At 71.1% G+C, this 57142-nt stretch carries 49 protein-coding genes (2 of these 49 only partly in view); 26 read left to right on the top strand and 23 right to left on the bottom strand.

From position 1 onward, the window contains the following. The 4 genes in view from ABT294_RS28660 to ABT294_RS28645 are tightly spaced (each overlapping or abutting the next) and all read left to right on the top strand, a layout consistent with a single transcriptional unit that may run on beyond the window. On the top strand, positions 1–89 hold the final stretch of the coding sequence (locus tag ABT294_RS28660) for a branched-chain amino acid ABC transporter permease (protein ID WP_350809385.1). It extends 805 nt beyond the left edge of the window; only the last 89 of its 894 coding nucleotides appear in the window; its start codon lies beyond the left edge, outside the window; the stop codon is at positions 87–89. After that, the gene (locus ABT294_RS28655; protein ID WP_350809384.1) at positions 86–1063 is read left to right on the top strand and encodes a branched-chain amino acid ABC transporter permease; all 978 of its coding nucleotides are present in this window, start codon (positions 86–88) and stop codon (positions 1061–1063) included. The genes ABT294_RS28660 and ABT294_RS28655 overlap by 4 nt, the downstream gene beginning before the upstream one ends. Next, positions 1060–1827 (top strand): ABC transporter ATP-binding protein, encoded by a 768-nt coding sequence (locus ABT294_RS28650; RefSeq protein WP_350809383.1) that lies wholly within the window; start codon positions 1060–1062, stop codon positions 1825–1827. Before ABT294_RS28655 ends, ABT294_RS28650 begins: the two co-directional genes overlap by 4 nt. Continuing rightward, a complete protein-coding gene (locus ABT294_RS28645; protein WP_350809382.1) occupies positions 1820–2527 on the top strand; it encodes an ABC transporter ATP-binding protein in 708 nt (235 codons plus the stop codon). Before ABT294_RS28650 ends, ABT294_RS28645 begins: the two co-directional genes overlap by 8 nt. A gap of 13 nt (positions 2528–2540) precedes the next feature. On the opposite strand, the gene ABT294_RS28640 is transcribed toward ABT294_RS28645, so the two are convergent. Further along, positions 2541–2678, bottom strand: a complete 138-nt coding sequence (locus tag ABT294_RS28640) for a hypothetical protein (RefSeq protein ID WP_350809381.1) — start codon at positions 2676–2678, stop codon at positions 2541–2543. Positions 2679–2932: 254 nt separating this feature from the next. Between ABT294_RS28640 and ABT294_RS28635 the strand changes: the two genes are divergently transcribed. From ABT294_RS28635 to ABT294_RS28625, 3 genes are all read left to right on the top strand, one after another. Beyond that, positions 2933–3598 carry a GntR family transcriptional regulator gene (locus ABT294_RS28635; protein WP_350809380.1) on the top strand — a complete coding sequence of 222 codons (666 nt, stop codon included), beginning with the start codon at positions 2933–2935 and terminating at the stop codon, positions 3596–3598. Positions 3599–3639: 41 nt separating this feature from the next. Further along, positions 3640–4347, top strand: a complete 708-nt coding sequence (locus tag ABT294_RS28630; protein WP_350809455.1) for an ROK family protein — start codon at positions 3640–3642, stop codon at positions 4345–4347. A gap of 308 nt (positions 4348–4655) precedes the next feature. Then, the gene (locus tag ABT294_RS28625) at positions 4656–5579 is read left to right on the top strand and encodes a LysR family transcriptional regulator (RefSeq protein WP_350809379.1); all 924 of its coding nucleotides are present in this window, start codon (positions 4656–4658) and stop codon (positions 5577–5579) included. Here ABT294_RS28625 and ABT294_RS28620 read toward each other — a convergent pair. From ABT294_RS28620 to ABT294_RS28600, 5 genes are read right to left on the bottom strand one after another with little or no spacing between them, the layout of a single operon-like run. Further along, entirely contained in the window at positions 5548–6300 is a 753-nt protein-coding gene (locus ABT294_RS28620) for a serine hydrolase (protein ID WP_350809378.1), read from the bottom strand. The two genes, ABT294_RS28625 and ABT294_RS28620, sit on opposite strands and share 32 nt — an antisense overlap. Continuing rightward, a complete protein-coding gene (locus tag ABT294_RS28615; protein WP_350809377.1) occupies positions 6297–7880 on the bottom strand; it encodes an N-acyl-D-amino-acid deacylase family protein in 1584 nt (527 codons plus the stop codon). The genes ABT294_RS28620 and ABT294_RS28615 overlap by 4 nt, the downstream gene beginning before the upstream one ends. Before the next feature lie 31 nt (positions 7881–7911). Next, complete coding sequence (locus ABT294_RS28610) at positions 7912–8664, bottom strand: amino acid ABC transporter ATP-binding protein (RefSeq protein WP_350809454.1); 753 nt, start codon at positions 8662–8664, stop codon at positions 7912–7914. A 1-nt stretch (position 8665) separates the two neighbouring features. Beyond that, positions 8666–9496 (bottom strand): amino acid ABC transporter permease, encoded by an 831-nt coding sequence (locus ABT294_RS28605; RefSeq protein ID WP_350809376.1) that lies wholly within the window; start codon positions 9494–9496, stop codon positions 8666–8668. After that, a complete protein-coding gene (locus tag ABT294_RS28600) occupies positions 9493–10359 on the bottom strand; it encodes an ABC transporter substrate-binding protein (RefSeq protein ID WP_350809375.1) in 867 nt (288 codons plus the stop codon). Before ABT294_RS28600 ends, ABT294_RS28605 begins: the two co-directional genes overlap by 4 nt. Before the next feature lie 122 nt (positions 10360–10481). Between ABT294_RS28600 and lysA the strand changes: the two genes are divergently transcribed. Continuing rightward, positions 10482–11717, top strand: coding sequence for a diaminopimelate decarboxylase (lysA, locus tag ABT294_RS28595; protein WP_350809374.1), 1236 nt, complete (start codon positions 10482–10484; stop codon positions 11715–11717). Positions 11718–11771: 54 nt separating this feature from the next. Here lysA and ABT294_RS28590 read toward each other — a convergent pair whose 3' ends face one another. Continuing rightward, the gene (locus tag ABT294_RS28590; RefSeq protein ID WP_350809373.1) at positions 11772–12983 is read right to left on the bottom strand and encodes an alpha/beta hydrolase family protein; all 1212 of its coding nucleotides are present in this window, start codon (positions 12981–12983) and stop codon (positions 11772–11774) included. Between the two features lie 163 nt (positions 12984–13146). On the opposite strand from ABT294_RS28590, the gene ABT294_RS28585 reads away from it, so the two are divergent. Beyond that, positions 13147–14322, top strand: coding sequence for a sensor histidine kinase (locus ABT294_RS28585; RefSeq protein WP_350809372.1), 1176 nt, complete (start codon positions 13147–13149; stop codon positions 14320–14322). Continuing rightward, a complete protein-coding gene (locus ABT294_RS28580; RefSeq protein WP_350809371.1) occupies positions 14319–14981 on the top strand; it encodes a response regulator in 663 nt (220 codons plus the stop codon). The genes ABT294_RS28585 and ABT294_RS28580 overlap by 4 nt, the downstream gene beginning before the upstream one ends. Before the next feature lie 56 nt (positions 14982–15037). On the opposite strand, the gene ABT294_RS28575 is transcribed toward ABT294_RS28580, so the two are convergent. The 3 genes from ABT294_RS28575 to ABT294_RS28565 are packed head-to-tail and all read right to left on the bottom strand — an operon-like array spanning position 15038 to position 16902. Next, positions 15038–15781, bottom strand: coding sequence for a cation efflux transmembrane domain-containing protein (locus ABT294_RS28575; protein WP_350809370.1), 744 nt, complete (start codon positions 15779–15781; stop codon positions 15038–15040). Continuing rightward, the gene (locus ABT294_RS28570; protein WP_350809369.1) at positions 15778–16191 is read right to left on the bottom strand and encodes an ArsR/SmtB family transcription factor; all 414 of its coding nucleotides are present in this window, start codon (positions 16189–16191) and stop codon (positions 15778–15780) included. Before ABT294_RS28570 ends, ABT294_RS28575 begins: the two co-directional genes overlap by 4 nt. Positions 16192–16251: 60 nt before the next feature. Then, positions 16252–16902, bottom strand: coding sequence for a HupE/UreJ family protein (locus tag ABT294_RS28565; protein ID WP_350809453.1), 651 nt, complete (start codon positions 16900–16902; stop codon positions 16252–16254). A gap of 301 nt (positions 16903–17203) precedes the next feature. Here ABT294_RS28565 and ABT294_RS28560 point away from each other — a divergent pair, with 301 nt between their 5' ends. Next, a complete protein-coding gene (locus tag ABT294_RS28560) occupies positions 17204–17452 on the top strand; it encodes an IPTL-CTERM sorting domain-containing protein (RefSeq protein ID WP_350809368.1) in 249 nt (82 codons plus the stop codon). Here the strand turns inward: ABT294_RS28560 and ABT294_RS28555 are convergent. Further along, entirely contained in the window at positions 17449–21339 is a 3891-nt protein-coding gene (locus ABT294_RS28555) for a metallophosphoesterase (RefSeq protein ID WP_350809367.1), read from the bottom strand. The two genes, ABT294_RS28560 and ABT294_RS28555, sit on opposite strands and share 4 nt — an antisense overlap. An 814-nt stretch (positions 21340–22153) precedes the next feature. Here ABT294_RS28555 and ABT294_RS28550 point away from each other — a divergent pair. The 4 genes from ABT294_RS28550 to ABT294_RS28535 all read left to right on the top strand — a co-directional run bounded on the left by ABT294_RS28550 (position 22154) and on the right by ABT294_RS28535 (position 27811). Further along, on the top strand, positions 22154–22663 hold the full coding sequence (locus ABT294_RS28550) for an NUDIX hydrolase (protein WP_350809366.1): 510 nt from the start codon (positions 22154–22156) through the stop codon (positions 22661–22663). 187 nt (positions 22664–22850) lie between these two features. After that, complete coding sequence (dnaE, locus tag ABT294_RS28545; RefSeq protein ID WP_502912150.1) at positions 22851–26438, top strand: DNA polymerase III subunit alpha; 3588 nt, start codon at positions 22851–22853, stop codon at positions 26436–26438. Next, complete coding sequence (locus ABT294_RS28540) at positions 26435–26755, top strand: DUF6300 family protein (RefSeq protein ID WP_350809364.1); 321 nt, start codon at positions 26435–26437, stop codon at positions 26753–26755. The genes dnaE and ABT294_RS28540 overlap by 4 nt, the downstream gene beginning before the upstream one ends. Positions 26756–26926: 171 nt before the next feature. After that, positions 26927–27811, top strand: a complete 885-nt coding sequence (locus ABT294_RS28535) for a small ribosomal subunit Rsm22 family protein (RefSeq protein ID WP_350809363.1) — start codon at positions 26927–26929, stop codon at positions 27809–27811. Between the two features lie 74 nt (positions 27812–27885). Here ABT294_RS28535 and ABT294_RS28530 read toward each other — a convergent pair whose 3' ends face one another. Continuing rightward, positions 27886–28398 carry a hypothetical protein gene (locus ABT294_RS28530; protein ID WP_350809362.1) on the bottom strand — a complete coding sequence of 171 codons (513 nt, stop codon included), beginning with the start codon at positions 28396–28398 and terminating at the stop codon, positions 27886–27888. Positions 28399–28510: 112 nt separating this feature from the next. On the opposite strand from ABT294_RS28530, the gene ABT294_RS28525 reads away from it, so the two are divergent. Next, complete coding sequence (locus tag ABT294_RS28525; RefSeq protein WP_350809361.1) at positions 28511–31858, top strand: protein kinase domain-containing protein; 3348 nt, start codon at positions 28511–28513, stop codon at positions 31856–31858. A gap of 65 nt (positions 31859–31923) precedes the next feature. Here the strand turns inward: ABT294_RS28525 and ABT294_RS28520 are convergent, their stop codons facing one another. Together ABT294_RS28520 and ABT294_RS28515 are read right to left on the bottom strand one after the other, a co-directional pair. Next, positions 31924–32466, bottom strand: coding sequence for a sulfocyanin-like copper-binding protein (locus tag ABT294_RS28520; protein ID WP_350809360.1), 543 nt, complete (start codon positions 32464–32466; stop codon positions 31924–31926). A gap of 96 nt (positions 32467–32562) precedes the next feature. Next, positions 32563–33327, bottom strand: a complete 765-nt coding sequence (locus tag ABT294_RS28515) for an SDR family oxidoreductase (protein ID WP_350809359.1) — start codon at positions 33325–33327, stop codon at positions 32563–32565. A 102-nt stretch (positions 33328–33429) separates the two neighbouring features. Between ABT294_RS28515 and ABT294_RS28510 the strand changes: the two genes are divergently transcribed. After that, a complete protein-coding gene (locus ABT294_RS28510) occupies positions 33430–34293 on the top strand; it encodes a helix-turn-helix transcriptional regulator (RefSeq protein ID WP_350809358.1) in 864 nt (287 codons plus the stop codon). Here the strand turns inward: ABT294_RS28510 and ABT294_RS28505 are convergent. Then, positions 34290–35144 carry a LysR family transcriptional regulator gene (locus ABT294_RS28505; RefSeq protein ID WP_350809357.1) on the bottom strand — a complete coding sequence of 285 codons (855 nt, stop codon included), beginning with the start codon at positions 35142–35144 and terminating at the stop codon, positions 34290–34292. The two genes, ABT294_RS28510 and ABT294_RS28505, sit on opposite strands and share 4 nt — an antisense overlap. A gap of 124 nt (positions 35145–35268) precedes the next feature. Between ABT294_RS28505 and ABT294_RS28500 the strand changes: the two genes are divergently transcribed. The 4 genes from ABT294_RS28500 (at position 35269) to ABT294_RS28485 (ending at position 38617) form a co-directional block, all read left to right on the top strand. Then, on the top strand, positions 35269–35988 hold the full coding sequence (locus ABT294_RS28500) for an SDR family oxidoreductase (protein ID WP_350809356.1): 720 nt from the start codon (positions 35269–35271) through the stop codon (positions 35986–35988). A 299-nt stretch (positions 35989–36287) separates the two neighbouring features. Further along, positions 36288–37259: an alpha/beta hydrolase gene (locus tag ABT294_RS28495; RefSeq protein ID WP_350809355.1), complete on the top strand. Its 972-nt coding sequence runs from the start codon at positions 36288–36290 to the stop codon at positions 37257–37259. 194 nt (positions 37260–37453) lie between these two features. Beyond that, positions 37454–37942 carry a hypothetical protein gene (locus ABT294_RS28490; RefSeq protein ID WP_350809354.1) on the top strand — a complete coding sequence of 163 codons (489 nt, stop codon included), beginning with the start codon at positions 37454–37456 and terminating at the stop codon, positions 37940–37942. Continuing rightward, complete coding sequence (locus tag ABT294_RS28485; RefSeq protein ID WP_350809353.1) at positions 37943–38617, top strand: class F sortase; 675 nt, start codon at positions 37943–37945, stop codon at positions 38615–38617. Between the two features lie 174 nt (positions 38618–38791). Here the strand turns inward: ABT294_RS28485 and ABT294_RS28480 are convergent, their stop codons facing one another. Both ABT294_RS28480 and ABT294_RS28475 read right to left on the bottom strand, forming a co-directional pair. Then, the gene (locus tag ABT294_RS28480) at positions 38792–39682 is read right to left on the bottom strand and encodes a tetratricopeptide repeat protein (protein WP_350809352.1); all 891 of its coding nucleotides are present in this window, start codon (positions 39680–39682) and stop codon (positions 38792–38794) included. An 18-nt stretch (positions 39683–39700) separates the two neighbouring features. Beyond that, a complete protein-coding gene (locus ABT294_RS28475; RefSeq protein ID WP_350809351.1) occupies positions 39701–41140 on the bottom strand; it encodes an aldehyde dehydrogenase family protein in 1440 nt (479 codons plus the stop codon). 87 nt (positions 41141–41227) lie between these two features. On the opposite strand from ABT294_RS28475, the gene ABT294_RS28470 reads away from it, so the two are divergent. Continuing rightward, a complete protein-coding gene (locus tag ABT294_RS28470; RefSeq protein ID WP_350809350.1) occupies positions 41228–41935 on the top strand; it encodes a purine nucleoside phosphorylase YfiH/LACC1 family protein in 708 nt (235 codons plus the stop codon). An 84-nt stretch (positions 41936–42019) separates the two neighbouring features. On the opposite strand, the gene ABT294_RS28465 is transcribed toward ABT294_RS28470, so the two are convergent. From ABT294_RS28465 to ABT294_RS28455, 3 genes are read right to left on the bottom strand one after another with little or no spacing between them, the layout of a single operon-like run. After that, entirely contained in the window at positions 42020–42337 is a 318-nt protein-coding gene (locus tag ABT294_RS28465) for a hypothetical protein (protein ID WP_350809349.1), read from the bottom strand. A gap of 27 nt (positions 42338–42364) precedes the next feature. After that, the gene (locus ABT294_RS28460; protein WP_350809348.1) at positions 42365–43513 is read right to left on the bottom strand and encodes an ATP-dependent DNA ligase; all 1149 of its coding nucleotides are present in this window, start codon (positions 43511–43513) and stop codon (positions 42365–42367) included. Next, a complete protein-coding gene (locus ABT294_RS28455; RefSeq protein ID WP_350809347.1) occupies positions 43506–44231 on the bottom strand; it encodes a pyrimidine reductase family protein in 726 nt (241 codons plus the stop codon). The genes ABT294_RS28460 and ABT294_RS28455 overlap by 8 nt, the downstream gene beginning before the upstream one ends. 388 nt (positions 44232–44619) lie before the next feature. On the opposite strand from ABT294_RS28455, the gene ABT294_RS28450 reads away from it, so the two are divergent. Both ABT294_RS28450 and ABT294_RS28445 read left to right on the top strand, forming a co-directional pair. Continuing rightward, a complete protein-coding gene (locus ABT294_RS28450; RefSeq protein WP_350809346.1) occupies positions 44620–51753 on the top strand; it encodes a non-ribosomal peptide synthetase/MFS transporter in 7134 nt (2377 codons plus the stop codon). A gap of 220 nt (positions 51754–51973) precedes the next feature. Further along, entirely contained in the window at positions 51974–52363 is a 390-nt protein-coding gene (locus tag ABT294_RS28445) for a hypothetical protein (RefSeq protein WP_350809345.1), read from the top strand. Between the two features lie 8 nt (positions 52364–52371). Here ABT294_RS28445 and glgX read toward each other — a convergent pair whose 3' ends face one another. Next, complete coding sequence (glgX, locus tag ABT294_RS28440) at positions 52372–54504, bottom strand: glycogen debranching protein GlgX (protein WP_350809344.1); 2133 nt, start codon at positions 54502–54504, stop codon at positions 52372–52374. Between the two features lie 33 nt (positions 54505–54537). Further along, positions 54538–54963 carry an OsmC family protein gene (locus ABT294_RS28435; protein WP_350809343.1) on the bottom strand — a complete coding sequence of 142 codons (426 nt, stop codon included), beginning with the start codon at positions 54961–54963 and terminating at the stop codon, positions 54538–54540. A 150-nt stretch (positions 54964–55113) separates the two neighbouring features. On the opposite strand from ABT294_RS28435, the gene ABT294_RS28430 reads away from it, so the two are divergent. Continuing rightward, a complete protein-coding gene (locus ABT294_RS28430) occupies positions 55114–55671 on the top strand; it encodes a sigma-70 family RNA polymerase sigma factor (RefSeq protein ID WP_350809342.1) in 558 nt (185 codons plus the stop codon). Continuing rightward, a complete protein-coding gene (locus ABT294_RS28425) occupies positions 55671–56561 on the top strand; it encodes a maleylpyruvate isomerase family mycothiol-dependent enzyme (protein ID WP_350809341.1) in 891 nt (296 codons plus the stop codon). The genes ABT294_RS28430 and ABT294_RS28425 overlap by 1 nt, the downstream gene beginning before the upstream one ends. Positions 56562–56568: 7 nt before the next feature. On the opposite strand, the gene ABT294_RS28420 is transcribed toward ABT294_RS28425, so the two are convergent. Beyond that, on the bottom strand, positions 56569–57142 hold the 3' end of the coding sequence (locus tag ABT294_RS28420) for an ankyrin repeat domain-containing protein (protein ID WP_350809340.1). The gene runs 764 nt beyond the window's last position; 574 of the gene's 1338 nt are visible here — the last part of the coding sequence; its start codon lies beyond the right edge, outside the window; the stop codon is at positions 56569–56571.

Here is a 57142-nt window from a genome sequence, read left to right as displayed (position 1 = left end):
GGGACGTGTTCGCCTTCGGCGTGCTGATCCTTTTCCTGACCGTGAAACCGACGGGTCTGCTCGGCGAGCGCGTGACGGAGCGGGTGTGAACGAGACCAAAGCCCCCGAAGCCCCTCGCAAGCTCGGCGCCAAGGCCCCTCGGACCAGGCTGTCCAAGCTGTTCGACAACCGCTGGGTCGGCCTGGCAGGACTGCTGATCGCGCTGCTCGCGCCGTTCGTGAACGCCAGCAACTACGCACTGTCCATCATGACCAGCGCGGCGATCTTCGCGATGCTCGCCTCGGGCCTGAACATCGTGGTCGGCTACACCGGCCTGCTCGACCTGGGCTATGCAGCCTTCTTCGCGGTCGGCGCCTACACCAGCGGCGTCCTGGCGACCCGCTTCGACCTGCCGCTGCTGGTCACCGTGCCCGCCGTCATCGTGGTCACGGTCATCGCCGGGATCATCATCGGCGCGCCGACACTGCGGCTGCGCAGCGACTACCTGGCCATCGTCACGCTGGGCTTCGGCGAGATCATCCGCATCACCGCCAACAACCTGCCCGTCACGGGCGGTCCCTCGGGCATCTACGGCATCCCGAGCCTGACCGACAGCCCGGTGGCCTTCTACTACGTCACCGTGGTGATCGTCGCGATCGCGATCATCGGTGCCTCGCGCCTGGGCAGGTCGCGCCTGGGCAGGGCGATGCGCTTCGTGCGCGAGGACGAGGACGCCGCCGAGGCGACAGGCGTGCACACCTACCGGGTCAAGCTGGCCGCCTACATCGCGGGCGCGGTCTGGGGCGGCCTCGCGGGCGTGCTGTTCGCCGGTCACCTGTCGGCGATCTCGCCCAACAGCTTCACCTTCCTGCAGTCGGCGCTCGTCCTGATGGCCGTGGTCCTCGGCGGCATGGGCTCGGTGCCCGGCGTCGTGCTCGGCGCGATCGTCATCAGCCTGCTGCCCGAGCTGCTGCGCGGCGTGGCCGACTACCGGTACTTCGTCTTCGGTGTGCTCCTGATCATCGTGATGCTCGTCAGGCCGCAGGGTCTGTGGCCCGCCCGCTCGAAGGAGGCCCTCAAGTGACACTCCTAGAGGTGAGCGAGCTCCGCCTGGCCTTCGGCGGGCTGCAGGCCATCGACGGCCTCAGCTTCTCGGTACACGAGGCTGAGATCGTCTCGGTCATCGGCCCGAACGGCGCGGGCAAGACCTCCGCCTTCAACTGCGTGACCGGCTTCTACCGGCCCACGGGCGGCACGATCACCTTCGACGGTCAGTCGCTGCTCGGCAAGCGGCCCTCGGCCGTGGCGGAGGTCGGCATCAGCCGTACCTTCCAGAACCTGCGGCTCTTCGGCGAGCTGTCGGTGCTCGACAACGTCCGCGCGGGCAGCCACCTGTGGCTGAAGCAGAGCGTCTTCGACGCGCTCCTGCACACCCCGCGCTACCGCCGCACCGAGCGCGAATGCACCGCCGAGGCCAACCACTGGCTGGACTTCGTCGGCCTGCGCGGCGACCGCTACTCGGAGGCCCGCAACCTGCCGTACGGCGAGCAGCGCCGCGTGGAGATCGCCCGCGCACTAGCCCGTAAGCCGCGCCTGCTGCTGCTCGACGAGCCCGCCGCGGGACTCAACCACGCCGAGAAGGCCGAGATGCTCGACCTGATCAGGCGCATCCGCGACCTCGGCATCGCGATCGTGCTGATCGAGCACGACATGGGGCTGGTCATGCAGGTCTCTGAACGCATCGTGGTACTCAACTTCGGCAAGGAGATCGCAGACGGCCGCCCCGAAGAGGTGCGCCGCGACGCCGCCGTCATCGAGGCATACCTGGGGAGCGATACCCATGCTTGAGATCAGCGACCTCGACGTCCACTACGACGGCGTGCACGCGCTGCGCGGCCTGTCGTTGACCCTCGGCGCAGACGAGATCGTCGCCCTGCTCGGCAATAACGGCGCGGGCAAAACGACGACGCTGTCGGCGATCTCGGGCCTGGTACGGCCCAGCGGCGGCAAGGTCGTCTTCGAGGACAAGGACATCACCGGCCTCGCCGCGCACAAGATCACCAGCCGCGGGCTCGTCCACTGCCCCGAGGGCCGCAGGATCTTCAGCACGTTGAGCGTGCACGACAACCTGCTGCTCGGCGGCTACCTCGTGCGCGACCAGGCGGAGGTCAGGAAGCGCATCGACCGCGTGTACGACCTGCTGCCGCGCCTGGCGGAGCGCCGCGCTCAGCAGGGCGGCACGCTGTCCGGCGGCGAGCAGCAGATGCTCGCCATCGGCCGCGCGCTGGTGACGGGCCCCCGCCTGCTGCTGCTCGACGAGCCGTCGATGGGCCTGGCGCCACTGGTCGTCGCCCAGGTGATGGAGCTGATCGCCGACATCAACGCCTCGGGCACCGCCGTGCTGCTGGTGGAGCAGAACGCTTCCGCCGCGCTGAAGATCGCCCATCGGGGTTACGTGCTGGAGAGCGGCCAGGGGACCCTGTCGGGCACCGCTGACTTGCTGCGCTCCGACCCCCGCGTGGTCGAGGCCTACCTGGGAGGGGCATGATCCAGACGATCGACTACCACACCGGCGGCGAGCCGTTCAGGATCGTCGTCGGCGGGGTCGGGGAGATCGCTCCTGGGCGTTCCCTGGGCATGCACGCCGTCCAGGAGAGGCTGGTCGAGGCCGACCCCGACGGCACCACGGACGTCGTCATCGACGTGCCCTCCGGCAGGTCCGCCGCTCTCGCCCTCCGGTACGCCGAACTCGGGCTCGCGGCCTCGGCCGCCGTGGCTCGCCGCCGCCCGGCGCGTTGGTCCCGATCGAGGAGGCCTGGCCACCGGTCGTGTCACCGTGGGCGAGGGTCCGCGGGTCTTCAAGGGCGTCGGCATGGCGTGGGAAGACCTGGTGGTCGCGGCGGCTGCGTACGAGGCGTGGGCCCAGTGAACGGACGAAAGTAGGGAAGCTGGGATGGCTGCGGAGGAGAGGTTCAACCTTCCGGTGGTGGGCGAGCGGCAGAGCCTGCGTGACCAGGTCGCGCACGCGCTGCGCGCCGCACTCGTCACCGGCGAGATGCGTCCCGGCGTGGTCTACTCCGCGCCCGTCCTCGCCGCCCAGTTCGGGGTCTCGGCCACGCCGGTGCGCGAGGCCATGCTCGACCTGGCAAAGGAGGGCCTGGTCGAGGCAGCGCGCAACAAGGGCTTCCGGGTCACCGAGCTGTCCGACCGAGACCTCGACGAGCTGAGCGAGATCCGCCAACTGATCGAAGTGCCCACGATGGCACGGCTGGCCGACGCCTCCAGGGCCGAGGAGTTCGAGCGGCTCAGGCCCGTCGCCCAGCGGATCGTCGACGCCGCAGAGCGCGCCGACCTGCTCGCCTACATCGACGCCGACCTGCGCTTCCACATCGAGCTGCTGGCGCTGTCGGGCAACGCGCACCTGGTGGAGGTGGTGCGCGACCTGCGCAACAGGGCCAGGCTGTACGGCCTGTCGCAGCTGTCAGAGCGCGGCATGCTGCCCGACTCCGCGCGCGAGCACATGGCCCTGCTCGACGCACTCAAGGCGGGCGACAGGGAGGCCGCCGAGCGCATCATGGGCGAGCACATCCACCACGTCCGCAACATCTGGGCGGAATAGACCGATGACCTGAGCGCCGCGCGGATCGCGGCGCTCGGCACCTGCTCGAGGCGGTCGATGAGGCGACGGGTGAGGCGCTGGCGACGGTCGGCCTGGCCGCCGAGCAGATCACGGCGGTCACCGCGGCGCCCCCGGGCATCGTCGAAGTGACCACCGGCCGGGTGCTGTTCGCCCCGAGTGTGCCGGGCTGGTCGGAGATCGACCTCGTCGGCCACCTGCGGGGGCATTTCAGGTGTGCGGTTACGGTGGAGAACGACGCGAACCTGGCCGCGCCGGCGGCTGCCCACCAACGCACCGGCGCGGGCACCCTGCTCGCGGTTCAGTGGGGCGAGCGGCTCGGAGCCGGTGTCGTCATCGACGGGCGACTGCATCGGGGCGCCGACCAGGCCGGTGAGATCGGCGTCATCCGTCCGATCGGTCACCTTCCCGACGCGGCCGGGGACGGTCGTGGGCCGTTGGAGAGCGCGATCGTCGATCTCGCCCGCCGCTGCGCCGCAGAGCATCCAGGGTCCAGGTTCGCCCGTGCGACGGACGCGGGTGCCGTCTTCGCGGCCGCCGCCGAGGATGCCCCGATCGCCGCCGAGATCGTTGACCAGGTTGCCGCGATCTTCGCCAAGGCGATCGCACCCGTTGTCCTTGTGCTGTCCCCGCACGCGATAGTGATCGGTGGTGGCATCGCCCGAGCTGGCGCGGTCTTGCTTCTCCGGCTGCCATGCGGGCCGTTCTTGAGACGGCCTGAAGGAAGTTGACGGGGTCCCGTCCGATCATCTGGATCGGGCGGGATTTCGTGTTTTCCCGGGCCTCGAGGCCGCTGGGCGAGCCGGTTCTGGCTCGGGTGGTGGCCGGGGCGGAGGGCGCCGGTGGTGTCAGGCCGCAGGGAGCGCGTGAGATTCGACCCCACGAAGGCGGGCGAGGAGGCGGCACGGCTGCCGGCCTTCCTCGCTCCCGGCGACCGGCACGAGCTCGTCGTCTCCGACGGGCCGTCCAGGATCTGACGGGCTGTCGCGGCGCGAGCGCGCTGGTGCGGGTCGACAATCAGGCTCATACGCTTGGTCACGTGTTGAGTAGTAACCGGCTGCGTGTCCTGCTTGAGGTGTTCAGGACGGGCAGCATCGCCGGTGCGGCAAGGGTGTTGAAGCTGTCGCCGTCCGCCGTGTCCCACCAGCTGTCCCGCCTGGAGCAGGAGGCGGGGGTCGGCCTGGTCGAGCGCAACGCGCAGAGCCTGCGGCTGACCGAGGCCGGGCGCCGCCTCGCCATCCGGGCGCAGGAGGTCGTCGACATCATCGAGGCGGCGGAGAAGGACCTGCTCGCCCAGGCCAGGGTGGACGCCGGTGAGCTGCGCATCGGCTTCTTCGCCTCCGCCGGATACCGGCTGCTGCCGCTGGCGCTGTCGCGGTTCGCCTCCAGGTACCCCAAGGTGGCGCTCGATCTGGTGGAGGGCCAGCCGTACGAGCTGCTGCCCGATCTGGAGCGCGGCGCGCTCGACGTGCTGGTGGTCTTCGAGCACGCCCTCGACCCGTGGCAGTGCCCCGAAGGGGTGGAGGTCGTCCACCTGTTCGACGAGCCACAACTCCTGGTCCTGCCGACCGGCCACCCCGCCGCCCAGCGGCCCAGGGTACGCCTGGCGGACCTGGCCGACGAGCCGTGGATCACCACGTTCGGCGCCGAGCACCCGGTGTCGATCCTCGAGCGGGCCGGCACGCTGGAAGGCTTCTCGCCGCAGATCCGCTGCCGCAGCGACCACTACGAGGTGACGATCGGCCTGGTGCGAGCCGGGCTCGGCGTCGCGCTGGTGCCGAGCCTCGGCTTGCAGGGCGCGACGGGGCTGCACGCCTGCCGCCTGGCCACGCCGAACCTGTTCCGCAGGATCGGCGTGGCCAGGCGGCCGACCAACCCCAACCCGGCCGCCCGGTCCTTCCTGGCCTACTTGCGCACGGCCTCGGCCCAGCTCAGGAACTCGATGGAGCCCTCGCTGCGCTGAGGCGGGCGGCGATGCCCAGCCCCGCCTGCCGTACGGCGGAGGTCAGCTCGTGCTCGCTGCCCGAGGGGCCGTGGGCGAGGATGGCGTAGGCGATCCGCCCGTCCATGATGCCGACGTCGGACCTGACGCCCTCGTCGGTGCCGGTCTTGTTGGCCAGCCAGCCGCTCTCGGGGTCGTGCCTGACCAGGGCGGGGACGAGGCTGTGGTCGGTGTTCTGCTGCATCCAGCCGCACATGAGCACCTGCCAGCCGCCCGGCCCCGCGACGAGCGCGGCCAGGCCGGAGAGCTCGGCCGCGGTGCCGATCGCGAACGTCGGCGGATCCTCGGGGCCGCGCGGCTCCTTGATGCGGTCGAGCAGCCTGGTTCTCGACAGCCCGAGGGCCGCGGCCGCCGCGTTGACCCGGTCCACGCCGATCCTGCGCAGCAGCGCGTTCGTGGCGGTGTTGTCGCTGATCGCGGCGGTCAGCACGGCGAGGTCGCCGATCGTCCAGCTGCGCTCGGACAGCGACAGCAGCAGCCCCGAGCCGCCGCAGTAGTCGTCCTCGTGCACCGTCACGGGCGTGTCGGGGTCGAGGATGCCGCCTTCGACGCTCATCGCCACCTCGGCCAGCAGGAGCAGCTTGCCGACGCTGGCCAGCGGCAGCTCGGCGTCCTCGTTGACGCCGTGGAACTCTCCCGTCACCAGATCCCGCGTCGCGACGGCGAGCGTGATGTCGTTCACCGCCCGATGATCCTTCCTGGTCTGTCTTCGGTGAGCCTGCCGCCTTCCACCGCGAGCCGTCCTGCCACGACGACGGCCTGGATGCCGGAGGGGGGCAACAGCGGATCGGCGTAGGTGGCGCCGTCGGCCACCGTCTCGGGGTCGAGCAGCACCAGGTCGGCGTGCGCGCCGTCGCGCACGACGCCCCTGTCTGCCAGCCCGAACCGGTCGGCCGCCATGCCGGTCATCTTGTGGACGGCGACCTCCAGCGGGAACAGGCCCTGGTCGCGGGAGTAGCGGCCGAGCACCCTGGGGAAGGTACCGGCCAGGCGGGGGTGCGGATGACCCGGCTTGGGCACGCCGTCCGAGCCGATCATGGCGAATTCGCTGGCCAGGACCCGCTGGACGTCGTCCTCGCGCATCGAGTGGCTGATGATCGTCACCTCGCCCTCCTCGGCGAGGAGCAGCTCCGCGGCCGTGTCCACGGGGTCACCGCCCAGCTCGGCGATCGTGCGGCCCTCGACCTCGGGATGGTTGGTGGCGCAGGCGACCGAGATGCGATCCCATCCGCCGTTGCCGACCGTGTTCTCCCAACCGGGCACGCCCTCCTCGATCGCCTTGCGCATCCGGTCCCGCTGGCCGGGATCGCGCAGCCGGTCGAGCAGCGCCTCGGTGCCGCCGTCGTTGGCCCACGGAGGGAACATCGCCGACAGCGACGTGCTGCCTTCGGTGTAGGGGTAGACGTCGCAGGTGACGTCCATGCCCTGGGCTCGCAGCTCCGCGATGCGCGGGAGCGTCCGCAGGGTCCTGCCCCAGGCGTGCTTTCCCGCGGTCTTGTGGTGGCTGACGTGCAGCGCGGCCCCGCTCTCGCGGGCGATCTCGACGGCCTCCTCCAGCGCCTCCTCGACACGGGACATCTCGTCCCTCAGGTGCGTGACGTACGGTTTGCCGTGCTTGGCCGCGACGCGGGCCAGCGCGACCACCTCGGCGGTGTCGCCGTAGGTGCCGGGGGTGTAGATGAGCCCCGTGGACAGCCCGGCCGCCCCGGCGGCCAGCGCGTCGTCCAGCAACGCGCACATGGTGTCGAGCTCGGCGGAGGTGGCCGGGCGGTCCTCGTAGCCGAGCACGCCCGCCCTGAGGGTGCCGTGGCCGACGAGGGAGGTCAGATGGTTCGACCTCGGGGCCCGCTCGTGCGCCTCCACGAACGCCCCGTAGTCCTGAAATATCGGGATGTCGCCGCCGAACCCGGCCCTGCTCGACCGGCGCAGCGCCGGCACGCGCTCGGGCAGCGCGGGAAACAGGCTCGACCCGCAGTTGCCGCAGATCTCCACGGTGACACCCATGCGCACGGGGGCGGCGGCCAGCTCCCTGCCTGCCTCGGCGAGAAGGGTGACCGCGTCGGAGTGGGTGTGGACGTCGATGAAGCCGGGGGCGACCACCAGCCCGGTGGCGTCGATCACCCGCGCTCCTCCGCCGTCGGCCGGGCCACCCTGGGGCAGCAGGACGAGGCGGTCACCGCTGACGCCGACGTCGGCACGGCGCAGCGGCGCGCCCGTCCCGTCGGCGACGAGACCACCGCTGATCAGCACGTCGAGGCTCACGGAGCCGAACCCTTCATGAGGAGCGAACCGTTCACAAGACCTGCCCGAGGAAGGCGCGGGTGCGCTCGTGACGCGGCTGGGACAGCACCTCGCGGGGCGGGCCCTCCTCCACGATCACGCCGTCGTCGATGAACACCAGATGGTCGCCCGCCTCTCTGGCGAAGCCCATCTCGTGGGTGACCACGATCATCGTCATCCCGCTGGCCGCCAGGTCGCGCATGACCTGCAGCACCTCCTGCACCAGCTCGGGGTCGAGCGCGCTGGTCGGCTCGTCGAACAGCATGAGCTTGGGGTTCATGGCCAGGCTGCGTGCGATCGCGACGCGCTGCTGCTGGCCGCCCGACAGCTGCCGGGGGTAGTGCCCGGCCCTGTCGGCCAGCCCCACCCTGTCGAGCAGCGCCATCGCCTGCGAGGCGGCCGCCGCCTTCGAGACGCGCTTGACCGTGCACGGGCCCTCCATGACGTTCTCCAGCGCGGTCATGTGCGGGAACAGGTGGAAGCGCTGGAAGACCATGCCGATCTCCTGACGCTGACGGCACAGCTCGTCGGGCCGCAGCAGATGCAGCCTGTCGCCCTTCTCGGTGAAGCCCATGAGCTCGCCGTCCACCCACACCCGGCCCGCGTCGATCGTCTCCAGCCTGTTGACACAGCGCAGCAGCGTCGACTTGCCGGAGCCGGAGGGACCCACCACGCAGACCACCGCGCCGGCCGGCACGTCGAGGCTGACGCCCTTCAGCACTTCGAGCTGCCCGAAGCGCTTCCTGACCGACTCGATCTTCACCATGCTAGTGGCCACGGCTGAACCTCCTCTCCAGGAAGCGCTGGCCGACGGTGGCCACGCTGGTGAGCAGCAGATACCACGTGGAGGCGACCACCAGCAGCGCGATCACCTCGAAGTTGTCCAGGTAGATGCGCTGGGAGACGGTCAGCAACTCGGCGCCGGAGATGACCGAGACCATCGAGGTGGTCTTCAGCATCGAGATGAACTGGTTGCCGGTCGGCGGGATGATCACCCGCATCGCCTGGGGCAGCACGACCCTGCGCAGGATCTGCCGGTGCGTCATGCCGAGCGACTCGGCCGCCTCCCGCTGGCCGGGATCGACCGAGCGGATGCCGGCGCGGACGATCTCGGCCATGTAGGCGCCCTCGTTGATGGTCAGCCCGAGCAACGCCGCCGTGAACGGCGTGATCAGCTCGTTGGCCGGCCACTGGAGGAACATCGGCCCGCCGAACGGGACGCCGATCCCGATCTCGGGGAAGACCAGGCCGATGTTGAACCAGAAGATGAGCTGCACCAGCAGCGGCGTGCCGCGGAAGAACCAGGTGTACAGGCCCGACGCGCCGCGCAGCACGGGGCTGTCCGACAGCTGCATGACGGCGGCGACCACACCGAGGCCGACGCCGATGACCATGGACAGCGCGGTGAGCGCGATCGTGATCCACAGGCCGCCGAGAATGCGCTCGTCCAGCAGGAACCCGGCGATCACGTCCCAGTGCAGGTTGGGGTTGACGATGACGGTGTAGGCCAGCCACGCCATCACCAGCGCCGCGAGCACCGCCGCGACGAGCCGTCCTGGTCTGGGCGGCTTCACCGCCTCGATCGAGAGCTCCATCATGCGCCGGTGTTGATCGTGACCTTGGCCACGGCGTTCGCCGTCGTGCCGTACTTCTCCAGGATCTTGCCGTACTCGCCGTTGTCGATCAGCTCCTGCAGCGCCTTGGCGACGGCGTCGCGCAGACCGGTCTGCTTCTTGTCGATCGCGATGCCCCACGGTCCGGCGTCGTACTGCTCGGGCAGGACGTCGTACTTGCCGGTCTCCTTGGCGTACATGGCGGCCACGGGCGAGTCGACGACGGTGGCGACGGTGCGGCCCGAATCGATGGTGAGCAGGCCGGTCGGCGCGTCCTCGCTCTGCATGATCTCCATCTTCTGCGCGCACTTGTCGTTCTGACGCTTGCCGATCTCCAGGTTGGAACTGCCCTTGGCCAGGACGACCTTCTTGCCGCAGAAGTCGGCGAGGGTCTTGATGCCCTCCGGGTTGCCCTTCTTGACCATGATCGAGCCGCCTGCGTTGAAGTAGTCGACGAAGTCGACGGCCTTGCGACGCTGCTCCAGGTCGCTGAGTGCGGCCATGGCGAGATCCCACCTGCCACCCTGCAGCCCTGGAATGAGGCCGTCGAAGGAGGCGTTGATGATGCGGGTCCGCAACCCGAGCCGCGCCCCGATGGCGACGGCCAGGTCGGCGTCGACGCCGGTCATCTCCTGGGTGCCCGGCTTGTACATCTCCATCGGCGGGTAGCCCTCCGAGGTCGCCATCCGCAGCTCGCCCGACTTCCGCACGGCTTCGGGGACGAGGTCCTTGGCGCTCTTGCCGGTCGAGGAGGGCGGCGTGGGGGCCGCCGTACCCGAGGTGGACCTCCCGCATCCCGCGCCCAGCGCGCAGACCGCCGCCATGGCGATGACCAGGTGTTTTCGCATGGCACCTCATGGTGGCCAGGCCATCAGGCGCCACCAAGCCTCATGAAGGCATGCGACCCTCACCAACGAATCCTTCGATGCTCGCCCTTGCGAGGCGTCGCGATTGCTTACGCTCGCGCCTCATGAGCTTGGACATCTGGCCCCAAACCGCCACGTGGCACGGCGGGGAGCTGCATCTCGGCGGTATCGGCGCGGTCGAACTGGCCCGGGTGTACGGCACGCCCGCCTATGTGCTGGACGAGGCCGACTTCACCGCCCGCGCGCGGGCGTGGCTGGACGCGCTTCCCGACGGCGACGTCCACTACGGCGGCAAGGCCTTCCTCTGCCCCGAGGTGGTGCGCTGGCTCGACCGGCTCGGCCTGTCCCTCGACGTCTGCACGGGCGGCGAGCTCGCCGTGGCCATGGCCGGCGGGATGCCGCCCGAGCGGGTCGTCTTCCACGGCAACAACAAGTCTTCCGCCGAGCTGCGCCGCGCCGTGGCGTGGGGCATCGGCTGCGTGGTCGTCGACTCCTTCACCGAGATCTCCAGGCTCGCCGCGATCGCCGCCTCCCTGGGGGTCAGGCAGCGAGTGATGATCAGGGTGACGCCGGGCGTCGATGCCCACACCCACGCCTTCATCGCCACCGGCGGCGAGGACTCCAAGTTCGGCTTCTCGCTGAGCGCCGGCGCCGCCGCGCTCGCGGTGGAGCGAGTGACCGCCGAGCCCTCGCTGGAGCTGTACGGCCTGCACTCCCACATCGGCTCACAGATCTTCGAGCTGGACGCCTTCGGCACCGCCGCCGCCAGGATGGCCGAGTTCGCCGCGGTCGTCGGCGTCACCAGGCTCGACCTGGGCGGCGGCCTCGGCATCGGCTACACGCCGGACGACCCCACCCCGCCGACGCCCGCCGAACTGCTCACGGTGCTCAGGAAGGAGACGGCGGGCCTGCGTCTGGCCGTCGAGCCGGGCAGGTCCATCGCGGGACCGTCCACGGTGGCGCTCTACGAGATCGGCACGATCAAGGGCCGGTTCGTGAGCGTGAACGGCGGCATGAGCGACAACCCCCGCCCCGGCATGTACGGCGCCGCCTACACCGCCTCGCTGGCCAACCGCGCCTCCGACGCCCCGCTCAGCCCGTTCACCGTGGTCGGCAAGCACTGCGAGAGTGGCGACGTGCTGGTCAGGGACTTCCCGCTGCCCGGTGACGTCCGGCCTGGGGATCTGCTCGCCGTACCGGTGTCGGGCGCCTACCAGCGCTCCATGGCCAGCAACTACAACCACATGCCCCGACCCCCGGTCGTGGCGGTGCGGGACGGCGCGGCACGGGCCATCGTCCGCCGCGAGAGCGAGGAGGACCTGCTGCGGCTCTACCTGTAAGAGACGTGCCGGCCGCCGCGAACACGGACTGCTGCCGCAAGCCGAGGATGGCGGTCAGGAAACCAGCGTGATCTCGGGATAGCGCTGGTCCGGCGTGTCGAACAGCTGTGTGGCCTGCCCCTTGAGATGCAGGTCGAAGAAGGCGGTGATGTAGGCACGCTGCGCCGCCACCGACCGTCCCGGATCGACCGTGCCGACGAGCTCCTTGACCTGGGGCAGCATGACCTGCAGGTCGGTGAACGATCCATGCGCCGCGCCGGCCAGTCTCAGCTCGCGCAGCCACCCGCTGGAGGCGTTCCAGAAGGACTTCCACGTACGGTCGCCTGCCCGGGTGTGCGCCTGGGCTGCGAACTGCAGGAACGGCCTGCCCACCCCTGTCCGTGCTACCGGGCCCACGTAGGAGCCGTCGAGGTTGACGCCCGCGTCGACGCGAGGGTCGTCGTGGGCGAGCTGGGCGGCCACGGATCCGCCGATGGACTGGCCGAGTATCCCGATCTTCGAGAGGTCCATGACACCGCGCAGTCCGGCGATCTTGTCGAGGCGGTCGAGGACGAACCTCATGTCCGCCAGGCGGATCTTGGCATGCTTTCTGAGCAGCTTCGCGATGACGTTCGGCGTCAGCTTCGACGGCAGCGGGACGGCCCGCTCGACCCTCCCCCCGGGGAACTCGATCTGATCGGCCTCGTAGGTGTGATCCACGGTGACCACCAGGTAGCCACGGCTGGCCAGCTCCTCTACGAGCACCGTGCCGAGGGTCCGCGGGCCGCCGTCCCCCGGCGCGAACAGCACCACCGGCAGCGGCCCGGCCTTCCGGTCGACCGGCGCCCCTTCCCGGGCGTGGGTCGTCGTGCCGGCCCAGTCCATGCTGCCCTGCTTGATTCCCATCGCGGGTGCCGAATGCCGGTCCCAGTCGGCCGCCGCCATCCGTGACATGTGCGGTGCCAAAGGACGATGGGTGGGCCCGGCCGGATACCAGAGGCTCACCATCAGCTCCCGATACGGCCGCGCCTTCACCAGCGGATCCCGCCGCGACGAGTCCACCAGCCGCAACGCACGAGTGCCGATCGCATACCGCCCCGTGGGGGCAGGCAGCGTCAACCTGGTGGCAGGAGCGGAAGAAGCGGCGAGCGTGGTGGCCGCGTCGGTGATCGCGGCCGTGACGGAGGCGGCGTCGGCGGGGTGGGCTGTCAGCGGGATGGCGGTGGCGGCCGCGAGGGCGAGCGCGGCGATGGCCACGCGGCGGCGCGTGACTGCGGTGGTCGGCATCTGGTCGGCTCCGTTCTCGATGCGTGATCGTGGTTCGGGAGCTTTCCAGCGATCTGCCGGCCTGCACGAGCGGCAGGGAGCTGATCCGGCCCTACGACTTCGGGCTGACCCTCCTCCCGCAGGAGGAGAGAATTCGGCCTGGTAGGTCGCCTAGTGTGGCGGTATGAACGGTCGGCCCTGGATGCTCGACGCCCTGCTGGCCGCCGCGATCTTCCTCGTCACCCTCGGCCCCGGCCAGGTTCTGCGGGGCGGTCCTGAGGTTGTGCTCCTCCAGGTCGGCCTTGCGCTGCCCCTGGTGTGGCGGCGGCGCGCCCCGCTGACGGTGTTCGTGTTGATCGCGGCGGTGGCCGGCCTTCAGTGGCTGGCCGGTGTGCAACTGCCCGCCGACGTGGCGCTGCTGGTGGCCCTGTACACCGTCGGCACGCACGCGACGTGGCGGCGCACGCTCGCGGCCGCGGCGGTGGTCGAGGCCGGGGCGGTGCTGGCCTCGGCGCGGTGGGCGCCAGAGGGGCGGTTCCTCCTGTCGGTGGTGGCGCTGACGGCGATGACCGCCGCCGCGGCCGTCACCGGCACGAGCATGCGGACCAGGCGTGCCTACCTCGCCGCGCTGGAACGCGACCGCGACCAGCGGGCCCGGCTCGCGGTCGCCGAGGACCGGGCCCGGATGGCACGCGACATGCACGACATCGTCACCCACAACCTCTCCGTCATGATCGCCCTCGCTGACAGCGCTCACTACGTCCGCGCCAGCGCCCCGGACAAGGCGGCCGCCGCCATCGGCCAGATTGCGGAAACCGGCCGCCAGGCCCTGGCAGACATGCGCCGTAGCCTCGCCCCGCACGCCGCAGACGAGCCGGACGCTGCCGATGGGACGGGCTTGCGGGCGGCTGACGACCTGCGGCGGCACCCCACGCCCGGTCTCGCCCAGCTCCCGGCCCTGGTTGACCGGCTGCGAGCTGCCGGGCTCGCAACCAGCCTCCAGGTGTACGGCGACGCCGCCCAGATCCCGGCCGCCGCCCAGCTCACCGTCTACCGCCTGACCCAGGAAGCCCTGACCAACGCGCTCAAACACACTCCGCCCGGAACCCGCGCCGAGGTCCGGGTCGAGATCTCGTCCGAGGCTGTCACCCTGGGGGTCACCGACAACGGCACCACCCCGGCACCCATCGGCGGCGGGTACGGCATCAAAGGCATGCGCGACCGGGTGGCCGCCTACGGCGGAACCTTCTGGGCAGGTCCGCTCCCGGCAGGAGGCTGGCAGGTATCGGCCCGGCTGGATCTCACCGCAACCCACCAGGGGAAGCCCCAGGAAGCCTCGCGAGGCGGGAGCGCCGGGTGACGATTCGCATCCTCCTCGCCGATGACGAGTCGTTGCTGCGCATGGCCTTCACCATGGTTCTCGAGATCCAGCCTGACATGGCGGTGGTAGGGGAGGCCGCCGACGGCGCCCAGGCCGAACGCCTGGCACGTCAGCTCCACCCCGACGTCGTCCTCATGGACGTGCGCATGCCGGGCCCCGACGGCATCGAGGCCACCCGCCGGATCGTCCGCGACTGCCCGCAGACCCGAGTGCTCATTCTGACCACCTTCGACCTGGACGAATACGCCTTCGCGGGCCTCAAGGCAGGCGCGTCCGGCTTCCTGCTGAAGAACTCCCGCCCGGACGATCTGCTGACCGCCATCCGCAGCATCGCCGGCGGCGACGCGGTGGTGTCCCCGAGGATCACCCGTCGCCTGCTGGAGAACTTCGCCCCGCAACTGCTCAACGGCGGCGGCCCCGGTCAGGACGAACGACTCGCCCGCCTGACCACCCGCGAACGCCAGGTCCTCATCCAGGTGGGTCGCGGCCTGTCCAACGCGGAGATCGCTGCGGCCCTGCACCTGGCTGAAGCAACCGTGAAGACCCACCTGGGCAGAATCCTGGACAAACTCCAGCTACGCGACCGGGTACAGGCCGTGGTCTTCGCCTACGAGTCCCGCCTCATCCAGCCGGGTTGAGCCCTGCTCCAGCGGCTGGGGCGGGGCCGCGGACCTCGGCCAGCGGATAACGGTCATCATCGCTTGTCCTCCTGGGCGGGTGCGCAGCAGCCGTCCGCGCAGCCGTCAGCCTCGGAGAGCGTGCCGCCGCCGCTGGGCATGCTGCCGGACCGGGTGGCGGCGGTGGGGACGGCGCAGCAAGCGTCGCCGCGCCAGGCTTCGCGGCCTTCCTTGACCGCCACCGCGGCGATGACCAGGGCGGCGATCGGGTCGGCCCAGGACCAGCCGAACAGGCTGTTGAGCGCCAGCCCCACCAGCAGCACCGCCGACAGGTAGGTGCACAGCAGGGTCTGCTTGGAGTCGGCGACGGCGGAGGCGGAGCCGAGTTCGCGGCCGGCCCGGCGCTGCGCGGCCGACAGGAACGGCATGATGACCAGCGAGAGCGCGGCCAGGATCAGGCCAGCGGTGGAGTGCTCGGCTTCGCCGGCGCCGAGCAGGGCGCGTAGGGCGTCGAAGGTGACGTAGGCGGCCAGGGCGAAGAAGGAGATCGCGATGATGCGCAGCGCGGTCTTCTCGCGGCGTTCGTGGTCGGTGGCGGAGAACTGCCAGGCCACCGCGGCGGCAGAGGCGACCTCGACGATGGAGTCGAGGCCGAACCCGATGAGAGCGGCCGAGGAGGCGATGGTGCCGGCGGTGACGGCCACGGCCGCTTCGATCACGTTGTAGGTGATGGTGGCGGCCACCAGCAGCCGGATCCGGCGTTGCAGCAGCGTGCGCCGGGCCGGGGAGGGGCCGAGGCCGGGCAGGTTGAGCGCGGTCATAGCGCTTCCCCGGCCGCGAGCGCGACGCCGTCACCGTCGCGGGCCGGGCGGCCCGCGGCGGGGGTGGGGCACAGGGCTACCGCGTGGCCGGTGGCGGCCAGCAGGTGCTCGGCCGAGGCCAGCAGGTCCATCAGTTCGGGCCGGGTCAGGGAGTAGAACGACTGGCGGCCTTCGGCGCGGTAGTCGACCAGGTCGCAGTCGCGCAGGCAGGCCAGGTGCTTGGAGACGGTGGACTGGGCCAGGCCGAGTTCGGTGGTCAGGTCCACCACGCGGGCCTCGCCGCGGGCCAGCCGGGCCACGATGCGCAGCCGGGTCTCGTCGGCCAGGGAGTGGAACAGCGCGGCCGCCGGGGGGATGCCGGCGGCGATGTCGGTGCTGACGCAGGAGCCGGCATCACTATCAATCGCCATATGGCGATGATAGCCCGATACTGGCATGTCATGGCAAGGTGCGGGTGACCGCAGCTTCCGTCAGAGCGGCATGGGGATGCGGTCGAGGAACCAGTACAGGCTGACTCCCACGATGGGGACCGACAGCGCGACCACCGCCCAGCGGGCCGCGGACGTCCGGCGCACCAGCACCAGCAGCGGGAAGAGCACAGCGACGATCACCAGCTGGGTCACCTCGATGCCGAGGTTGAAGCTCAGCAGCGACAGGAGCAGCTCCCACGACCCGCTCTCGTCGATGTCCAGCGCGCCCGCGAACCCCAGCCCGTGTATCAGGCCGAAGGCGAAGACGATCGGCAGCCGCCACTTGCCCAGCTTGTCCTCGTCGCGGCCCAGGAGGTTGGCGAGCGCCACGATGATGATCGACGCTGCGATGACCGGCTCGACGATCGCTCCCGGAACGTCCACGACCCCCAGCGCCGCCAGCAGGAACGTGATGCTGTGGGCGGCCGTGAAGGCGGAGGCCGTGACGACGACGTCGCGGAGCCGGCGCGCGCCGATGAGCAGCGCGAGCAGGAAGAGGACGTGGTCGAGGCCGAAGGCCAGGTGCTCGGCGCCGAGCAGGAAGAACTCCCAGACCTGACGCGACGCCGGGCGCTCGCCGACCCGCAGCGTCGGGCTCTCGGCGTTCAGGAGCGCGGAGCCCTTCTCGCCGTCGAGGTCGTACCCGACCATCGTCTTCGTGCTGTGGACGAAGCTCTCGGCGTCGGGGAACAGCGCGCTCGAGATCGCGTGCACGCCCCCGCTCCCGCCCTGGCAGGTGTAGGCGAGGGTGAGCACCGCGAAGGCGGCCTTGCCGCGGGGGCGCACGTCCGCGTCGCCCACCGTCGCGGGTGAGCACGGCTTGTCGTCGTACGCCACGGCGAAGCGGCGCGTGACGTAGTCGGTCACGGCGTCACGGTTGATCTTCAGCTGACGCAGCTGCTCGGTCCGTTCCTTCGCCTTGTACGCCTCCGCGTAGAGCCAGGCCGACTTCATGAGCAGGTCGTATTCCAGGTCGAGGACGACCTTGACGTTCGCGCCCGTGCCGGTCACCTCGGCGTGGGCGGTCGTGGTCGCGTCGTGCGCCGCCGCCGGAGCGGGATGGAACAGCTCGGCCAGCACGCTTCCGAGGAGGACGGCGAGGACGACGGCGGACAGCCAGCGCCTGCGGGGCATGTCTTGTCTCCAGATCGAGGGGGGAATGCCGCCCCGGACGCGGTCCGGGGCGGCGGGTATCGGCTAGCGGTTGAACCAGCGGTACATGGGCGAGTCAGCGCCCCACTTGCCCGGGCGGCCCTGCTCGTCCTTGGTGACGAAGACGCTCGGCTCGGAGGCGGTCACGCCGCCGCCGGTGGAGCGTGCCGTGACGAACCAGGCGTAGGCCGTGTCGTCCTTGAGGCGGTCCCAGGTCACCGAGGCGACCTGACCCGAGGTGACCGTGCTCTTGCCGATGGTCCGGGTGGGCTTGTAGAGCGCCAGCGAGTCGGTCTGGAAGCTGGTCGTGCGGGAGGTGAGGTCGACCGGCAGCACCATGTTGTCCTCGCGCCCGTCGTAGCGGCGCAGCGGGTCGAACTCGCCGGCGCCGAAGTCGTTGAGCAGCGGGGAGTAGGTGTCCACGGTCAGCTCCGCCCGCTCGACGTTGAACTGCAGCATCCGGAAGAAGCTCGCGCCGAACTGGAGCTGGTCCTGCGGGTTGTACCCACCGATCTGGGTGAGCCCGAGCCGGTCGGCCGACACCGTGTAGAACTGGTAGTCGGCCAGGAGCTCGACCACGCCGTTGCCGACCTGACCGACCTTCGGCTTGACGTTGGTGCCCACGCCGTGCTCGTGCCCGGCGAGGATGAGGAAGACGTTCGGGTTCTTCTCGACCACCGTCTTGTACAGCATCGACCCGTCAGGTGCGGAGAATCCGGTGCCGCGCCCGTCGGGGTTGGCGCTCGGCACGAGGTAGTCGTGCGAGAGCAGGATGCCGTTGCGGTCGGAGAACTTCTTGAAGATGGAGTCGGCCCATTCGGCCTCCTCCCTCGTCACGCCGTACGACAGGCCGACCACGACGAAGTCCAGCCCTCCTGCGGAGAACAGGTCGTAGTGGTTCTGGTTGTCGCCTTCCTTCCACGGGCCGCCGTACTTGCCGTGCTGCCAGCCCTGTGACGCCCCCTGGTACCGGTCCGGACCGTAGTACTTGTTGTAGATCGCCTCCGGACCGTTCTCGGTGCCCGACTGGTTGTCGTGGTTGCCGGCGATCACGCCGTTCGGGATGTTCGCCTCGTCCAGCACGCGCTGCTGCTTCGAGGACACCTCGAACTCGCCGACCACCTGCCGCTGCGTGGCCTCGTCGGCGGGCTTGCGGATGTTGTTCTCGATGATGTCGCCGGTGTGCGCGACGTACGAGATCTTGCGCTGGTCCTTGTTGTCCTTGATCCAGTTGACGATGCCGGAGTAGGCGGACTCCCACACCGCGCGCTCCTCCGCCGTCTCCTGCTCCACCGCGCCCTCGGAGATGTACTGGGTGTCGGTGAAGTGGACCATCGAGAAGTCGTAGGCGGCGGGGTCGGCGAAGCCGTTCGGGTCACCTGGCTCGATGTCGTCGGCGAACGGGTCCTCTCCCGTCACCATGACGTGGACCTGCTGCTTGTCGACGTAGTCCGTGTCGACGACGGCCGTGAGGGTGGTCTTGCCCTCGGCGGCGCCGCGGGCGCTCGTCAGGAGGTCCCACGCCTTGGTCTTCGTGTTCCACACCCGCAGGGACACCAGCCGCTCGGGGTCGATGACGCCCTCCCAGCGCAGCACCGGGGAGTCCACGTGCCCCTGCACATGGACGTCGTATCGCTGGTAGGTGACGTCCTTGCCGGACGGCGCGTCGAGCGTCTTGCCGTCGGTGGGCTCGAGCCCCTCGGCCTTGACGTGCGTCTCACCCGGGACCCGCAAGGTCGTGGGCACGGACGGGGCCGTGCCCTGGAACACCTGGTTCGGGGTGAGGATCTCGGCCGCGGAGAACGTCGCCGTGACCTGGCCGCCATCGGGTTCGGCCACCTTCGCCGAGAGCGTGACGGGGTCCGACACGTCCACGGCCCCCAACGCCGGGGCCAGCTCGGTGGGGACGTCCGGGATGCCCGCGGATTCGAACACGATCTCCCGGGTCGCGGTGTTGCCGAGGCCGTCGGCGCCGGTCACGGCCAGGGTGTGCTTTCCGGCGTGCAGGCCCGGGCCCACCCGGGCGCCCAGTTCGATCGGCCGGCCGTCGAGCTTGACGTCCGGCCCGGACACGACGCCGGAGGCGTCCTCGAGCTTGACGTCCAGTACGACCGAGGCGGTGATCTTCTCGTCCGCGGCCGGGACGCTCGCGGCGACCTTCGGCGCCGAGTTGTCGGTGATGAGGACGCGGGTGGCGACCTCGCCCGTGGCCGACGTCGCGGCGATGGTGTGCTTGCCGTCCTTGATGGCCGTGGTGTCGAGGTCCGCTCGCAGGCCACGGGCGAGACCGTCCACCAGGAACTCGAGGTCGATCTCGGTCAGCGGGTTCACATTGTCGCCGCAGTTGCCGTCGCCCATGCTGTACGAGGCCTTGAGCATCTGGCCGGCCGCCGTGCCCTGCGCGGGGGTCAGGGCGAGGTTGGAGATCGTGAAGTCGTCGCGGTTCTTGCCGCACGACGTCGGGAAGGTGCCGGCCACGAAGTCGATCGTGTTCCAGCCGGGCACGAGGAACTCGTTCGGGATGGTGAGGTCCACGCGCTTGCTCACGAAGTCGCCGTCGAGCACCACCTTCTGGCCGTTGACGAGCACGAAGTTCTGGTAGCGCGCCTCGATCGAGTTGCTGCCCACGTTGAAGCTGAGGGTCGCGTTGCCCGAGCCGAGTGTCTCCATGACGTGCGTCGCCGGGCCGTCGATCGTGTAGCGCAGCTCGGCCTCGCGGAGCAGGGTCTGGCTGCTGCCACAGTCGCCGTCGCCCATCTCGTACGACGGCTTGATGTCCTGGCCCGTCACGGTGGCGCCGGCGAGGGCGAGGGCGAGATTCGCGATCGTGAAGTCGTCGCGGTTGTTGCCGCAGGACTCCTTGTAATCACCCGTGACGAGTTTGATCGTGTTGTTGCCGGGCACCAGGAACCGGGCCGGGACCGCGACGGTCACGCGCCGGCTCACCCAGGTGCCGCCCAGGTCGATGCGCTTGCCGTTGACGAGCAGGAAGTTGTCGTACTTGTCGTCGATCGAGTCCGCGCCCACGTCGAAGCTGAACATCGCGGCGCCGTTGCCGAGCGTGGCCTTCGTGGCCGGTTTGTCGCCGTCGACGGTGAGGGACTTGACGCCGCCCGCGCCGACGGCCGGGACCGTCGCGAAGACCGGCTTGGTGCCTGCCACGAGGGTGCCGTCCGTGGGCTGCAGCCGCGGCGCCCCGGCCGGGCTGTTGTTCACTGTCACGGTGTTCTTGACGGTGACGCCGGCCGCGGTCGTGGCGGTGATGGCGTGCTCGCCGTTGGAGAGCGTCGTGGTGTCGACGTCAGCGGTGAGACCCGTGGTGCCCTGCGGGTCGCCCTGGATGAAGAACTTGAGCGTGGCGCGCTTCAGCAGCGTGGTGTTCGTGCCGCAGTTGCCGTCGCCGAAGGAGAGGGTGTAGGGGTTGTCCTCGCCGTCCGCGACCTCACCGAGCAGCTCGAGGCCCACGTCGGACAGGACGAAGTCGTCGTGGTTGAGGCCGCATGACGACTGGATCGTGCCGACGACGATCTCGACGGTGTTCTCCCCCTTGACCAGGTGCTCGTTCGGGATCTCCATGGTCGCCCGCTCGTTCACATGGTCGCCGATGTCGCTCCGGTACGCCCCGTTGACCAGCACGTAGCTGTGGTACTGCGCCTCGGTCGAGTTCGAGCCGACGTCGAACCTGAGCTTGGAGACGCCCACCGTCCGGGTGGCGTTGAGCGCGGTGTCGTCGATGGCGAGTTTCGCGACGCTGTCGCCGGCCGCCGTCGGGACCGCCGCGACCTTCGCCTTGCCCTCGAGGAAGGAACCGCTGGCGGGGGTGAGTGACGGAGGGCTCTGGGAACCGGTCGGCGTCGCGGTGGGCCGTCCCCGATCCTGCGCCGGCGGGGTGGGGTCGGCGTGCGCCGCGGTTACGAGGCCGGTCGCCAGCAACACCGCGACCGCGGCTGCCGCGGCGAGACGCCCACGGCTCCGTAAGCCGCTCAGTGGTGTTCGTGCTGCCATTGGCTGCATCAGGTGCAGTCCCTTCTCTTGCGCGCATAAGCAGCCCATAAAGCGGCATGCTCTCGGGTGGACACCTTGGAGCGCGCAAGTGAACGGTGTGCATGGAGAGGCTGAAGTGAACAGAAACTGTCGTCTCATTCTGGTCATCTGTCACGAAACAGGAACAAGCAGGTCACGCATCGACCAACAGGCATGTACTGGAACATTGACGGCGGAAGCGGCGGCCCTCAGCCCGCTCGGCGGGGCGACCACCAGGCGGCTGGACGCGCAGGCGTTGGGTGAGTCCCGGGGGCGCAAGGTTCCTGCATTAAACCCTCACGTATAGTGCGCATTGCGCGCACGCCTGCCTGCTTTGATAGCCCGTGTGATCAATCGAAGAGATGTTTCCTGGGTCTTCGGATGCGCTCTTTCCGCGGTCATCGCAACAGCGTGTGCGACGGCTGGAACCTTCTTCGACATTCACCTGGTCGCTCGCGCTCAGGTCTATTGCGTCGGCGACCTGAGCTCAGGAGAGAAGTTCGCCGAGGTGTTCTGGTTCCTGAGCTTCATGGCTGTCCGCATAAGGCGAAACCTCTGGCTTCCCCCGCTCGCGTCCACGCTGCTCTTTTGTGTGCGTGAGGTGAATCCGAGTCTGGTCACTATGTGCTCGACGTGACTTTCCGCGGTGCGCGGGCGATGAAAAGGCGAGCGTAGGGAAAGATGGCACCGGTCACGAAGTGGCGGACAACAGGCAGGAGCTGACCGGATGCGGACGCGACAGGGCGCGCGGATCGTGTTGCTGGACCCCGACGAGCGGATCCTGATGATCCAGCACCGGTACGACGGCGCCATCGTCGTCCCTGGCTCTCCCGTACGGGAGCTGTTCTGGATACCGCCAGGCGGCGGCGTCGAGGACGGCGAGGACTTCCGCGAGGCCGCCCGCCGGGAGCTGTTCGAGGAGACCGGCCTGGCCGACGTCGAGTGGGGCCCGTGCCTGTGGACGCGCGACGCGGACGTCCAGTGGAACGGCGAGCCCATGCACGTGCACGAGCGGTACTTCCTGGCGCGGGCGCGTGGCGACAGGGCCGTCAGCCGCTCCCACCTGGAACCGGGCGAACAGGACGGGATCAACGCGCACCGGTGGTGGTCGCTGGCCGAACTGATGGCGGTCGACGACGCGCGGACCCTGCGGCCTCCGGGGCTGCCCGGCCTGCTCGCCGACGTGCTGACCGCGAACGGCCGCCTACCGGACGAGCCGCGGGCCCTGCAAGGGTAGGCGCGCGGACGACACCATCTCCCGCACCCCGACCCGCTCCGCACCCTGCCCACCGACCCGCACCCCGGCCTCCCCCCACAAAAAGCGTGCGCCGGAGTCCAGCCCTGCCACGGCCTCCAATCACAACCGCAGGTTGTGGAGGGCCGGTGTGTCGATTGTTGGACAGCCAGGCCACCTCTGGGATCGAATGCTCGCGCCGCAATGGTCCACAACCGTGAGGAGTGCGAGGCCGGTGAGGTCGTTCGTCCACCTGCATGTGCACACCGAGTATTCGATGCTCGACGGCGCCGCGAAGGTCGGCCCGCTCATGGACGAGGTGTCGAGCCAGGGGATGCCCGCCGTGGCGATGAGCGACCACGGCAACGTGCACGGGGCGTACGAGTTCTACCACTCGGCGGTCCGGGCGGGCGTCAAGCCGATCATCGGTATCGAGGCGTACGTCGCCCCGGCCTCGCGGCACCATCGGCAGCCGGTGTTCTGGAGCGACAACCTCGCGCTGCGCAGGTCCAACGACGACACCGGTGAAGGCGGTGACGTCTCCGGGCGCGGGCTCTACACCCACATGACGATGTGGGCGGCCGACGCCCGCGGCCTGCGGAACCTGTTCCGGCTCCAGTCGCGGGCCTGGCTGGAGGGGCACGTCCAGAAATATCCGCGCATGGACGATGAGCTGCTCGTCGAGCACGGGCAGGGCATCATCGCCACGACCGGCTGCCCGTCGGGGGAGGTGCAGACCAGGCTGCGGCTCGGCCAGTACGACCGGGCCATCGAGGCCGCCGCCAGATATCAGGACATCTTCGGCAAGGAGAACTACTTCCTCGAGCTCATGGACCACGGCATCGCCATCGAGAGCCGGGTCCGCGACGAGCTGCTGAAGATCGGCAAGGAGCTCGGGCTGCCGCCCCTGGCCACCAACGACTCCCACTACGTGACAGCGTCCCAGGCCCAGGCGCACGACGCGCTGCTGTGCATCGGCACCGGCAAGCGGCTCGCCGACGCCGACCGTTTCCGGTTCAGCGGCAGCGGCTACTACGTCAAGTCCGCGCAGGAGATGCGCGCCCTGTGGGACGCCGAGGTTCCCGGCGCCTGCGACAACACGCTGCTGGTGGCCGAGCGGGTCGGCGACTACGGCGAGGTGTTCTCCCACCGGGACCTGATGCCGCGCTTCGCCGTTCCCGAGGGCGAGACCGAGTCCACCTGGTTGCGCAAGGAGGCGCTGCGGGGCGCGCGCCGCCGGTACGGGGGCGACCCGCCCAGGGAGGTCCTGGACCGCATCGACTACGAGCTGTCCGTCATCGACACCATGGGCTTCCCTGGCTACTTCCTGGTGGTCTCCGACATCTGCCGGTACGCCAGGGAGAACGGCATCGGCCTCGGCCCCGGCCGCGGGTCCGCCACCGGATCGGTGGTCTCCTACTGCACGGGCATCACCGAGCTCGACCCGATCGAGCACAAACTGATCTTCGAACGCTTCCTCAACCCCGAACGCATCACCATGCCGGACGTCGATCTCGACTTCGACGACCGGCGACGCGACGAGATGATCGACTACGTCACCCGGAAGTACGGCGACGACCGCGTCTGCCAGATCGTCACGTTCGGCACGATCAAGGCCAAGGCCGCGATCAAGGACTCCTGCCGGGTGCTGGGCTTCCCGTATGCCCTCGGCGACCGGATCAGCAAGGCGTTCCCCGCGGCGGCCGGCGGCAAGGAGATCCCGCTCGCCGCCATCCACGACGAGCGGCACCCCCGCTACGGCGAGGCGGCCGAGCTGCGCCGGATGTACGAGGAGGAACCCGACGTCAAACAGGTGATCGACACCGCGGTCGGGGTCGAAGGGCTCACCCGGGGCACCGGAATCCACGCCGCGGGCGTGATCCTCTCCTCCGAGCCGCTGGTCGACGTCCTGCCGCTGGTCAAGCCGAAGGCGGACGGCCCGATCGTCACCGGCTTCCCCTTCACCCAGGCCGAGGACATGGGCCTGCTGAAGATGGACTTCCTCGGCCTGCGCAACCTGACCGTCATCGGCGACGCGATCGCGGGCGTCCGCGCCAACAAGGGCGTCGACATCGACATCCTGGAGGTCCCGCTCGACGACTCCCCGACCTACGAACTGCTGGCGCGCGGTGACACGCTCGGAGTCTTCCAACTGGACAGCGGCGGCATGCGGGTGCTGCTGAAACTCATGCAGCCCACCACGTTCACCGACATCGCCGCGGTGAACGCGCTGTACCGGCCCGGCCCGATGGAGATGAACGCCCACACCAACTACGCGCTGCGCAAGACCGGCAAGCAGCCGGTCGAGCCGATCCACCCCGAACTGGAGGAGGCTCTCCAACCGATCCTGGGCGACACCTACCACCTGGTCGTCTTCCAGGAGCAGGTCATGGCCATCGCCCAGCAGCTCGCCGGGTACTCCCTCGGGGCCGCCGACATGCTGCGCAGGGCCATGGGCAAGAAGAAGAAGGAGGTCCTGGACGCCGAGTGGGACAGGTTCTCGGCGGGCATGCGCGAGCGCGGCTTCTCCGAGGAGGCCATCAAGGCCGTCTGGGACGTCCTGGTGCCCTTCAGCGGCTACGGCTTCAACAAGTCGCACACCGCCGGGTACGGCCTGGTCTCGTACTGGACCGCCTACCTCAAGGCCAACCACCCCCACGAGTACCTGGCCGCGCTCCTCACCTCGGTACGGGACGACAAGGACAAGATGGCCGTCTACCTGTCGGACTGCCGCCGCCTGGGCATCAAGGTGCTGCCCCCCGACGTCAACGCCAGCCGGCTGGACTTCGCCGCGGTCGGCACAGACATCCGCTTCGGCCTGGGCGCGGTGCGCAACGTCGGATCGAACGTCGTCGACGCGATCGTCGGCACCCGGGAGGAGAAGGGCGCCTACACCGACTTCAACGACTTCCTCGGCAAGGTCCCGTCAGTCGTCTGCAACAAGCGCGTCATCGAGTCGCTGGCCAAGGCCGGCGCGTTCGACAGCATGGGGCACCACCGCAAGGCGCTGGTCGCCGTGCACGAGCAGGCCATCGACGCGGTCGTCGACGTCAAGCGGAACGAGGCCCACGGCCAGGACTCGCTGTTCGGCGAGGCAGGCGACGGCGGCACCTTCTCGGTCGTGATCCCGGACGGCGAGTGGGACAGCGCCACCCTGCTCGCCTTCGAACGGGAGATGCTCGGCCTGTACGTCTCCAGCCATCCGCTCGACGGCGCCGAGCGCGTCCTGAACGCCCATCGCGACACCACGATCGCCGGCCTCCTCGCCTCCGGCCGGCAGGAGGGCGTGGTGCGGGTCAGCGGGATCGTCTCGGGACTGCAGCGCAAGGTCACCAAGCAGGGCGACCAGTGGGCGATCGTCACCCTCGAAGATCACGACGCCGCCGTGGAGTGCCTGATCTTCCCCAAGAGCTACGCCCTGCACGGTGAGGTGCTGGCCGAGGACCGGGTGCTGTCCATCCGAGGGCGGATCAACGTGCGCGACGAGACCCTGAGCGTGTACGGGGAGGAGATCACCCTCCTGGACACGTCCGAGACCGCCACCGAGCCGCCCGTGGTCATCTCGGTGCCGGAATCCCGCCTGAACCCGCGGCTCGTCCGGGAGTTCAGGCACATCCTGGCCGCCCATCCCGGGCAGGCGCCCGTCCACCTGCGGGTGCGGCGGCCCGGCGGCAAGAGCCTGCTGCTGAACCTCGAACGGTTCCGGGTCAACCCGGAGCCGGCGTTCTACGGCGACGTCAAGTGCCTGCTGGGCGTCGCCGCGATCGGCCGGGCATGACGCCGGACCGGGCGTGTCCGCGCTGTCGCGGCGGCGACGTCCTCGCCGTTCTGCGGGTCCCGCACGGCTGGACGACCACCCGCGGAAACCAGGTCCGGGGGAGCACCGAGGTCCTCCTGTGCGCCTGCTGCGACGCCGACGGGCCCGTCACGGGGCCGATCGTCGCCTACTTCGCCGTCCACGAGCTGGTGAGCCCCGAGACGCTGGACGAGCTCGCATCCCTCCTGCGCCACTGGATCGACCGGGCGAAACCGCCGGAACTCGACGAGAACGCGCTGGCAGCCGAGGTGGAAGCCTGGTACCGCGGCGACCTGTAGCCGGGCCTATCCGCCTCCGGTGAACCACTGGCCCGGTTCCGTAGCAGCGGCGCCACGACGACGCCGGCCGCGACCGCGTTCGGCGCCGGCGGGCTGGTCCTCACCCCCGGCTGCGGGAGAGGTTCGGGGCCAGGGCGCTGCTCCGCGCCGGCTCTCCGCTCGGCGACGGACGTGGCCGCCTACGCCGTCATCCGCATGCCCGCCACGTACGCGGCCGTCACCGCGGCGCTCACCCAGGCCGCCGCGTCCGCGCCCGACCTCCGGCCGGAGACCCAACTGGACGTCGGAGGCGGCACGGGCGCGGCCGTCTGGGCGGCCACCGCCGTGTGGCCATCGCTGCGGCACGTCACCGTGATCGAGCGCGACCGGGCCGCCATCGCGTTCGGCCGTGCCCTCGCGGCCGTGTCGAGCCGTCCGGCGGTCAGGCAGGCCGTGTGGCGGCGGTCGGACGTCCACGCAGACATCCACGCAGACATCCACGCAGACATCCACGCGGACATCCACGCAGACATCCACGCGGACGTCCATGCGGACCTCGACGTGCCGCCCGCGGATCTCGTCACGCTCTCCTACGTGCTGGGGGAGATGTCCCCGGCAGCTCAGGAACGAGTCGTGCGCTGGTCGGCCGGGCGCGGCATGACGGTCGCCGTCATCGAGCCCGGCACGCCGGAGGGGTACGTCCGCGTCCTCGCCGCTCGGGACCGGTTGGTCGGCCTCGGCCTGCGCGTCGCGGCGCCCTGCCCGCACGCCGGTCCCTGCCCGCTCGCGGCGGGGGACTGGTGCCACTTCTCCGCCCGGCTGCCGCGCAACGGGCTGCACCGCCGGCTCAAGGCGGCGGAACTGGGCTTCGAGGACGAGAAGTTCTCCTACGTCGTCGCGACCTCCGCGCCGGCGACGCCCGCGGCGGGTCGCGTCCTGCGGCACCCGCGGACCCGCAAGGGCCTCGTCACGCTCACCCTGTGCGCGGACGGGGTGCGCGAGGAGAACGTGTCCAGGCGGCACGGCGACGCCTACCGCGCCGCCAGGAACGCGGCGTGGGGCGATCCCTGGCCGTAATTCCTGGAATGAAGGAAGCCGCGACCGTGGTACCGCCCGATCTGTCGTCCGGCCGGTAGATCGGGTGGCCTGCCCTACTTCCACATGGCCTGACGGAGGATGGACGACAGGCGCGGCGTCTTCCAGTGGTCGACGACGATGACCTTCTTGGACTTCACGTACCAGACCCGCTGGGTGTAGGAGAGTTCGGTGCCGCACGAAACCGTGAACTGGTTGTAGCGCGCAGGCTTCCCGCCGAAGGACACGTTCCGGCTGCTGACCGGCTTGGCCTCGCTCTCCGTGTGCTTCTTGTCGGGCACGCACTCCATCACCCCGCTGCTGGGGTGGTAGGGCTGGCCGACCTGGTACGGGCCGCCCTCGTGGCCGTAGTTCACGTGGTCAGGGCCGCCGAGGAGGAAACCCTTGCACTCGGTGGCCTGCTTGGAGCAGGCGCCGGTGATGACGCGCAGGCCGGAGCCCTCGGCCTTGGTCCGCCAGGTGCTCGGAACCTGGATGGAGAAACCCTGGAAGGACACCGTCTTGGCCGGGGCCTGAGCGGGGGCGCCGGTCATCATCAGAGACGCGCTGAGCGCGAGAGTCATGATCACGGTCGGTGATCTTATGGGTCGCCTACACGACGGCGTCAATGACTTTCGTATGTGTAGAAAACTACAGATTTTCGACAGAACATATCCGGCAGTCGACGCATCTAACGTTCCCGTGGAAGCTCTGATTCCGGGAGACCCGCAGCGCTTGGGCGGGTACTGGCTGGCCGGCCGCTTAGGCGCCGGCGGGCAGGGTGTGGTCTACGAGGCGTACGCCGAGAACGGCACCCGGGTGGCCATCAAGGTCCTGCACGGCGACCGGGCGGCGCAACTGGCCAAGGAGGCGGCGGCAGCTCAGCGGGTCTCCTCGTTCTGCACAGCCCGGGTCATCGAGGCCGAGCTGGACGGGCCGCGACCGTACCTGGTCAGCGAGTACGTCCCGGGCCCCAGCCTGCGCCAGGCGGTCGCCGAGGGCCGCCGCTTCCACGACGGGGACCTGCACCGGCTCGCGACCGCGGTGGCCACGGCGCTGACCGCGATCCACGAGGCCGGCGTCGTCCACCGCGACCTCAAACCGGACAACGTGCTACTCGGGCCCGACGGCCCGCGGGTCATCGACTTCGGCATCGCCAGGACGGCAGAGATGTCGCTGACCGCGACCGGTCTGGTCACCGGCACCCCCACCTACATGGCGCCCGAGGTGTTCTCCGGCGGGCGGGCGGGCGAGCCCGCCGACGTCTTCGCCTGGGGTGGGATCACGCTCTACGCGGCCACCGGCGCCGACCCGTTCGAGGCGGAGAGCCTGGGCGGGGTGATGCACCGCGTGCTGTCGTCGAACCCCGACCTGAGCGCGCTGCCCGAGCCGATGCGCCCGCTGGTGAGCGCGACGCTCATGAAGGATCCACGCGAGCGCCCAAGTGCCAGGCAGTTGCTGCTCGCCCTGGTCAGCGGCGACAGCCGACTCGACACCGCGCGGCTGCTGGCCCAGGGCGGCCGCACCGCGGGCCAGATGGCCGGGCCGGACGACGACCCGGCGCTCGGCACGCTCGCCGAGGAGTCATACGCGCTGCTCGGCCCGGCCGAGCGCGAGCTGGTCCCCGAGGTGTTGCTGCGGCTGGTCACCGTGGGTGAGTACGACGAATTGGCGGTCCGGCACGCGGGCATGGCCGAGCTCGTGGAGGGACGGCCCGCACCCGAGGTCGCGGCCATCACGCGGATCATGGAGGTGTTCGGCTACCTGCTGGGCCGGGACCAGCAGGAGGTCTGGCTGGCCCATCCCGCCCTGCCGCACGCATGGCCGCGGCTGCGCCGCTGGATCGAGGCCAACCGCGACGGTCTGGCCGCGCACCGCCGAATCCGCAGCGGCGCGCAGCAGTGGGAACAGGCGGGGCGCAAGGACGGAGATCTGCTCCAGAGCAACAGCCTGGACGGCGCTCTGCAGTGGGCGGCCACCTACCGCAGGAACATCACGCTCTCGCCCGTCGAGCGCGACTTCCTGGAGTCCTCGGTGCGCGTGACCAGGCGTCGTGCCAGGCGGGCCAGGCTGGTCGCGCTGAGCCTGGCGGGACTGCTGGTCGTGGCGCTGACGGGCGGCGGGCTGGCGGTGTGGCAGGGCAGGGAGGCCGACGCCAAGAGCGAGGAACTGGCGACGGCGTTACGCAGTTCGGAGTCGATCCGCCTCGCCGCACTGGCGGACGCGACCAGCCGTACGGACCCCCGCCTCGGCATGCTGCTGAGCGTGGCAGCCTGGCGGCTCGCGGGCACGCCACAGGCCAGAACGGCGCTGAACGGCGTACTCGCTCAGCGCGAGCAGGCGATGTTCCGCGACAGCGGTGGCGGGGCGGGCGCACTGACCTACTTCGCCGCCGACGGGCGCACACTGGTCAGCCTGCACGGCGGCCGGGCGCGCCTGCTGGACGTGCGCTCGGGCCGGCAGATCGCCGCGGTCACCGGGCTCAACCTCGGCGGCGGGCCGGTCACGGACCTTGCGCTTGCGCTGTCGCCCTCCGGCCGCACGCTCCTCGTGGCGAACGACGAGCAGGCTGGAGCGTGGGACGTCCGCACCGGCAAGGCTGTCGGCACCTGGCCGACTCCCCGGCTGTCGGACCGGATCACCAGGTGGGCCGAGGCCGTCGCCCGGAACGAGGGCACGCGGGTGAGCGTCTACGCCGGCCTCCAATGGGAGGTGGTCCCTGCGGAGCGGTCGTCCCGCACGGGTGTCGTCAGCCCCGACGGCAGGTGGAGAGCGTCGCGTGTCCGGGGCAGGCTGGTAGTGGCCGACCTCAGGAAGGGCTCGGCGCACAGGCCCGGCGAAGGGATCGACGACAACGGCTCCCCGGTCTTCAGCCGGGACGGGAGGCTGCTGGCAACGGTGTCGCGGGCGAGCATCCGGTTCTGGCGGCTGCCCGGTCTCCAGCCGCTCACCAAGGTTCAGATCCGCGGCGACGGGGACGCCGCCGTCCAGCCGATCGGCGCCTTCGACGGCTCGACGTTCCGCTATCTCCTGGGTGACCAGGTCTTCTCGCTCGACGTCGCCGACCTGACGGCCGAGGCGGGCCGGGAACCGGTGAGCGAGGCCGTGCTCAGCGGGGACGGGCGATATCTTGTCGTCTCGAACGACGATGCCGCGATCACCGTTCGCTCGCTCGCCAACGGGAAGGCCCTGCCTGCCATGCCGGGCCCCGTCGCCTTCGCCTTCAGCCCGGACAGCAGGCTGGCCGTGGTGTACGAGGGCCGGACCAGAGTCCTGGACCCGGCCACGGGGAAGGTCCTGGCCGACTTCGCGGCGGGCGAGCAGAGCTGGGAGGTCGCCTTCAGCCCGGACGGGCGGCGCCTCGCTCTCCTGCTGCCGGTGGGAGCCGGGCACGCGGTGGAGCTCTGGGATTGGGCCGCGCGCCGCAGGCTGTGGCACACGCCCACGGCGGAGCCCAAGGCACTCGCGTTCTCCCCGGACGGCCGGCGGCTGGCCGTCGTAGGCCGGGACCAGCGCCTGCTCGACACCGCTTCCGGCAGGCCGCTCGGCCAGCCGTTCGGCGAGATCGGCGCCGGCGAATCAGGCACACAGGCGTGGTTCACCCGTTCAGGGACGATCCTGATCGTGCATGACTCGCGTGGACGCGTCACCCGCTGGGACACCGCCACCCGCCGGAGCGTCGGCCTGCCGGTGCGCGGCGTCTTCGGCACGGGCGCAGCAGCCTACTCTCCCGCAGAGGACCTCATCGCGTTCCCGCAGAGCCAGGGCCGGGTGCTGCTGTTCGACCCGCTCTCGGGCAGCAGCCTCGGCCGCTCCGCCGACACCGGCGGCGGTCTGGACCCCGAGACCGGCCGGGTGTGGTCGGCGGCCTTCTCCCCGGACGGTTCACGGGTGCTGACCGCCGACGGCCACGCCACGGTCAGAAGCTTCCCCGCCGCGCCGGAGACCGCCGCCCAGGCCGTCTGTACGCGTGCCGGGCGGTCGCTGACGCGGCAGGAGTGGGCGGAGCACGTTCCCGCGCTGCCCTATCTGGAGGTCTGCCCGCGCTGAAGCCACCACCGACCTGGCGCGAGCGACCGGGAACGTGGCCGGCCTGACGAGGACGACGCCGGACGCTAGGGGCCGGTGACGTCGAGCTCGGCGCGCATGCCCGAGGCGTAGTGGCCGGGGAAGTTGCACACCAGTTCGTAGTGGCCGGCAGGCAGCTTCAGCGTGGCCCAGCTCATCGAGTGCGGCGCGATGCCCCCGCCCCCGCCTGCCGCGCAGTTGTGCGACGCCTCGCCCAGGCTGCCCGCCTCGCTGACGCGCTCGCCGGACGTCGCCCGCTTCCCGACGGCCTGCCCCGCCGGAAGCGGCAGGACGATGACCTCGTGCGCGAGCGTGCCCTTGTTGGCCACCCGTAGCGACACGGTTCCCGCCGGAACCTTGGCGGGTGCGACCTTCAGCCACATCTGCCCGCTCTGCGGCGATCCGGGGCTCACCGAGTCGCCCACGGTCACGTCCACCACGTGGCCCGCCAGCGGTGGCGCGGTGCACTCCTGCCGGAGCTGCGCCCCTGTCGCCGGTGTCGCTCCCGCGGCCGTCGGATGACCGACGGCGACCGCGATGAGCAATGCCGCCCCCACCGTTCCCGCGAGCCGTACCTTGTGCAGCCGCATCAGGCTCACCCCCCGCACATGTGCGAGTCGTGTTCCTGCTCGCCCTCGGCGAGCGTCCCTCTCTCTCAGAGTACGAGGGCGCCGGAATCGGCCGGCTCACGCCTGGGTGGTGGGGAGCACGACGATCTGGCGCAGGTTGACGTGCGGCGCCCGGCTCGTCACGTAGCCGACCAGGTCCGCGATCTCCTCAGCCGACAGCGAGCCGAGCCCGGCCACCATCTGGCCCAGCTGGTCGCGCAGCTCGGCGTTGTCGATGTGGTCGCCCAGTTCGGTGCTCGTCAGGCCGGGTTCGATGTTCGTCACGCGCACGTTCCTCGGGCCGAGCTCGGCCCGCAGGACGGCGGACAGGTGCGTCAGCGCGGCCTTCGTCGCGCCGTACACCGCGTAGTCCGGGAAGACGACGTGCGCGCCGATCGAGGAGATGTTGACCAGGTCGGCGGCGCGGCCCGCCTCGGCGGAGGCCACCAGGTCCGGGACGAAGGCCCGGATGACGCGCAGAGCGCCGGTCAGGTTCGTGTCGATCATGCGCTGCCACTCGTCGGCCCGGCCGTCGAGGACCGGGTTGGGCAGCATCACCCCGGCCCCGTTCACGACCAGGTCGACCGGCCCGTACTCGGCGTGGACGCGGCCCGCCGCGGACTCGACCGCGCTGTCGGCGGTCACGTCGACCCCCACCGGGAGGGCCCGGCCGCCGGCTGCGGTGATCTTGGCAGCGAGTTCGGCGAGCCGGTCCGCCCGGCGGGACAGGAGCGCGACGCGGACGCCGGAACCGGCGAGCAGGGTGGCGATGGCCGCGCCCATCCCGCTGGCGGCTCCGGTGACGACGGCGGTGCGGTTGCTGAGGTTGTCGTAGAACGTCATGGCTTCACCCTGCGGCGAGCCGGGCCGCTTACCCAGAGCACTGCCTTTCCCTAGGTATGCCAGTACCAGGATGACCGGGTCGAAATACGGCATGCTGGACATATGGATCAGGACCTTGGCGACTTCCTCCGCTCGCGGCGCGCCCGTATCCAGCCCGAAGACGTGGGCCTGCCCGCCGGCGGCCGGCGCCGGGTGCCGGGCCTGCGCCGCGAGGAGCTCGCCCAGCTCGCCGGGGTCAGCGTCGACTACTACGTGCGCCTGGAGCAGGGCCGCAGCCCGAACGTGTCCGACGCCGTCCTGGACGCGATCGCCCGCGCGCTACGGCTGGACGAGACCGAGAGCGCCCATCTGCGCAACCTCGTCCGGCCGGCCAGGACGGCCCGCAGGACGCAGCGGACCCAGCAGGTCCGGCCGGGGGTGCTCCGGATGCTGGAGATGATGGACGACGTGCCCGCCTTCGTCCTCGGACGCCGGATGGACATCCTGGCCTGGAATCCGCTCGCCGACGCCGTGACCGGCTTCTCGGCCCTGGACAGGCCCAACGCGGCGCGGCACACCTTCCTGCACCCCGACGCCCGCGAGCTCTATCCGGAATGGTCCGCCGTCGCCGCCGAGACCGTCGCCTACCTGCACCTGGACGCCGGGCGGCACCCGGACGACCCGCAGCTCGCCGCGCTCGTCGGCGAGCTGTCGATGAAGAGCGAGCAGTTCCGCCGGTTGTGGCCCCGCCAGGACGTCAAGGACAAGACCCACGGCAGAAAGCTGATCCGGCACCCGATCGTGGGCGATCTCGAATTCCGCTACGAGACCTTCGCCGTGCCCGGCGACGAGAGCCAGCTGCTCGTTGCCTACACCGTGGCGGCGGGCTCGCCGTCGGAGGAGCGGTTGCGTCTGCTCGCCAGCTGGCAGGCGTCCGAGCCGCCCGCCGACGTCCGCCCGCCGAGCCGGGAACCCCGGTCCCGCTAGAGGTCTCCCTGCAGCTCGACGGCGATGGCCGCGAACTCCTGGATCAGGGGAGAGCGGCGGGTGCTGTCCCAGGCCAGGCAGACCTGGTTGGGCCCGATGTCGTCCACGGGGACGTGGGTCACGTCGGGGCGGGTGTAGAAGGCGGCCACCGACAGGGGCAGGATCACCACGCCGTGACCGGCGGCGACGTGTTCCAGCTTCTCCTCGACGCTGCGCATGAGCGGCAGCGCCTGGGCGCTCGCCAGGACGCCGCGCCACTCCGGCACCACCGCGCGGTCCTGGAGCAGGTGCTCGCCCGCCAGGTCGGCGATGCCGGCACGCTCCTTCCCGGCGAGCAGGTGGCCGGCGGGCAGCACCGCGACCCGCGGCTCCGCCAGCAGCGGCCGCACCTTCAGCCCCCGCTCGTCGATGGGCCGGCGGACGTAGCCCAGGTCGACCCGGCCGTCGCGGATGACGTCGGTCTGGTCGTCCCAGCTGGTGCGGACGACCTCCACCGTCAGGTCGGGGTGGCGCTCACCGAACACGCGGACCGCCGGGGTGACGATGAGCCCCGGCATGAACCCGACCGTGAACGTGCGAGGCCCGCGCCCGGCACGCACCGCCCTGCGCCAGGCCGCCTCGGCGCCGGCCAGCAACGGGCGGGCGTCGGCCAGCAGCTGCTCCCCGGCCGGGGTCAGGTGCGTGGCCCGCCTGGACCGGACGAACAGCTGCACCTTCAGCTCCTCCTCCAGAGACCTGATCTGACGCGACAGGACCGGTTGCGCGATGTGCAGCGCCTCGGCGGCGCGACCGAAGTGCAGCCGCTCGGCGACGGCGACGAAATAGCGCAGCTTGCGCAGACTCAGGTCCATCAGCGCTCCTCGGCCTCATTGATGTCTTCAAGGTATTACAGAAGCGGAAAAGGGTCTTGGACGCCGAGGGCGGGAAGGCCGCATCGTGGAGGGCGTATCCACCACTTTCACGGAAGGTTCTCCCATGGATCTGCGCGACCAGCGGGTCGTCCTGCTCGGCGGCACCTCGGGCATCGGCCTGGCCACGGCCAGGGCGGCGGAAGAACAGGGCGCGGCGGTCACGGTCGTGTCCGGCAGGGCCGCCAGCGTGGACCGGGCCCTCGCCGGGCTGACGGCATGCGCGGACGGCAGGGTCACCGATCTCACCGACCCCGCCGCCGTCCAGAGGCTGTTCGACGAGCTCGGCCCGTTCGACCACCTGGTCTACACCGCGGGCGAGCCGCTCACCCTGATGCCGCTCGACACCCTCGATCTCGACCAGGCCAGGGACTTCTTCTCGCTGCGGTACTTCGGCGCCCTGTGGGCGGCGCGCGTGGCCCGGCCGTACGTGCGGGCCGGAGGTTCGATCACGCTCACCACCGGCACCGCCAAGGACAGACCCGGGCCCGGCTGGGCGGTGGCGGCCGGCATCTGCGGCGCCGTGGAGTCGCTGACCCGTGCCCTGGCCGTCGAGCTCGCTCCCATCCGGGTCAACGCGGTGGCGCCGGGCGTCGTCCGTTCCCCGCTGTGGTCGGCGATGGGCGAGCAGGAGCGCGAGCGGATGTACCGGGACGTCGGCGCCGCCCTCCCCGTCGGACGGGTGGGAGAGGTGGACGACATCGCCCGTGCCTACCTTTTCTTCCTCACCCAGCCCTTCGCCACCGGGACGGTCATGACCGTGGACGGCGGCTCCGTCCTCGTCTGACCGCCGCCCGGGCGGGCGCGTCCTCGTACGGGGCTTCGAGCCGCACGGTCAGGCCCTCGCGCCTGGGATGCACCACGGGCCTGGCCGTGCGGCGGTACACGTCCCTCGCCAGCGCGAGCCCGTGCGGGCCGCGTGTCAGGAACGTAACTCCGTCGCGGGCCCTCCGGCGGCGGGCGGGTAGAGAAAACTCCTACCTGGGGTGGATTTGTTCCACCGGTAGGGAGAAGAAGCGTGTGGTGGTCGCCGCTGGGTAGGTCCGGACGTGGCCCCCCGACGCGCCATCGACGGGGGGAAGACCCATGACGCAGACGATCAGCAGGAAGGTCGTCCTGGAGAAGGCGGCCCAGGACTTCGCCGACGCCAACGCCAAGCGCCCGTTCATCTACGAGCTGCCGCCCGAGCAGGGGCGCGAGCTGCTGGAGAAGGTTCAGTCCGACCCCAGCGTGCCCAAGCCGGAGATCGACGACGAGTGGATCCAGGTGCAGGGCGGCCCCACCGGCGTCATACCGGTGCGGATCGTCAGGCCCAGGGGCGCGACCGGCACCCTTCCCGTCATCTTCTACATCCACGGCGCGGGCTGGGTGTTCGGCTCGGCTCACACGCACGACCGGCTGGTGCGCGAGCTGGCCGTCCGGACGAACGCGGCCGTGGTGTTCCCCGAGTACGACCGCGCCCCCGAGGCGCAGTACCCCACGCAGATCGAGCAGAACTACGCCGCCGCCCAGTGGGTGATGGAGCACGGGCGGGAGAAGGGGCTCGACCCGTCGCGGATGGTGGCGGCCGGCGACTCGGTCGGCGGGAACATGGCGGCGGTGCTGGCGCTGATGGCCAAGGAGCGGCAGGACGTCCGCCTGCTGGGGCAGGTGCTGTTCTACCCGGTGACCGACGCCTCCTTCGACACGGGGTCCTACCGGCAGTTCGCCACCGGCTACTACCTCAACCGCGACGGCATGAAGTGGTTCTGGGACCAGTACACGACCGACCCCGGCCGGCGCGGCGAGATCTACGCCTCGCCGCTGCGCGCCACCACCGGCCAGGTGCGGGACCTGCCGCCCGCGCTGATCATCAACGGCGAGGCAGACGTGCTGCGCGACGAGGGCGAGGCGTACGCCGCCAAGCTCAGAGAGGCCGGCGTCGAGGTGACGGCCGTACGGCTGGGGGGCATGATCCACGACTTCGTCATGCTCGACGTGCTCCGCGACACCCACGCCACCCGCGCCGCCATGGACCTGGCCACCACCGCGATCCGCAAGGCCCTGCACAGCGAGTGACCGGGCCGTCGCGCTCTTGGCACGTGCCATGTCCCGGCTGGGCTCGCCGGACGCTCGGCGAGCCCGGCAAACCCGGCGACTCCGGAGCGTAGGCGACTGATTTCACTTCGATCACATTACTTGACTCATAGTCCAATAATTCGCAAGGCTCTCCTCCTGGATCGGGGCGTGACAGACGAACCGGGAGCCTGGCTATGGCAAGAGCGCGACGTCTCGCAGCGGCTGGAGCGGTGGCGGCCTTCGCAGTGGGAGGCGTGAGCATGGCGGCGGGCATCGGCACCGCGTCCGCCCAGACCGCCGAGCGGACACCGAACGCGGCGGCCACCTGCCTGCTGCCCCTCCTGCCGTGCGAGGACCCGACGGCCCTGCTGCCCGACCTGCCGGAGCTGCCCGAGTTGCCCATCCCGAACCCGCTCGACCACCGGTCGAACGCCCCCGCGCCGGACGACTCGCCGCCGCCGTCCGACCCCGCCGACTCGGAGCCCCGGCGGGACGCGGAACCCGAGCACCCGTGGAAGCCGGTCGACGAGGACGAGCGCCGGGTCCCGCACGGGCACCCCGAGACCGGCGGCGGCGGGCTCGCGCCCGGCAACCCCGTGTGGCCGTTCACCGTGGGTGGCGCCGCCCTGCTGGCCGGAGCCGGGCTGACCGGGGTCGCGCTGCGGCGTCGCAAGGGCGCGTAGGTGAGCCGGGCGCCGGGGCAGACGCTGATCTGGTTGGGCGCGGGTGCGGTCTCGCTGGCCGGGATCGTGCTGGTCGGGCTCGGCGTCAGCGGCATGCTCACCGGCGGCGAGGACGCGGCGGAGCCGGTCGCCGTCGTCACGCGCGCCCCCGCCAAGGGCGTCCCCTTGCTGGACGTGCCGCTCACCAAGGTGGCCGCGCCGATGCGGGCCGCCAGGCCCACGGCGGTCTACATCCCGTCGATCGGCGTGTCGGCGCCCCTCATGGAGCTGGGCCTGGACGCGAAGGGCGCGATCCAGAACCCGCCGTTCGACCCGCCGAACCTCGCCGGCTGGTACCGCTACGGCGCCGTCCCCGGACAGCGGGGCGCCGCCGTGATCACCGGCCACCTCGACACCAGGAACGGCCCCGCCGTCTTCGCCGGGCTCAAGAACGTCAAGCGCGGCGACCAGGTGCAGGTGCTGCGGGCCGACCGCTCGGTGGCCGTCTTCGTGGTCGACAGGATCGAGCACAGCCCCAAGAGGTCCTTCCCGGCCGCCAAGGTGTACGGCGACCTGGCCTACCCGGGGCTCCGCCTGGTCACCTGCGGCGGCGCCTTCGACCGGCAGGCGCACAGCTACAAGGACAACACGATCGTCTTCGCCCACCTGGCCGCGCCGTACTACCCCAAGAGCTGATCAGGGGTCGCGGCGCGCGCTCGGGCCCCGGGCCCCATGAGTCGCCGAGCGCGACCCACCGCCACGCGGGAGCCCGCACGCGGACCCGGTGGAGGCTGGCCCGCACGTGGCGTCGGCGGCGGTATCCCGGGTGGGCGTCGCGTGTCGCGGAGGTGGCCGGTGCTTCGGGCGTGGTCAGGAGTCGCCGAATTCCAGGTGGAGGGCCTTGGTGAAGTCGGCGATGGCCTCCTCGTGCCGCTCCGTCTCCTGGAGGATCTCGCCGCGGACCCGGTACGCCCAGACGTACTCCTCGTCGAGCTGGATCGCCCTGTCGAGGTCCTTGAGCGCCGCCTCGTTGTCGCCCAGCTCGCTCAGGACCGCCCCCCGGCTGCCCAGGGCGCGGTCGTTCTCCGGGTCCAGTTCCAGGGCGCGGTTGAGATCGGTCAGCGCCTCCTCGTACCGGTCGATCATGCGCAGCGCCTCCCCGCGCCTGCTGAACGCGCGGGCGTACTCCGGGTCCGCCTCCAGGGCCCGGGTGTAGTCGTCGATGGCCTCGGAGTACAGGTGCATGCGCTGGTACAGGTCGGCCCTGGCCAGCCACGAGTACGCCTGGCTCGCGTCCAGCGCGATGATCTTGGCGTGTTCGGCGAGGGCGTCGTCCAGGCGGCCGAGGTCCGCCAGCGCGTCCGCCTTGGCCTCCAGGATCCACGGCGACTCCGGCGACAGCGTGAGGGCGTGCTCGAAGTCGGCCATGGCGTCGTCCAGGCGGCCGAGCGCGGCGTAGGCCTGCCCGCGGGAGCCCAGCGCGTACGAGCTGTCAGGCTCCAGCCTGAGCGACTCGTCGAAGTCCGTCACCGCGGCCTCGTAGCGGTCGATCAGCCGGTGGCTCTCGCCCCGCAGCCGCCAGGCTCGGGCATTGTCCGGCACCAGCGCGATCGACTCGGTAAGGTCGGCGATGGCCGCGTCGTGTCTCGCCAGGGCGATGTACGATTCGGCCCGGCTGCGCAGCACCGAGGCCCGTGATTGGGCCGCCGCCTCCGACAGTTCGGGCCTGTCGTCGGTGCTGTCGATGATCCCCTCGCTCATGAGGGGAAATCTATCGAACTAAATCTGGATAATGGCGGCCTTTTCGCGGGTGTATTCCAACACCGCGTCGTGCCCGTAACCGCTGTCCTTGACGCCGCCGAACGGCAGCCCGGGAGGCATCTGGCGGAAGGTGTTCACCCAGACCGCCCCGCTCTGCAGATCCCGGACGAAACGGTGGGCGCGCCCCAGATCGCGCGTCCAGACACCCGCGGCGAGCCCGTACGCGGAGTCGTTGGCGATCCGCAGCGCCTCCTCGTCCGTGTCGAAGGGGATCGCCACCGCCACGGGGCCGAAGATCTCCTCCTGGCAGACGCGCAGCGCGTTGTCGGTGGTCGTGTAGAGAGTGGGGGAGACCCAGTAGCCGCCGGGCAGCCCTGGCACGACGTCGGCGCCCGTCCGGCCGCCGAACACCAGGTCGGCGCCCTCCTTCTCGGCGATCCGCAGGTACGAGGCGACCCGGTCGTACTGCGCCGACGACACGATCGGCCCCATGGTGGTCGCCAGGTCGAGCGGGTCGCCGAGAACCAGGCTCTCCGCGATCCGCCGGGTGCGGTCGAGCATCTCGTCCCAGATGTCCCGGTGGACGAGGATGCGCGAGCCCGCCACGCAGACCTGCCCCGCGTTGCCGGTGAAGACGGAGTTCACGGTGATGCCCTGGGCGGCGGCGTCCAGGTCGGCGTCGGGGAAGACGATGTTCGGGGACTTGCCGCCCAGCTCGAACGTCAGCGGCTTGAGCGCGTCGGCCGAGGCGCGGGTGATGGCCTGGCCGGTCTCCGTCGAGCCGGTGAGGCTGATCTTGTTGACCCCGCGGTGCCGGACGAGGGCGTCCCCCACCTCCTCGCCCAGGCCCGAGACGATGTTGAGGACGCCGGGCGGGAAGACGTCCGCCAGCAGCTCGCCGAGCCGCAGCACCGACGCGCTCGCCTGCTCGGCGGGTTTGACGATCACGGTGTTGCCCGCCGCCAGGGCGTAGGCGGCCTTGGCGGAGAAGGTGGAGATGGGGGAGTTCCACGGGATGATGCAGACGGCCACGCCGTACGGCTCGCGCCGGGTGAGGCCGAGCGCGTCGGGGCCCAGGATGACGGTGTCGCCCTTGACGGCGTCCAGGCACTGACCGGCGGCGAGCTGCCACAGGTACGTCATGCCCGGCAGGTCCTTGTGCAGGGTGTCGCGCAGGATCCGGCCGTTGTCGCGGGTCTCCAGGCGGGCCAGCTCCTCGGCGTGCTCGGCGAACAGCTCCGACACCTTGCGCAGGTAGTGCGCGCGGCCCAGCGCGGGCAGCGCCGACCAGCGGGGGAAGGCCCGGCGCGCCGCCTCGACGGCCGCGGCGGCGTCCGCCCGGCCACCGGCCGGGATGGTGGCCCACGTCTCGCCGGTGGCGGGGTTGACCGAGTCCAGGGTCCTGCCGTCGGCGGCGGGGACGAGCTCGCCGCCGATCAGGTTGCGGAAGTCAGGCACGCGCCCAAGCATATGCTTGCTTGCCCGAGTGGGCCAGGGGTGAGAGCGGCGCGAGGCATGGGGGCGGTGGCGCCTAAGATCGAGGGCATGGAACTGGTTCCCGGAGTGCACGTCGCCGTCACCGATCGCACCGGCGGAGTCAGCGTCGCTCCCTACGGCACCAGGAACCTCGGCGGGCTGGTCGGCGACGACCCGGCCGCCGTGCGGGCGAACCGCGCGGGCGTCGCGGCCGGGCTGGGCGTGCGGGGCGTCGTGTTCATGCGGCAGGTCCACGGTGCCGACGTCGCGTACGTGAGCGAGCCGTTCGGCGACGACGCGCCGCCGCTCGACGGCGTCTTCACCGGCGAGCCCCGGCTGGCGCTGGCCTCGCTCGGGGCTGACTGCCCGGCCGTGCTCGTCGCCGACCCCGGCGCGCGCCTGGTGGGCGCCGCCCACTCGGGCAGGCCCGGCACCGAGGCCGGAGTCGCCACCGCGCTGGTCGAGGCCATGGCCGGCAAGGGCGCCGCACCGGGGCGGATGGTGGCGCTGATCGGCCCCGGAGCGTGCGGGCGCTGCTACGAGGTGCCCGCCGACCTGCGGGAGCGGGTCGCGTCCAAGGTGCCGGAGACCTGGTCGGAAACCTCCTGGGGCACGCCCGCGCTCGACCTGCGGGCGGGTATCGAGGCCCAGCTTCGCGCGGCGGGTCTCACCGACGTCCGCCACGACGCCCGCTGCACGATCGAGTCGCCGGAGCTGTACTCGCACCGCCGTGAGCAGCCGGGCGGCCGCTTCGCCGGCCTCATCTGGCTCGCCTGACCGGCGACGCATCCGATCAGGCCGCCCGCCCAGCGGCGCGTCAGGGCCGGGGCGCGGCCGGGCGGCCGGCCCCCGGTTGCCTGGCTAGCGGCGCGAGAAGATCAGGTTGACCAGGGCGATTCCGGCCCACACCAGGAAGAGAGCGCCACCCTCGCGGCTCGTGACGACGATCGCGACCGTGGCGAGCGTCCCCAGCGCGAGCGAGACGATGGCCAGGGCCAGGCGCTGGCCATCGTTGCCGGCGCGCTTCTTGCCTTTCACGGCGGCCAGGCGCTCGTCGACCCGGCGGTCGACCTCCTTGCCCATCTTGTCGAGGAAGGACTCGACGATCGCGTCTTCGAACTCGGGGCCGAGGTCGCGACGCGCGGACACCGCCGCCCGCAGCTCATCACCGGTGCTCATATGCCGAGATATTGCGGCATATGAGGGCTATCGGGCAAGGATGTCGTCGAGGTTGTACGAAATGGGCCGCTCCAACTGCTCGTACGTGCACGACTCGGGGGTGCGGTCGGGACGCCAGCGACGCCACTGGGCGGTGTGACGGAAGCGGTCGCCCTCCATCTGGTCGTACGCCACCTCGATCACCAGCTCGGGCCTGAGCGGGATGAACGACAGATCCTTCTTGGCGTTCCACCGCGAGATCGCCCCCGGCACCCGCTGACCGCCTGTGGCCGGGCCCGCCGTGGGCTGGCCGACGTTGCTCGCGGCCTGCTCGGCCCAGTGGCCCCACGGGTGCTCGGCGAGGTCGGCGACGTACGGTTTGAGCTCCTCGACCAGCTCGGCCCTGCGCGCCATGGGGAACGAGGCCGCCACCCCCACGTGGTGCAGCCTGCCGTCGGAGCCGTAGAGGCCGAGCAGGATCGAGCCGATGATCGGGCCTGTCTTGTGCTCGCGGTACCCGGCGACCACCACGTCGGCGGTGCGCTCGTGCTTGACCTTGAACATCGTCCGCTTGTCGGGGATGTACGGCTGGTCGCCCGGCTTGACGATGATGCCGTCGAGCCCGGCGCCCTCGAACATCTCGAACCACTCGGCGGCCTGCTCGTCGTTGGTCGTCACCGGAGTCAGCCGGATGGACTGCCCCTTCTCCGGAAAGATCCCTTCCAGCCGGGCGCGGCGCTCGGCGAACGGCCTCTCCATGAGCGACTCGTCGCCGAGCGCGAGCAGGTCGAAGGCGACGAACGAGGCCGGGGTCGTCTCCGACAGCATCTTCACCCGCGAGGCCGCCGGATGGATCCGCTGCTGGAGCGTGTCGAAGTCGAGCTGGCTGCCCTGCGGCAGGACGATCTCGCCGTCGACCACGCAGCGCTCAGGCAGCTCGCGCCTGACGGCCTCGACCAGCTCGGGGAAGTACCGGGTGAACGGGCGCTCGTTGCGGCTGCCCAGGTAGACCTCGTCGCCGTCGCGGAAGATGATGCAGCGGAAACCATCCCACTTCGGCTCGTAGAACAGCGTGCCGTTCTGCTTGGGCATCGCCTTGACCGCCTTGGCCAGCATCGGCGGCACCGGCGGCCGGACGGGCAGGTTCGGCACCGGCTCGGGAACCGCCTCGCCGGCGGGCAGGTTGGGCTCAGTCATGGCTCGACTCCCTCGTGTATGCGCAGAAGAGGACCCCCTCCTCCTCAAGAATCTGGCGGAGGCCGAGCCGCACCTGGGCCGCCTCGCCGTTCAGAATGCGCGCCGCCCCGCCTCCGACCAGCTGCGGGCTCACCGTCAGGCACAGCTCGTCGATCAGGTCGGACGCGGCGAGCTGCGCGTTGATCCGCGGACCGCCCTCGCACAGCACCTTGGTCAGCCCCCGCTCGTGCAGCTCGCGCACGGCCAGCTTCAGATCCACCTGGTCGCCTCCGGCCACGATGACGTCGGCGACCTCGGCCGCGGCGGCGCGGCGGTCGGCGGGGGCGCCCTCGCAGGTGACCACGATGGTGCGGGCGGTGGCGTCGGTGAACAGCGGGCCGCCCAGGTCGAGGTCGAGCCTGCGGGTGACCACCGCGATCGGTGGCACCGGCTGCCGCCCGGCGCGGATCACCTTCCACGACTCGCGCGGCGCGACCGGGCCGTACCCCTCGGTGCGGACGGTCGCCGCGCCCGCCATCACGACGTCGGCCAGGCCGCGCAGCACCCCGAAGATCCGCCGGTCGCCCTTGCTGGACAGCCCTCCGGACAGCCCTTTCAACCACGCGGCCCCGTCGGCGCTGGAGACCATGTTGACCCGGAGCCAGGGCCGCCCGGCAGGGTAGGCGTAGGCCTGTTCGATGTCCGGATTGTCTTGGATGTCGGGATGGATGCGACGCACTCCTCTACCTTGGCACACGCCTCCGACAAACCTGCCCCGCGCCGTCCGGTGAAGTGCGTCAGGTGCGGCTGTGAACGACAGATGCCTCTGGGAGCGAGGCGCGCTTCCGGAGCGGCTCTGCGGAAACGAGGCCGCTCGCCGACATGACGCGCAACTGATCATTTCGCTGGAGTTGGGCGCACAGGTGATCACTGGACAGGCGCTTGTCTCGAGATGTTCACCCGCGAACAGAACCATCTTGACCAAGATCCACCGGCTCGCCTGACCGGCACGTGGTTCGTGCCGGTCGCCACACCGAACTGAGTTCTGCCCAACTCGCGAGGAGTGTTTGCCCGTGTCGTCTGTGGAGTCGCCCCTCCGGCAGAGCAGAGAACGCATCGATGCCCCGATGCCTCCGCCCGGACTGCTGTCCGCACTCCGCACCCACGCCACCACCCGCGGCACTCACCCCGCCGTCGTGGATGGCGACATCGTCCTGACCTACCACGACCTGTACGCCCGCGCCCGGACCCTCGCGACCGAGCTGCGGGCCACCGGCATCGGGCCGGGCGACGCTGTGGGGCTGTGCGCCCGCCGGGGTGCGCCCGCCATCGTGTCGATGATCGGGATTCTGCTGGCCGACGCCGCGTTCGTCCCGCTGGACCCCTCGGACCCGCCCGAGCGTCTGGGCATGACGGCTCGGGGCGTGGGGGTGGGCACCGTGGTGTCGCCCGAACGGTGGCACCCGGCCTTCCTGGACCTGGGCCTGCGCTGCCTGACCGCCCCCGAGAGCGCCGGCCCGCACACCGACGGTGCCGAGCCGGGCGTGGCCAAGCCCGACGACCTGGCCTATGTCATCCACACCTCCGGCACGACGGGGCGGCCCAAGGGAGTCGGGATCCGGCGGAGCTCGCTGGACCACCTGTGCCGGAACATGGGCGCCGCGTACGGGCTCGCGCCGGAGGACCGCGTCCTGCAGTTCTCCTCGATCTCCTTCGACAGCAGCGTCGACGAGATCTGCACGCCGCTGTACGCCGGCGCCACCGTCGTCGTCCGCGCCGACGACATGATCTCCTCGCCGGAACTGTTCCTGCGGCACTGCGCCGACCTGCGGATCAGCGTGGCGCTGACGACGACCGCGTACTGGCACGAGCTGGTCGACGGCATGGTCGCCGACGGCCTCCCGTTGCCGGGCTCGGTCCGCCTGGTACGCATCGGCGGCGAGCAGGTCCGCGCGGACCGGATCAAGGACTGGCGGCGGCTGCCGATCGCTCCCCGGGTGCGCCTGGTGGACGTGTACGGGCCCACCGAGACCACGGTCATCGTCACCTACGAGGACCACGCCGGCCCGCTGGCCGTGGAGTCCGAGCAGCCGACCATCGGCCGCGCCCTGCCCGGCGTGCTCGCCGAGGTCGTGAATGCGGATGGCGAGCCTGCCGAGGACGGAGAACTGCTGATCGGCGGCCCGACCGTCGCGGTCGGGTACGTCAACCAGCCCGAGCTGACCACCGAACGGTTCCTGACCACGGCCGAGGGACTGCGTTACTACCGCACCGGCGACCGGGTGCGGCGGCTCCCCGACGGGCGGTTCGTCTGCCATGGCCGCATGGATCGGCAGATCAAGGTCCGGGGCCACCGGGTGGAGACCGCCGAAGTGGAGCAGGCGCTGCTCGATCAGCCGCACGTGCGTGACGTGGTGGTCCGTTACGACGAGGCGCGGGCCTCGCTGATCGGCTACCTGCTGCTCGCCGGCCGAGACGGCGACCCGCGGGCGGCGGTCGAGGACGTGCGCCGGGGTGTGCGACGGCGGCTTCCCGCGCACGCGGTCCCGTCGCTGCTGGTCCCGGTGGAGGTCTTCCCGCTCACGTCGCGGGGCAAGGTGGACGTCGCCGCGCTGGCGGCCTTCGACGCCGCGTTCCTGGCCGGTGCCGACGGGGAGCCGGCGGACCGCCTGGCCGCTCTGGTGGCCGAGGTGCTCGACGTCCCGTCCCTCGGCTCTGCGGACTCCCTGTTCGAGCTGGGACTGCACTCCCTGCTGGCGACCCGGCTGGTCACCAGGATCAAGCGGGAGTTCGGGATACGGGTCGCCCTCGCCGACGTGTACGCGAACCCGACGGTGACCGGCCTGGCCCGGCTGGTCGGCGATGCCGGGCCCGCGCCACGAACGAGCGAGGAGCTGCACGGCGGCCCGCGGACGGACCAGGACGCTTTCGCAGGCGCCACGCGCGGGCTCCCTCTTACCGCCTTCCAGCGCGACTCGTGGTTGGCCGAGCAGCTCCAGCCGGGCACCCCGCTCGACACCCTGGGCGTGCGCTACCGGATCAGCGGCCCGGTCACCGAGTCGGACGTCGCCGCGGCCCTGCGCCGGGTGATCGCCCGGCACGACGCGCTCCGCGCGCTGTTCGACCAGGGCGACGACGGCCCGGTGATGGTCTTCGACACGGTGCCGGAAACACCGCTGACCGTCCACGACCTGACCGGCGTGCCGCCTGGGGAGCGCCCCGCCCGCGCGCGGGAGCTGGCCGACGCGCACGGCCGCCGGGCGCTGGACCCGCGGACGGGCCCGCTTCTGGCAGCGCTGCTGATCCGGCTCGACGCCGCCGAATGGGAGCTCGTGGTCGCCGTGCACCACCTGGTGTTCGACGGCTGGTCCGCCTCGGTGCTTGCCGACGAGCTCGCGGCCCTGCTGGGCGGTGGCGACGTCACGGACACCGGAGACTTCGCGGACCACCTGCGCAGGGAGGCGGAGGCCGTACGGGAGCCGTCCCGTGCCGGGTTGCGCGAGCACTGGGCCGCCCGCCTGTCGGGGGTGGACACCGAGGTCGAGCTACTGCTGGACCGGCCACGTCCGCCGGTGCGCAGCTTCGCCGGCGCGAAGATCGAGCGCCCGCTGGACCCGGCGCTGCTCGAACGCGTCGAGCGGGCCGCCCACGAGGCCGGCACCACCACGCACACGTTCGTGCTGGCCGTGCTCCAGACCCTCCTCGCCCGGCTGAGGGGCCGCCACGACATCACGGTCCTGGCCCCGGTGGCGCACCGCGCGGATCCCGGCATCGAGCGCGCGATCGGCGCGTTCATCAACGTCCTGCCGCTGCGTACGGACCTGTCCGGCGACCCCGACTTCGCCACGGTGCTGCGGCGGGCGAACGCCACGGTGCTGGACGCGCTCGACCACGAGGAGCTGCCGCTCGCCGAGATCATGGAGGCGGCCGGGGTGCGCCATCGCGTGGACCGCAGCCCGATCAGCCAGGTGATGCTGATCGTCGTGAACACCCCGTCGGCCTCGGCCACGCACGGCGGTGTCACGGTGGAGCGCCTGGGGCAGACGTTCCCCGGCCTGACGAAGCTCGACCTGACGGTGACGCTCGACTTCCCGGCCGGCGGGCCGCGGTTGGCCGTGGAGTACGCCACGGACTTATTCGAAGAGGCCACCGCGGAGGCCCTGCTCGAACAGTTCATGACGCTGCTCGGCGGCGCGCTCGACCAGCCCGGCGCCGCGTACGGGCGGCTGCCGATCCTGCCGGCCACGCAGCGGCGGGCGGTGCTGTCCGCGTGCGTCCGGCCGTCGCCGCCCGTGGCGGAAGGCGGGGCACCCGTGGCGGCAGGCGGGGTGCACGAGCTGATCGAGGGCCACGCCCGCCGCACGCCCGACGCGCCCGCGATCTTCTGCGAGGGCCGGGTCGTCAGTTACGCCCGGCTCGACGAGGAGGCCGAGCGGCTGGCCCGGCTGCTGCACGCCGCCGGAGTGACCCCGGGTGACCGCGTGGGGATCCATCTGCCCAGGGGGCCGCTGGTGCACGCCGCCGTGCTGGCCGTGTGGAAGGTGGGTGCGGCGTTCGTGCCGCTTGATCCTGATTATCCGGCGGAACGGCTGCATTACATGATCGATGACAGCGCTGCCACAGCGCTGCTGACCGGTGACGGCGGCGCGTTCACCGGGGCGAAGGTGATCGGGTACGACGATCCGGACCCGGCCGGACAGCGGCCGGCCGTCGTGGTCGGCGCCGACGACCCCGCGTACGTGCTCTACACCTCGGGCACCACCGGGACGCCCAAGGGCGTCGTGGTCTCTCACGGCAACCTCGTGCACGCCGTGGCCATGTGGCAGGCCGCGTACGGGCTGCGGGAGGGGTGGACGCACCTACAGGCGGCGAGCTTCTCATTCGACGTGTTCGTGGGCGAGAGCCTGCGGGCCCTGTGCACCGGAGGACGGCTGGTGGTGTGCCCACGGGAGGTACTGCTCGACCCCGACGCGCTGGACGGGCTGCTGCGTGGGGAGCAGGTGGCGGTGGCCGAGCTGGTGCCCACCGTGCTGCGCGGCCTGCTCGACCACGTCGAGGGCGCAGGGCGGGACCTGTCCATGCTCCGGGTGCTCGCCGGAGGCGCCGACCAGTGGTACGTGCACGAGTACCGTCGCGCCCGCGCGCTGGTCGTGCCGGGCGGGCGGGTGGTCAACTCGTACGGCGTCACCGAGGCCACTGTGGACAACGCCTACTTCGAGGGCGACACGGACGGGCTGCCGCCCCAGGCGCCGCTGCCGATCGGCGGCCCGTACCCGGGCAACCGGCTCTACGTGCTGGACCCGTACGGGGAGCCGGTGCCGTTCGGGGCGGTGGGAGAGCTGTGGATCGGCGGCCCCGGCGTGGCCACCGGCTACCACGAACGGCCCGAGCTGACGGCGGCGCGCTTCCGCCCCGACCCGTTCAGCCAGGAGCCGGGCGCGCGGATGTACCGCACGGGCGACGGCGCGCGGCTCCGCGCGGATGGCCTGCTGGACTTCCTGGGCAGGCTCGACGACCAGGTGAAGGTCAACGGCCACCGAATCGAGCTGGCGGAGGTGGAGGCCGCGCTGTCCGCGCTGCCGCAGGTGCGGGCCGCGGCCGCCGCGGTGCGGGTGGACGGGCGCGGCCGGCGGCTCCTGGTCGGCTACGTGGACCCGGCCGGCGCGCCGGTGACCCCCGCCCAGGTGCGTGCCGGGCTGCAGGACATGCTGCCGCACCACGCCATCCCAGCCCGTACGGTCATGATGGACGCGCTGCCGGTGAGCCCCAACGGCAAGGTCGACCGCAAGTCACTGCCCGACGCGCCGGAACAGGACGCGGGCGAGAAGGCCGAGCTGGAGAGTGAGACGCAGCGCGGCCTGGCGGAGGTGTGGGCGACGGTCCTGCCGGCGCGGGACATCGGCCCGGACGACGGCTTCTTCGAGCTGGGGGGAGACTCCTTCGCCGCGCTGAAGCTGGTGCGGGCCATCGAGTCGTGGTGCGGCGTCCGGGTGAGCCTGCTGGACCTGTACCGCCGCCCCACTGTCCGCCAGCTCGCCGAGCACCTCGACACGCTCTCCTCGGAACCCACCGGCAACCTGCTGCACCGCCTGACTCCGCCGCTCGCCGGGCCGGCCGTCGGGACCCTCGTCTGCGTCCCCTACTCGGGCGGCCAGGCGATCTCCTTCGAACCGCTGGCCGCCCACCTGCCTCCAGGCTGGAGCCTGTACGCCCTGCAAAGCCCGGGCCGTGACTGGAGCCGGCCGGACGAGCGGCCGCTGCCCATGGCCGAGCTGGTCGAGCGCTGCCTGGAGGAACTGCGGGATCTGCCCGGCCCCCTGTACATCTACGGCCACTGCGGTCACGGCTCCGCTGTCTCCGTGGCGCTCGCCACCGCGGCCGAGCAGACGGGGCTGCCGCTGCGCGGGGTCGCCATCGGCGCGGTGTTCCCGACCGCCCGGCTCCCCGGACGGGTCTTCGACTGGATCTACCGCAGGTTCCCGCTGGACCGCTTCGTCTCCGACCGCAGGATCGTGGCCCAGATCCGGGCCCTGGGCGGCGGGATCCCCGACTTCGCCGACGAAGAGGAGCAGGCGCTGTTCATGCGGGCCGTCCGCCATGACGACCGGGGGGCCGAGGAGTACTTCGCGCGTACCCTCACGGACGAGCGGCACCCCAGGCTGTGCGCCCCGCTGCTGAGCGTCGTCGGCGAGAAGGACCGGGTCACCGAGCTGTACGAGGAGCGGTACCACGAGTGGGAGCACTACGCGGAGCACGTCGGTGTCGCGGTCATCCCGAAGGCCGGACACGGCTTCCTCAAGAACCAGCCCGACCGGCTCGCGCGGATCCTCATCGACTGGGCCGAGCAGAACCAGGAGCAGGAGCCGGACGCCCCGCCCGGAGCGGCCCCGATGCCGGAGCCGCGCAAGCGGGTCCGGCCGAGCCTGGGCCGGTTCGGGATCGTCGCCGCCGGCCAGTCCGTGTCCATGGTGGGCAGCGCGCTGACCCAGCTCGTCCTGACCCTGTGGGTGTACCGGCAGACCGGTGACATCGCGGACTTCGCCTACATCTCCGCGGTCGCCCTGCTGCCCGGCATCCTGGTGGGGCCGCTCGCCGGCGCCGTGGCCGACCGTTACGACCGGCGCACGGTCATGCTCGTCACCGACGTCGTCACGGGTCTGGCGACGGCGGCTCTCGCGCTGCTGTCCGCCGACGGGGTCAGCATGGTGTACGTCTACCTGCTGTGCGGGATCACCTCGTTGGCCTCGGCGTTCCAGCGGCCCGCCTACGTGGCGGGTGTGGCGCAGCTCGTGCCCAAACCGTTCCTGGGTCACGCCAACGGCATCAGCCGCCTGGGCGTGGGCGCGGGCACCCTGCTCGCCCCGCTGCTCGCCGCCGGGCTGTTCGGCTCGGTCCCGCTCCAGGGCATCCTGCTGGCGGACGCGGCCACCTTCCTCGTCGCGGCGGCGTGCCTGCTGCTGGTGCGCTTCCCTGACCAGCTCTTCAAACGTCGCGAGGAGCCGATGCTGACCGAGATCGCGAACGGCTGGCGCTACATCACGCGGCGGCCCGGGCTGACGACGGCGCTGCGGCAGTTCGTCATCGATCACGTCTTCTACACCGCCGGGTTCGCCCTGTTCGTGCCCTTGATCGTGATCGAGCATGGGGTGGAGGTGCTGGGCTTCGTGCTCAGCGCGGGCGGTCTAGGGGCGCTGCTCGGCTCCCTGGCCATGAGCGTCTGGGGCGGGACGCGCCGCCGTACGAACGGCATCTTGGTGTTCATGTGGGTGAACCGGGCGGGGCAGGTGGCGATCGCGCTCAGCGGCGAGCCCTGGCTGATCGCCGTGGGCATGTTCGTCTTCTTCTTCGCCGAGTCTGTCGTCGACGGGCATTGGCTGGCCCTCGTCCAGACCAAGGTGGGGCTGGAACTGCAGGGGCGGGTGCTGGCGACGTACATGACGCTGATGATGGTCACCATGCCCCTCGGCTATGTGATCATTGGCCCGCTTGCCGACCGGGCGTTCACTCCGCTGCTCCAGCCGGACGGCGCACTGGCCGCGACGCTCGGCCCGGTGCTCGGCACCGGGCCCGGGCGGGGGCTCGCGCTGGTCATCCTGGTCAGCGCCGTGATCCTGGTGGGCTGGACCCTGTACGGGTGGCTCAACCGCCGCTTCCGCTTCCTGGAGGACGGGCTGCCCGACGCGGTGCCGGGCACCGAGATCGAGGACCGCGACACCGAGCAGCGTCGCGCCGACGAACGGCTGGTCGGCAGCGGGGTCTGACCGCCAGTCCCGACCCTCCCCATGTGTTCAAGGATGACCAGGCCGCCAACCGGCGCAAGAGGGGGCCGAACACGACCACCTATCGAGAAGTGCCCCGGGAAGGACTTCCGGGGATCGAAAGACGGGTATGAGGGCGTGTGCGTAACGTGGCGGCAGGGAATCGGGAACTCCAGTGGAGCCGTCGGCGGTGCGCGCACCCAGGGAGTTTCGAGGAGGAGCGGTGGGGCTGGTCGCTGCCGGGACATGGGTGATCACCGCGTTGGCCGGCGTCTACCTGTTCTGGCGCTGGCTGTCGGGCGGAGGGCTGCGGCGGCAGGCGTCCAAGGTCACGCCCTTCCCGGTGACGCTGGTCTTCTCCCACCCGGCGCTCGCGGTGTCGGCGCTGGCGTGCTGGGTGGGATACCTGCTCACGGGGCACCGGGCGCTGGCCTGGACGGCGTTCGGGGTGCTGGCGGCGGCGGCGCTGCTGGGGTTCGCGATGTTCACCCGCTGGCTGGGCGGCGGACGGCACGCCAGGTCGGGCGGCTTTCCCGTCCTGGCCGTGGCCCTGCACGGCGTCGCGGGCGTGACCACGTTCGTGCTGGTGCTGCTCGTCGCCAGTGTCTTCTAGGGGGTCTTCTAGGGGACGACCACCTGGCGCGGCTGCCGCAGGACCTGGATGGACCGTGACGTGACCGCCACCAGGGCACCGGCGGGCCGCTTCTCGTCGGGGAGGCGGTCGTCTGCGAAGGAGTCGTCGTTGGTGTCGAGGACCGGCAGCCAGGACGCGCCGAACTCCTCGCCCGGCAGGGTGAACGTCATGTCCTCGTGGTGGGCGTTGATCAGCAGGAGGAACGAGTCGTCGACGATGCGCTCGCCGCGCGGGCCCGGCTCGGTGATCGCCTCCCCGTTGAGGTAGACGATCAGCGACTTGGCGTAGCCGGTGTGCCAGTCGCCCGCCGTCATCTCCCTGCCCCCGGGCGTGAGCCAGACCAGGTCGCGCTTGCCGTCCTCCGGGTGGCGTCCCTGGAAGAACCGGCGGCGCTGGAAAACCGGGTGCTCGCGCCGCAGCCGCGACAGCGACCGGACGAACTGCAGCAGGTCGGACTCCGTGTGGAGCACCGACCAGTCGATCCAGGCGATCTCGTTGTCCTGGCAGTAGGCGTTGTTGTTGCCCCGCTGCGTGCGGCCCATCTCGTCGCCGTGCGAGAGCATCGGCACGCCCTGCGACAGGAAGAGCGTCGTCAGGAAGTTGCGGCGCTGCCGGTGGCGGAGCCCGACGATGCCGGGGTCCTCGACCGGGCCCTCGGCGCCGCAGTTCCACGACCGGTTGTCGTCGGTGCCGTCGCGGTTGTCCTCGCCGTTGTCCTCGTTGTGCTTGCGGTCGTACGACACCAGGTCGGTCAGCGTGAAGCCGTCGTGGCAGGTCACGAAGTTGATCGAGGCGACCGGGCGGCGGCCCGAGCTGGCGTACAGGTCGGCCGACCCGGTCAGGCGGGACGCGAACTCGGGAAGCGCGGAGTGCGTGCCCCGCCAGAAATCCCGCACGATGTCGCGGTACTTCCCGTTCCACTCCGTCCACAACGGCGGGAAGTTGCCGACCTGGTAGCCGCCGGGGCCGACGTCCCACGGCTCGGCGATCAGCTTGACCTGCGAGATCACCGGGTCCTGCTGGATCAGGTCGAAGAACGCGCTCAGCCGGTCGACGTCGTGCAACTCCCTGGCCAGCGCCGACGCCAGGTCGAAGCGGAAGCCGTCGACGTGCATCTCCAGCACCCAGTACCGCAGAGAGTCCATGATCAGCTGGAGCGCGTGCGGGGAGCGGACGTTCAGCGAGTTGCCGCAGCCGGTGTAGTCGAGGTAGTAGCGACGGTCGCCGTCGTGCAGCCGGTAGTAGGCCGCGTTGTCGATGCCCCTGAAGCCCAGCGTGGGGCCCATGTGGTCGCCCTCGGCGGTGTGGTTGTAGACGACGTCCAGGATGACCTCGATGCCCGCCTCGTGCAGCGCCCGCACCATCGCCTTGAACTCCAGCACCTGCTCGCCGCGCGACCCGGCGCTGGAGTACGCGCCGTGCGGGGCCAGGTAGGCCATGGTGTTGTAGCCCCAGTAGTTCGTCAGGCCGCGCGCCACCAGGAAGTGCTCGGGCATGTAGTGGTGGACCGGCATCAGCTCGACGGCCGTCACCCCGAGCGACAGCAGGTGGTCGATGACCGCCGGATGGCCGACGCCCGCGTACGTGCCGCGCAGCTCCTCGGGGACGCTCGGGTGGCGCATGGTCAGCCCGCGCACGTGCGCCTCGTAGATCACCGTCTGGTGGTAGGGCGTGCGCGGCGGCCGGTCGTTCCCCCACTCGAAGAAGGGGTTGACCACCACGTTCTTAGGGACGAACCGGGCGCTGTCGGCCTTGTTCATCCGCGACGGGTCGGTGAAGTAGTACGGGAAGAGCGCCTCGTTCCAGGTCAGCTCCCCGTCGATCGCCTTGGCGTACGGGTCGAGCAGCAGCTTGGCCGGGTTGCAGCGCAGCCCGCGCGGCGGGTCGTACGGCCCGTGGACGCGGTAGCCGTACCGCTGGCCGGGCAGGACGCCCGGCAGGTAGCCATGCCAGACGAACCCGTCGACCTCGGGCAGATCGACCCGCTCCTCGGAGCCGTCGTCCTGAAAAAGGCACAGCTCGACCCGCTCGGCGACCTCGGAGAACACCGAGAAGCTGGTGCCCACGCCATCCCAGGTGCCGCCGAGTGGATAGGGCTCGCCGGGCCAGACATCACGCATGTGACTTGATTGTCGCACGCGAGCACGGCCTCGCTAGAGCAGTTCGGCGTTGAGCGTGATCGTCGTGCCCGTCAGGGCCTTGCTGACCGGGCAGTTCGCCTTGGCGGTCTCGGCGGCCTCCAGGAACTGCGCGGCCGTGATGCCGGGAACCTGGCCCTTCACGGTGAGCACGATGCCCGTGATGCCCTCGCCAGGCTGGAAGGTCACGTCGGCGCTGGTCTGCAGCGACTCGGGCGGCGTGCCCGCCCCGGCCAGGCCGTGCGAGAGCGCCATCGAGAAGCAGGACGAGTGCGCCGCCGCGATGAGCTCCTCGGGCGAGGTCTTGCCGTTGGCCTGCTCGGCCCGCGACGCCCAGGAGACCTCGAACGTGCCGACACCCGAGGTGTCGAGCGAGACCGTGCCGGAACCGTCGAGCAGGGCGCCCTTCCACTGCGTGGTGGCGGTGCGAGTGGTGGCCATATCGAGTCTCCTCAACTAGTGGTCCTCCGACCCTATCGCGCGCCCGGCAAAGTCTCGTAGGACCGTCATCCGCCTCAACTTTTCCGGCGAATAATGACATGCTCGGGTCGCGGCGCTCCTGCCGCCTTGGTCCGGATCAACGGGAGTGTGGTGCCAGTGGAGGCACCGTACGACGACCGCCTGCTGCACCAGCGGGTGGTCGGCGGCGACGAGTCCGCGCTCGGGGAGGTCTACGATCGGCTCTCCTCGCTGATCTTCGGTCTCTCCTTACGGGTCACCAGGGACCGGGTGATCGCCGAGGACATCACCCAGGAGGTGTTCCTGGTCTTCTGGGAGCGGCCGCTCGCCTACGACCCCGAGCGGGGCACGCTGCGGGCCTGGCTCGCCACGATCGCGCACCGGCGCGCGGTCGACCACGTCCGCGCGGAGGAGCGGCGGCGCGTCTCCGTCCTGGGCCCCCGGCTCTTCGAGCCGGAGCCCGCCAGGCTGGAGGAGGTCGTCCTCGCCGCCGACGAGGCCGACCGGGTCCGCCAGGCGGTGACAGAGCTGCCGGACGCGCTGCGGCGGGCCGTCGAGCTGGCCTACTTCGGCGGCAGGACGTACCGGCAGGTCGGCGAGGAGCTGGGCGTGCCGGAAGGCACGGCCAAGTCGCGGATCCGGCTGGCGCTGCGCCGCCTGGCCGACGCGCTGGCCGAGGAGGAGGTGTGATGGAGCCCGTCGAGCGTCTCTACCTGGACGCGCTGATGGAGGACCCGGCGGTCCCCGAACGGTCGCTGCGCCCGCAACTGCTGGCCGGAGCCAGGGCCAGGCGCCGACCCGCCGCGCCGACGGCCGCCTGGGCGGAGCCCTACGCGGCGCGGGTCGCGGCGATGGACGCCCTGCTCGCGTCGGCGGTCGACGACGACTGGACGCGGATCATCGTCGAAGGCTGGACGTTGCAGGACCTGGTCGCCCACCTGGCGGCCAAGGACGGCCTCCTGGCGGCCTCCGTCGGCGCCCCCGTCCTGGGCCCGGCCCTCACGTCCACCGACTCGCCCGGCCGCACGGCCGACGTGCAGGCGTACGAGCGGGCCCGCAGCCCCGAGCAGACCAGGCGCGACTGGCGCGCCCAGGCCGACGCGCTCTGCCGCCACCTGGCGGAGCTGCCCGCCGGCACACCCGCGAACCTGGACGGCTTCGACGCGCCGGTCGGCGACCACATCCTGGCCAGGACCCTGGAGACGTGGATCCACACCGACGACGCCGCCACCGTCGCCCGCGCCCGCCTCCCGCTGCCGATCCCCGCCCACATCCACCCCACGGCCGACCTCTGCGCCCGGCTGCTGCCGTGGACGATGCTCCTGTCGGGCCTGGACGCCTCCGGCCGGACCCTCCTGCTCACGCTGACGGGCCCGGGCGGCGGCGAATGGCGCGTCGCCCTCGGCGTCGAGGACGGCACGCCCGGCACGGCCGCCGCCCACGTCACCGCGGACGTGGTGGACTTCTGCTTCCTCCTGGGAGGCAGGGGAGACCCGGCGTCCTTCCCTGCCGACCTCGACGGCGACCTGGCCCTGGCCAGGGACGTCCTCGCGGCCGCCCCCGCCCTGTCAGGCCCCTGACGGGCGGTCAGGGGGCCGCCGTCACCAGTTCCCTGGCGTAGTCGTCGTCGCTCTCCGTCAGGACGCGCTCGGCGCCCCGCTGCGCCCGCTCGTCGCCCCTGGCCGCGAGGCCGCGCGTCGCCTCGGCGACCGTGCGCAGGTCGGAGTCGTCCAGCCGGGCCGCCAGCGTCTCCCTGACCTGAGGGGTGTCGAGGTCGAGCCCGGCGAGCCCCGCGGTCGCCCAGTCGCGGACCTCGTCGCTCTCGTCCTCCGTCATGGCGATCAGCAGCGCCAGCCCCTCCTCGTGGTCCGGCGGCAGGACGTCGGCCAGCGCGATCGCGTCGGTCATGGTCCGCTTGTGGCCGGGACGCCCGATGATGTCGAGGACCTGCGGCAGCGCGCGGTGGTCCTGGTGGCCGAGCGCCGACAGGACGCTGCGCAGCACCTGCGGGTTGCCCTCGGTGGTGGCCATCTTCTGCAGGAGCGGGAGAGTCCGCTCCAGGTAGGGCTTGGCGTCCTCGGTGACGCCGAACTGGGCGATCGCGTCGACGCCGAACTCGCGCTCCCTGGCGTCCTCGCTGAGGCACAGATCGGACAGCGCC

Source organism: Nonomuraea sp. NPDC000554 (genome assembly GCF_040300065.1).
Classification (GTDB): domain Bacteria; phylum Actinomycetota; class Actinomycetes; order Streptosporangiales; family Streptosporangiaceae; genus Nonomuraea.
The sequence above is the reverse complement of the archived record's forward strand: the minus strand, read 5'-3'. Positions and strand labels throughout refer to the sequence as shown.

Excerpts from the sequence above, each read along its gene's own strand:
- glgX (WP_350809344.1), bottom strand. The coding sequence starts at position 54,504 with ATGCGTGATGTCTGGCCCGGCGAGCCCTATCCACTCGGCGGCACCTGG.
- ABT294_RS28565 (WP_350809453.1), bottom strand. The coding sequence starts at position 16,902 with ATGGTCGGGTACGACCTCGACGGCGAGAAGGGCTCCGCGCTCCTGAAC.
- ABT294_RS28465 (WP_350809349.1), bottom strand. The coding sequence starts at position 42,337 with ATGAGCACCGGTGATGAGCTGCGGGCGGCGGTGTCCGCGCGTCGCGAC.
- ABT294_RS28515 (WP_350809359.1), bottom strand. The coding sequence starts at position 33,327 with ATGACGTTCTACGACAACCTCAGCAACCGCACCGCCGTCGTCACCGGA.
- ABT294_RS28570 (WP_350809369.1), bottom strand. The coding sequence starts at position 16,191 with ATGGCGATTGATAGTGATGCCGGCTCCTGCGTCAGCACCGACATCGCC.
- lysA (WP_350809374.1), top strand. The coding sequence starts at position 10,482 with ATGAGCTTGGACATCTGGCCCCAAACCGCCACGTGGCACGGCGGGGAG.
- ABT294_RS28510 (WP_350809358.1), top strand. The coding sequence starts at position 33,430 with ATGGATCAGGACCTTGGCGACTTCCTCCGCTCGCGGCGCGCCCGTATC.
- ABT294_RS28645 (WP_350809382.1), top strand. The coding sequence starts at position 1,820 with ATGCTTGAGATCAGCGACCTCGACGTCCACTACGACGGCGTGCACGCG.
- ABT294_RS28480 (WP_350809352.1), bottom strand. The coding sequence starts at position 39,682 with ATGAGCGAGGGGATCATCGACAGCACCGACGACAGGCCCGAACTGTCG.
- ABT294_RS28450 (WP_350809346.1), top strand. The coding sequence starts at position 44,620 with ATGCCTCCGCCCGGACTGCTGTCCGCACTCCGCACCCACGCCACCACC.
- ABT294_RS28520 (WP_350809360.1), bottom strand. The coding sequence starts at position 32,466 with ATGCGGCTGCACAAGGTACGGCTCGCGGGAACGGTGGGGGCGGCATTG.
- ABT294_RS28585 (WP_350809372.1), top strand. The coding sequence starts at position 13,147 with ATGAACGGTCGGCCCTGGATGCTCGACGCCCTGCTGGCCGCCGCGATC.
- ABT294_RS28500 (WP_350809356.1), top strand. The coding sequence starts at position 35,269 with ATGGATCTGCGCGACCAGCGGGTCGTCCTGCTCGGCGGCACCTCGGGC.
- ABT294_RS28470 (WP_350809350.1), top strand. The coding sequence starts at position 41,228 with ATGGAACTGGTTCCCGGAGTGCACGTCGCCGTCACCGATCGCACCGGC.
- ABT294_RS28550 (WP_350809366.1), top strand. The coding sequence starts at position 22,154 with ATGCGGACGCGACAGGGCGCGCGGATCGTGTTGCTGGACCCCGACGAG.
- ABT294_RS28435 (WP_350809343.1), bottom strand. The coding sequence starts at position 54,963 with ATGGCCACCACTCGCACCGCCACCACGCAGTGGAAGGGCGCCCTGCTC.
- ABT294_RS28635 (WP_350809380.1), top strand. The coding sequence starts at position 2,933 with ATGGCTGCGGAGGAGAGGTTCAACCTTCCGGTGGTGGGCGAGCGGCAG.
- ABT294_RS28560 (WP_350809368.1), top strand. The coding sequence starts at position 17,204 with ATGAGCAGGTCGTATTCCAGGTCGAGGACGACCTTGACGTTCGCGCCC.
- ABT294_RS28590 (WP_350809373.1), bottom strand. The coding sequence starts at position 12,983 with ATGCCGACCACCGCAGTCACGCGCCGCCGCGTGGCCATCGCCGCGCTC.
- ABT294_RS28600 (WP_350809375.1), bottom strand. The coding sequence starts at position 10,359 with ATGCGAAAACACCTGGTCATCGCCATGGCGGCGGTCTGCGCGCTGGGC.
- ABT294_RS28605 (WP_350809376.1), bottom strand. The coding sequence starts at position 9,496 with ATGATGGAGCTCTCGATCGAGGCGGTGAAGCCGCCCAGACCAGGACGG.
- ABT294_RS28490 (WP_350809354.1), top strand. The coding sequence starts at position 37,454 with ATGGCAAGAGCGCGACGTCTCGCAGCGGCTGGAGCGGTGGCGGCCTTC.
- dnaE (WP_502912150.1), top strand. The coding sequence starts at position 22,851 with ATGCTCGCGCCGCAATGGTCCACAACCGTGAGGAGTGCGAGGCCGGTG.
- ABT294_RS28460 (WP_350809348.1), bottom strand. The coding sequence starts at position 43,513 with ATGACTGAGCCCAACCTGCCCGCCGGCGAGGCGGTTCCCGAGCCGGTG.
- ABT294_RS28540 (WP_350809364.1), top strand. The coding sequence starts at position 26,435 with ATGACGCCGGACCGGGCGTGTCCGCGCTGTCGCGGCGGCGACGTCCTC.
- ABT294_RS28425 (WP_350809341.1), top strand. The coding sequence starts at position 55,671 with ATGGAGCCCGTCGAGCGTCTCTACCTGGACGCGCTGATGGAGGACCCG.
- ABT294_RS28640 (WP_350809381.1), bottom strand. The coding sequence starts at position 2,678 with ATGACGACGTCCGTGGTGCCGTCGGGGTCGGCCTCGACCAGCCTCTCC.
- ABT294_RS28505 (WP_350809357.1), bottom strand. The coding sequence starts at position 35,144 with ATGGACCTGAGTCTGCGCAAGCTGCGCTATTTCGTCGCCGTCGCCGAG.
- ABT294_RS28610 (WP_350809454.1), bottom strand. The coding sequence starts at position 8,664 with ATGGTGAAGATCGAGTCGGTCAGGAAGCGCTTCGGGCAGCTCGAAGTG.
- ABT294_RS28495 (WP_350809355.1), top strand. The coding sequence starts at position 36,288 with ATGACGCAGACGATCAGCAGGAAGGTCGTCCTGGAGAAGGCGGCCCAG.
- ABT294_RS28575 (WP_350809370.1), bottom strand. The coding sequence starts at position 15,781 with ATGACCGCGCTCAACCTGCCCGGCCTCGGCCCCTCCCCGGCCCGGCGC.